The organism is Methylobacterium sp. Leaf466 (assembly GCF_001425565.1).
In the GTDB taxonomy this organism is placed as follows: Bacteria; Pseudomonadota; Alphaproteobacteria; order Rhizobiales; family Beijerinckiaceae; genus Methylobacterium.
This window is the reverse complement of the sequence record NZ_LMRC01000015.1, coordinates 1-46,432: the sequence shown is the minus strand read 5'-3', so window position 1 is coordinate 46,432 and position 46,432 is coordinate 1. Positions and strand designations below refer to the sequence as shown.

At 70.3% G+C, this 46,432-nt stretch carries 46 protein-coding genes and 2 pseudogenes; 23 read left to right on the top strand and 25 right to left on the bottom strand.

What is annotated here, in order from left to right; all coding sequences use genetic code 11:
- Positions 1 to 214: 214 nt before the first annotated feature.
- Positions 215 to 697 (bottom strand): superoxide dismutase family protein, encoded by a 483-nt coding sequence (locus ASG59_RS08650; RefSeq protein ID WP_244472489.1) that lies wholly within the window; start codon positions 695 to 697, stop codon positions 215 to 217.
- A 287-nt stretch (positions 698 to 984) separates the two neighbouring features.
- On the opposite strand from ASG59_RS08650, the gene ASG59_RS08645 reads away from it, so the two are divergent.
- Complete coding sequence (locus tag ASG59_RS08645; protein WP_056408264.1) at positions 985 to 1,542, top strand: hypothetical protein; 558 nt, start codon at positions 985 to 987, stop codon at positions 1,540 to 1,542.
- Between the two features lie 51 nt (positions 1,543 to 1,593).
- On the opposite strand, the gene otnI is transcribed toward ASG59_RS08645, so the two are convergent.
- Genes otnI through ASG59_RS08630 form a run of 3 tightly spaced genes read right to left on the bottom strand, consistent with a single transcriptional unit; the run spans position 1,594 to position 3,673 of the window.
- Positions 1,594 to 2,385, bottom strand: coding sequence for a 2-oxo-tetronate isomerase (gene otnI / locus ASG59_RS08640; RefSeq protein ID WP_056408261.1), 792 nt, complete (start codon positions 2,383 to 2,385; stop codon positions 1,594 to 1,596).
- A 38-nt stretch (positions 2,386 to 2,423) separates the two neighbouring features.
- A complete protein-coding gene (locus ASG59_RS08635) occupies positions 2,424 to 3,125 on the bottom strand; it encodes an anti-sigma factor (protein ID WP_056408259.1) in 702 nt (233 codons plus the stop codon).
- Complete coding sequence (locus tag ASG59_RS08630; RefSeq protein ID WP_056287169.1) at positions 3,122 to 3,673, bottom strand: sigma-70 family RNA polymerase sigma factor; 552 nt, start codon at positions 3,671 to 3,673, stop codon at positions 3,122 to 3,124. Before ASG59_RS08630 ends, ASG59_RS08635 begins: the two co-directional genes overlap by 4 nt.
- Positions 3,674 to 3,977: 304 nt before the next feature.
- On the opposite strand from ASG59_RS08630, the gene ASG59_RS08625 reads away from it, so the two are divergent.
- Positions 3,978 to 4,952, top strand: a complete 975-nt coding sequence (locus ASG59_RS08625; RefSeq protein WP_056408257.1) for a S1C family serine protease — start codon at positions 3,978 to 3,980, stop codon at positions 4,950 to 4,952.
- Positions 4,953 to 5,057: 105 nt separating this feature from the next.
- Positions 5,058 to 6,482: a methylenetetrahydrofolate--tRNA-(uracil(54)-C(5))-methyltransferase (FADH(2)-oxidizing) TrmFO gene (gene trmFO / locus ASG59_RS08620; protein ID WP_244475675.1), complete on the top strand. Its 1,425-nt coding sequence runs from the start codon at positions 5,058 to 5,060 to the stop codon at positions 6,480 to 6,482.
- Between the two features lie 16 nt (positions 6,483 to 6,498).
- On the opposite strand, the gene ASG59_RS21420 is transcribed toward trmFO, so the two are convergent.
- The 8 genes from ASG59_RS21420 to yajC all read right to left on the bottom strand — a co-directional run bounded on the left by ASG59_RS21420 (position 6,499) and on the right by yajC (position 13,496).
- Positions 6,499 to 6,630 carry a hypothetical protein gene (locus ASG59_RS21420; RefSeq protein ID WP_277996108.1) on the bottom strand — a complete coding sequence of 44 codons (132 nt, stop codon included), beginning with the start codon at positions 6,628 to 6,630 and terminating at the stop codon, positions 6,499 to 6,501.
- Between the two features lie 15 nt (positions 6,631 to 6,645).
- Positions 6,646 to 7,173 carry a GNAT family N-acetyltransferase gene (locus tag ASG59_RS08615; protein ID WP_056408267.1) on the bottom strand — a complete coding sequence of 176 codons (528 nt, stop codon included), beginning with the start codon at positions 7,171 to 7,173 and terminating at the stop codon, positions 6,646 to 6,648.
- Between the two features lie 99 nt (positions 7,174 to 7,272).
- The gene (locus ASG59_RS08610) at positions 7,273 to 8,994 is read right to left on the bottom strand and encodes an L-lactate permease (RefSeq protein ID WP_056408251.1); all 1,722 of its coding nucleotides are present in this window, start codon (positions 8,992 to 8,994) and stop codon (positions 7,273 to 7,275) included.
- Between the two features lie 127 nt (positions 8,995 to 9,121).
- On the bottom strand, positions 9,122 to 10,006 hold the full coding sequence (locus ASG59_RS08605) for a phytoene/squalene synthase family protein (RefSeq protein ID WP_055883347.1): 885 nt from the start codon (positions 10,004 to 10,006) through the stop codon (positions 9,122 to 9,124).
- On the bottom strand, positions 10,003 to 10,389 hold the full coding sequence (locus tag ASG59_RS08600; RefSeq protein ID WP_055883350.1) for an MTH938/NDUFAF3 family protein: 387 nt from the start codon (positions 10,387 to 10,389) through the stop codon (positions 10,003 to 10,005). The genes ASG59_RS08605 and ASG59_RS08600 overlap by 4 nt, the downstream gene beginning before the upstream one ends.
- 8 nt (positions 10,390 to 10,397) lie before the next feature.
- On the bottom strand, positions 10,398 to 11,342 hold the full coding sequence (gene secF / locus ASG59_RS08595) for a protein translocase subunit SecF (RefSeq protein WP_056286798.1): 945 nt from the start codon (positions 11,340 to 11,342) through the stop codon (positions 10,398 to 10,400).
- A gap of 132 nt (positions 11,343 to 11,474) precedes the next feature.
- Positions 11,475 to 13,082, bottom strand: coding sequence for a protein translocase subunit SecD (secD, locus tag ASG59_RS08590; protein WP_055883358.1), 1,608 nt, complete (start codon positions 13,080 to 13,082; stop codon positions 11,475 to 11,477).
- 78 nt (positions 13,083 to 13,160) lie between these two features.
- On the bottom strand, positions 13,161 to 13,496 hold the full coding sequence (gene yajC, locus ASG59_RS08585) for a preprotein translocase subunit YajC (protein ID WP_055883457.1): 336 nt from the start codon (positions 13,494 to 13,496) through the stop codon (positions 13,161 to 13,163).
- A 213-nt stretch (positions 13,497 to 13,709) separates the two neighbouring features.
- On the opposite strand from yajC, the gene ASG59_RS08580 reads away from it, so the two are divergent.
- Both ASG59_RS08580 and ASG59_RS08575 read left to right on the top strand, forming a co-directional pair.
- The gene (locus ASG59_RS08580; protein WP_056287175.1) at positions 13,710 to 14,606 is read left to right on the top strand and encodes an ATP-binding protein; all 897 of its coding nucleotides are present in this window, start codon (positions 13,710 to 13,712) and stop codon (positions 14,604 to 14,606) included.
- Between the two features lie 183 nt (positions 14,607 to 14,789).
- On the top strand, positions 14,790 to 15,065 hold the full coding sequence (locus ASG59_RS08575) for a hypothetical protein (protein ID WP_056408248.1): 276 nt from the start codon (positions 14,790 to 14,792) through the stop codon (positions 15,063 to 15,065).
- Positions 15,066 to 15,216: 151 nt separating this feature from the next.
- Here ASG59_RS08575 and ASG59_RS08570 read toward each other — a convergent pair whose 3' ends face one another.
- The 7 genes from ASG59_RS08570 to pdxH all read right to left on the bottom strand — a co-directional run bounded on the left by ASG59_RS08570 (position 15,217) and on the right by pdxH (position 20,748).
- On the bottom strand, positions 15,217 to 16,659 hold the full coding sequence (locus tag ASG59_RS08570) for a M23 family metallopeptidase (protein WP_082528693.1): 1,443 nt from the start codon (positions 16,657 to 16,659) through the stop codon (positions 15,217 to 15,219).
- 128 nt (positions 16,660 to 16,787) lie between these two features.
- Positions 16,788 to 17,042, bottom strand: coding sequence for a hypothetical protein (locus ASG59_RS08565; RefSeq protein ID WP_055883370.1), 255 nt, complete (start codon positions 17,040 to 17,042; stop codon positions 16,788 to 16,790).
- 186 nt (positions 17,043 to 17,228) lie between these two features.
- Positions 17,229 to 17,693, bottom strand: a complete 465-nt coding sequence (locus ASG59_RS08560; RefSeq protein ID WP_055883375.1) for a TIGR02301 family protein — start codon at positions 17,691 to 17,693, stop codon at positions 17,229 to 17,231.
- A complete protein-coding gene (locus tag ASG59_RS08555; RefSeq protein ID WP_082528694.1) occupies positions 17,690 to 18,142 on the bottom strand; it encodes an NUDIX hydrolase in 453 nt (150 codons plus the stop codon). The genes ASG59_RS08560 and ASG59_RS08555 overlap by 4 nt, the downstream gene beginning before the upstream one ends.
- Positions 18,143 to 18,147: 5 nt before the next feature.
- Complete coding sequence (locus ASG59_RS08550; RefSeq protein ID WP_056408239.1) at positions 18,148 to 19,230, bottom strand: hypothetical protein; 1,083 nt, start codon at positions 19,228 to 19,230, stop codon at positions 18,148 to 18,150.
- Positions 19,223 to 19,945: an SDR family oxidoreductase gene (locus tag ASG59_RS08545; protein WP_055883387.1), complete on the bottom strand. Its 723-nt coding sequence runs from the start codon at positions 19,943 to 19,945 to the stop codon at positions 19,223 to 19,225. Before ASG59_RS08545 ends, ASG59_RS08550 begins: the two co-directional genes overlap by 8 nt.
- 161 nt (positions 19,946 to 20,106) lie before the next feature.
- Entirely contained in the window at positions 20,107 to 20,748 is a 642-nt protein-coding gene (pdxH, locus tag ASG59_RS08540) for a pyridoxamine 5'-phosphate oxidase (RefSeq protein ID WP_082523973.1), read from the bottom strand.
- Positions 20,749 to 20,879: 131 nt separating this feature from the next.
- Here pdxH and ASG59_RS08535 point away from each other — a divergent pair, with 131 nt between their 5' ends.
- From ASG59_RS08535 to ASG59_RS08520, 4 genes are all read left to right on the top strand, one after another.
- Entirely contained in the window at positions 20,880 to 21,389 is a 510-nt protein-coding gene (locus ASG59_RS08535) for an RT0821/Lpp0805 family surface protein (RefSeq protein ID WP_082523970.1), read from the top strand.
- A 242-nt stretch (positions 21,390 to 21,631) separates the two neighbouring features.
- Positions 21,632 to 22,579 (top strand): DnaJ C-terminal domain-containing protein, encoded by a 948-nt coding sequence (locus tag ASG59_RS08530; protein WP_055883397.1) that lies wholly within the window; start codon positions 21,632 to 21,634, stop codon positions 22,577 to 22,579.
- Positions 22,580 to 22,752: 173 nt separating this feature from the next.
- A complete protein-coding gene (gene fabI, locus ASG59_RS08525; protein WP_055883400.1) occupies positions 22,753 to 23,595 on the top strand; it encodes an enoyl-ACP reductase FabI in 843 nt (280 codons plus the stop codon).
- Positions 23,596 to 23,700: 105 nt separating this feature from the next.
- Positions 23,701 to 24,774 (top strand): hypothetical protein, encoded by a 1,074-nt coding sequence (locus ASG59_RS08520; RefSeq protein WP_056408236.1) that lies wholly within the window; start codon positions 23,701 to 23,703, stop codon positions 24,772 to 24,774.
- 25 nt (positions 24,775 to 24,799) lie between these two features.
- Here ASG59_RS08520 and ASG59_RS08515 read toward each other — a convergent pair whose 3' ends face one another.
- Positions 24,800 to 25,744, bottom strand: coding sequence for a polyphosphate kinase 2 family protein (locus ASG59_RS08515; protein WP_055883467.1), 945 nt, complete (start codon positions 25,742 to 25,744; stop codon positions 24,800 to 24,802).
- A 196-nt stretch (positions 25,745 to 25,940) separates the two neighbouring features.
- On the opposite strand from ASG59_RS08515, the gene ASG59_RS08510 reads away from it, so the two are divergent.
- The 4 genes from ASG59_RS08510 (at position 25,941) to ASG59_RS08495 (ending at position 31,674) form a co-directional block, all read left to right on the top strand.
- Positions 25,941 to 26,537, top strand: coding sequence for a histidine phosphatase family protein (locus ASG59_RS08510; RefSeq protein ID WP_055883469.1), 597 nt, complete (start codon positions 25,941 to 25,943; stop codon positions 26,535 to 26,537).
- 143 nt (positions 26,538 to 26,680) lie between these two features.
- Complete coding sequence (locus tag ASG59_RS08505; protein ID WP_056408231.1) at positions 26,681 to 30,736, top strand: Pls/PosA family non-ribosomal peptide synthetase; 4,056 nt, start codon at positions 26,681 to 26,683, stop codon at positions 30,734 to 30,736.
- A gap of 213 nt (positions 30,737 to 30,949) precedes the next feature.
- Positions 30,950 to 31,243, top strand: coding sequence for a type II toxin-antitoxin system Phd/YefM family antitoxin (locus ASG59_RS08500; RefSeq protein ID WP_055883408.1), 294 nt, complete (start codon positions 30,950 to 30,952; stop codon positions 31,241 to 31,243).
- Positions 31,240 to 31,674: a type II toxin-antitoxin system VapC family toxin gene (locus tag ASG59_RS08495; protein WP_056408229.1), complete on the top strand. Its 435-nt coding sequence runs from the start codon at positions 31,240 to 31,242 to the stop codon at positions 31,672 to 31,674. Before ASG59_RS08500 ends, ASG59_RS08495 begins: the two co-directional genes overlap by 4 nt.
- A 10-nt stretch (positions 31,675 to 31,684) precedes the next feature.
- Here the strand turns inward: ASG59_RS08495 and ASG59_RS08490 are convergent, their stop codons facing one another.
- A complete protein-coding gene (locus ASG59_RS08490; protein WP_055883415.1) occupies positions 31,685 to 32,341 on the bottom strand; it encodes an alpha/beta hydrolase in 657 nt (218 codons plus the stop codon).
- Between the two features lie 273 nt (positions 32,342 to 32,614).
- Here ASG59_RS08490 and ASG59_RS08485 point away from each other — a divergent pair, with 273 nt between their 5' ends.
- The 7 genes from ASG59_RS08485 (at position 32,615) to ASG59_RS08455 (ending at position 39,680) form a co-directional block, all read left to right on the top strand.
- Positions 32,615 to 33,787, top strand: a complete 1,173-nt coding sequence (locus ASG59_RS08485; RefSeq protein WP_056286826.1) for a cysteine desulfurase family protein — start codon at positions 32,615 to 32,617, stop codon at positions 33,785 to 33,787.
- 69 nt (positions 33,788 to 33,856) lie between these two features.
- A complete protein-coding gene (sufB, locus tag ASG59_RS08480; protein WP_055883419.1) occupies positions 33,857 to 35,326 on the top strand; it encodes a Fe-S cluster assembly protein SufB in 1,470 nt (489 codons plus the stop codon).
- 10 nt (positions 35,327 to 35,336) lie between these two features.
- A complete protein-coding gene (locus ASG59_RS08475; RefSeq protein WP_055883421.1) occupies positions 35,337 to 35,594 on the top strand; it encodes a hypothetical protein in 258 nt (85 codons plus the stop codon).
- Positions 35,595 to 35,650: 56 nt separating this feature from the next.
- Positions 35,651 to 36,403 carry a Fe-S cluster assembly ATPase SufC gene (gene sufC, locus ASG59_RS08470; RefSeq protein ID WP_055883424.1) on the top strand — a complete coding sequence of 251 codons (753 nt, stop codon included), beginning with the start codon at positions 35,651 to 35,653 and terminating at the stop codon, positions 36,401 to 36,403.
- A 1-nt stretch (position 36,404) separates the two neighbouring features.
- On the top strand, positions 36,405 to 37,727 hold the full coding sequence (gene sufD, locus ASG59_RS08465; protein ID WP_056408226.1) for a Fe-S cluster assembly protein SufD: 1,323 nt from the start codon (positions 36,405 to 36,407) through the stop codon (positions 37,725 to 37,727).
- 218 nt (positions 37,728 to 37,945) lie between these two features.
- Positions 37,946 to 39,190 (top strand): cysteine desulfurase, encoded by a 1,245-nt coding sequence (locus ASG59_RS08460; RefSeq protein WP_055883432.1) that lies wholly within the window; start codon positions 37,946 to 37,948, stop codon positions 39,188 to 39,190.
- Between the two features lie 109 nt (positions 39,191 to 39,299).
- Positions 39,300 to 39,680 (top strand): SUF system Fe-S cluster assembly protein, encoded by a 381-nt coding sequence (locus ASG59_RS08455; RefSeq protein ID WP_055883435.1) that lies wholly within the window; start codon positions 39,300 to 39,302, stop codon positions 39,678 to 39,680.
- Between the two features lie 18 nt (positions 39,681 to 39,698).
- Here the strand turns inward: ASG59_RS08455 and ASG59_RS08450 are convergent, their stop codons facing one another.
- On the bottom strand, positions 39,699 to 40,295 hold the full coding sequence (locus ASG59_RS08450) for a Uma2 family endonuclease (protein ID WP_056408223.1): 597 nt from the start codon (positions 40,293 to 40,295) through the stop codon (positions 39,699 to 39,701).
- A 151-nt stretch (positions 40,296 to 40,446) separates the two neighbouring features.
- Between ASG59_RS08450 and ASG59_RS08445 the strand changes: the two genes are divergently transcribed.
- A complete protein-coding gene (locus tag ASG59_RS08445) occupies positions 40,447 to 40,824 on the top strand; it encodes an iron-sulfur cluster assembly accessory protein (RefSeq protein WP_056287186.1) in 378 nt (125 codons plus the stop codon).
- Positions 40,825 to 40,830: 6 nt separating this feature from the next.
- Here the strand turns inward: ASG59_RS08445 and ASG59_RS08440 are convergent, their stop codons facing one another.
- Both ASG59_RS08440 and ASG59_RS08435 read right to left on the bottom strand, forming a co-directional pair.
- On the bottom strand, positions 40,831 to 41,901 hold the full coding sequence (locus tag ASG59_RS08440) for a GGDEF domain-containing protein (RefSeq protein WP_055883441.1): 1,071 nt from the start codon (positions 41,899 to 41,901) through the stop codon (positions 40,831 to 40,833).
- 150 nt (positions 41,902 to 42,051) lie between these two features.
- Entirely contained in the window at positions 42,052 to 43,692 is a 1,641-nt protein-coding gene (locus tag ASG59_RS08435) for a DEAD/DEAH box helicase (protein WP_056286842.1), read from the bottom strand.
- 805 nt (positions 43,693 to 44,497) lie between these two features.
- On the opposite strand from ASG59_RS08435, the pseudogene ASG59_RS21250 reads away from it, so the two are divergent.
- Positions 44,498 to 44,816, top strand: a pseudogene (locus tag ASG59_RS21250) (porin family protein); the annotation flags it as partial.
- A 1-nt stretch (position 44,817) separates the two neighbouring features.
- Positions 44,818 to 45,359, top strand: a pseudogene (locus tag ASG59_RS21245) (porin family protein); the annotation flags it as partial.
- Positions 45,360 to 45,517: 158 nt separating this feature from the next.
- On the opposite strand, the gene ASG59_RS08425 reads toward ASG59_RS21245, so the two are convergent.
- The gene (locus tag ASG59_RS08425) at positions 45,518 to 46,219 is read right to left on the bottom strand and encodes a dihydrofolate reductase family protein (RefSeq protein WP_056408220.1); all 702 of its coding nucleotides are present in this window, start codon (positions 46,217 to 46,219) and stop codon (positions 45,518 to 45,520) included.
- Positions 46,220 to 46,432: the final 213 nt, after the last annotated feature.

The window sequence follows — 46,432 nt, the reverse complement described above, 5'->3', positions numbered from 1 at the left end:
GGGTGCGCACCCTGACCCTGCCCGACGTCTACCAGGACCACGACACCCCCGAGCGCATGTACGCCCAGGCCGGCCTCGACACCGACGGCATCGTCAAGGTCGTCACCGGCGCCCTGCCCGAGCGCAAGGGCAAGGCGCACGGCGGCAACGTCGTCTCGGTGGGGCGACGCCCGCGCTGAGGCGTCCCGCGAGGCGCGGGACGCCCGACCGCGTCCTACTTGATGACCGCGCAGGCGATCCGCGCGCCGGCACCGCCGATCGGCTGCGTGGTGTGATCGTCCTCGTTGGCATGGATCACCAGGGCCGACCCGTCCCCGTCCTTGAGCCCGCCTTCGCCGGTCAGTGGGGTATCGCTCGACACCTCGGCGTTCACGGACCCGTCGGCGGCGGCATGGACGTTGGGCAGGTCGCCCTCGTCGGGCCCGTCCGTGTTGAGCAGGCCGTGCTTGCTCTGGTCGTGGTTCACATGGGCCTTCGATTTCGCGAAGCCCTCGGGGTCCGAGCAATCGCCCACCGCATGGAAATGCAGGCCGTGCCAGCCCGGCGGCAGCCCGCCCGGCCGGATGGTGAGGCGCAGCACCAGGGCGTTGGCCCCGTCGCGGATCACGATCCGGCCGATGGCCTCGCCCTTGCCGTCGACGACGTCGCTCTCGACGGTGGGGATCGCGGGCGGAGGCGTCTGGGCCAGGGCGGGCATCGCGACCAGCCCGGCTGCGAAGGCAGCGCCGAGGGCGCCGCGAACGACCGTCGGCATGGCGTGTGTCATCATGGATGTCTTCTCCTGTCCGCATCGGCGCAGCGCCCGGGCCGGTGGCCGCCACGGGTCGCTCATGTGGCTCCACGGTCGGGCGAGGGCAACGCCCGGAGGCCCCGCGCGCGCGATTCTGGACGCGACGGCCCGAACTCCCTAAGGTCGGCGGCCAGGACGGCACAGGGGCACATCGGGTTCCGGCGACCGCTTCGAGACAGCCCGGGGGCCGCGCGATGACGATCCGACCGAGTTGGCGTTTCGGACTGGCGGCGGCGAGCCTCCTCCTCGGCCTGCCGGCCGCGCTCGCGCAGTCGGAGGTGCCGTCGAGCGGCGAGCGGCCGTGGACCGACCCGCCGTCGCGGGACGGCCCGGCCCAGGCGGGTCCGGTACGGCCCGCTCCCACGCCGGCCACGCCCTCTCGACCCGTCGCACCGCAGGCGGAGGCCGCACCCGCCGCCGCCGCGCCCGCTCCCCGGGCCACCCGTGCGGACACGCGGGCCGTTCGGCCCCGGCAGGCCTCTCGCCCGAACCGGGATGCGCGCCGGCAACGGCTCGCCCAGCCCCCCTCGCGCCGCGCGCCCGTCGCGGTCGCGCCGTCACGGCGGCGCATCCTCGCCGAGGTGCCGCCGGTCGGTCGGTTCCGCGACGACGGGAGGGGGGATCGCCTGGCCCGGATCAGGGCGGCGGAAGAGGCCGGCTACCTCGTGATCCGCTCGCGCACCATCGAGCTGCCGGACGGCCGCCGCCTGCCCAGCTACGCCCCCTACGAGGGGGAGGACGCCGACGATTGACCTTTTAGGACCGGCCCGCTGCGGCGAGCCGATCGCCTGACCGTGACGGCGTCAGCCAGTGGCGTCCCGCCAGGGCGCGAACCAACCCAGTCCCGCCAGGGTCCCCGCCCGCGGGTTGTACTCGCAGCCGACGAGCCCGTCGTAGCCCAGGCGATCGAGCTCGGAGAAGACGAAGCCGTCGTCGAGTTCGCCGGTACCGGGCTCGTTGCGGGCCGGTACGCCCGCCACCTGGACATGGCCGATCAGCGGCAGAAGCCGGGCGAGCCGCGTCGTCACGTCCCCGTGCAGGATTTGCGCGTGGAAGACGTCGAACTGGAGCCTGAGGTTGGCCAGCCCCTCTCCCTGCAGCTCCCGCACGAGGTCGGCGGCGGCCTCGACGTCGTCGAGGAAATAGCCCGGCATCGATCGCCGGTTGATCGGTTCGATCAGGAGGTCGATGTCGTGGGGCGCGAGCCGGCCGGCGGCATGGCGCAGGGCGCGGCGGTAGGCGCCCGATGCCGCCGCATCCCGCCGGTCGGCGAGGCCGGCCATCAGGTGCAGGCGCCGGGTGCCCGTGGCGAGCGCGTAGGCGAGCGCCGCCTCGACCCCCGTCGTCACCTGCGCGAACCGATCCGGCAGGGCGGCGAGGCCGCGCTCGCCCGCCGCCCAATCGCCGGGCGGCATGTTGAACAGGGCGAGTTCCAGGCGATGCTCGGCGAGACGCGCGGCGATCGCCCCGGGCGCCTCGGCATAGGGAAACAGGCATTCCACCGCTGAAAATCCCGCCTGCGCCGCCGCCGCGAAGCGGTCGAGGAAGGGATGCTCCGTGAACATCAAGGTGAGGTTGGCGGCAAAGCGCGGCATCGGGATCGCCTCCGGCGCGGACGGGGGTGAGTGGAGTCCTAATCGCGGATCAGCTTGCCCGAGTAGACCACCGGGCCGGTGGGCTGGCCGGTGGGCGAGCCGCCCGGTGGCTCCACCGATACGGCGAAGAGCCCTTCTGGGTTCGCCTCTCCCTTCGGCAGGGTCACCCTGCGGGCGGATCCCCCGATCACCCCGAGTGTCTTGGGCGCGCCGCCCTCCACGTACCAGAGTTCGAGGCTGCGCCCGTCCGGTGTCTCGGCCGCCACGGGCCGCACCTGCGCGGTGCCGGCGGCGAGATCGACGCTGACGATGAGGGCCGGCGACTCGCCGCTGCGGCTGACCACCGCGACGTAGCGCGGCTCCCCCCGACCCACGGGCCAGGCGCCGACCGCCACGAACAGCGCCAGGCCCGCCGCGAGGCCACCAGCGGCCAGCGCGGTGCCGCGCCAGAGGCGGACCTGGCGGGCGAGGGCGGCGACGCGGTTGTCGTTGGCGGCCGACGTTCGGCGCCGCCCGGGCAGGCTCGCGGCGATCCGCGACCAGATCCCGGCATCGGGCACCACGTCCGGACCGACGGAATCGAGCGGGGCCAGCCGCCGCTCCCAACCGCGCACGGCCGCCTCCGTCGCCGGATCGAGGGTGCGTTCGAGGTCGAGGGCGGCCCGCTCCGCGGCGGGCAGGGTGCCCAGGACGTATTCGGCCGCCCGCAGGTCGCGCTCGTCGTCGGGCCCCCCGGTCACGAGGCCGGCTCCAGGCAGCCGCGCAGGGCGGCGAGCCCCCGGTGCAGCCACGTCTTGATGGTGTTGACCGGCCGGTCGTAGCGCGCGGCGAGTTCCTCGCGCGAATAGCCCTCGCAATAGGCGAGCACGATGCAGTCGCGCTGCGTCTCGTCGAGGCGCTGCAGGCAGGCGCGCAGGGCGTCCCGGCCCAGGATCGCGCCTTCGCTGTCGTGAGGGTCGGCGAGCCGTTCCACCCAGTCCTCCCCGTCCTCGGTCACCGGCCCCTGGACCTCGCCCTTCCGGCGGACGACGTCGATCGCCCGGTTGCGGGCGATGGCGCACAACCACGCGAGCGGCCTGCCGGACTGGGGGTCGTACGATCCCGCACTCTGCCAGACCCGCAGGTAGACGTCCTGGAGGACGTCCTCGGCCGCGGCGCGATCCCTCTGGATACGCGAGATCACACCGTAAAGTTTCGGCGCGGTGAGATCGTAGAGGGATTTGAGGGACTGCGCGTCGCCCTGCGCGACCGCGCTCATCAGCCGGAGCAGCGTGGCATCGTCACGCACGGGGCGAACCATCCTCTCCCACACGACGATCGGCCTCGCCGGGCGCGATCGGACGACCCGGACTTGCCACGGCCGCCGGCCGTCTCGTGTCCGGCTTCCTCGTCACGGTCAAGGTAGGGCAAGCGTGGCCCTCCCGCCACCGTCCCGCCGCCGATCCGGTGTGGGCGGCATGGGCGCGGTCGATGGCCGGCAACGGAATTTTCCGGGGCCGCGTCGGCGGCGCGCCTGTCGCTGCGGCGACCGGCGACCTACCTTGGGAGATCGGACGACAAATCGGCGGGATCGGGCAGGGAGACGAAACGGCATGGCCACGCAGGGAGACTGGAAGATTCCCGCCGCCGTGCAGCCCAAGGCTGCGGATTACGGATACGACCTCGAGCGGGCGCTCACCGCCGTCGTCTCGCTTTCCACGCGGGTGCCGCCGGAGGCCTTCTCCGCCGAGACCCTGGGCACCGAGCGGGCCGGCAACGGCGTGGTGATCGGAGAGGACGGACTCGTGCTCACCATCGGCTACCTGGTGATGGAGGCCGAGACCGTGTGGCTGACCACCCACGACGGCCGCTCGATGCCCGGCCACGTGGTCGGCTACGACGCGGTCACGGGATTCGGCCTCGTCCAGGCCCTGGGAGAGCTCGGCCTGCCCGTCCTGGCTCTCGGGCGCTCGGACGCGATCAAGGTCGGCGACAAGGCCGTGGTGGCCGGGGCCGGCGGGCGCCAGCGCAGCGTCGCGGCCCAGGTGGTCGCCCGGCAGGAGTTCGCCGGCTACTGGGAATACCTCCTCGACGACGCGGTCTTCACCGCGCCCTCCCATCCGCACTGGGGCGGCACCGCGATGCTGGGGGCCGAAGGGCAGCTCCTGGGCATCGGCTCGCTGCAGCTGCAGCAGGGCGGCACCGGCGGACCCCGGGCGATCAACATGATCGTGCCCATCGACCTGCTGCCGCCGATCCTCGACGACCTCACCCGGCGCGGGCGCGTCGACCGGCCGGCCCGGCCCTGGCTCGGCCTCTATGCCAGCGAAGGCGAGGGCTCGGTGGTGGTGATGGGGCTGGCCGACGACGGCCCGGCCGAGAGCGCCGACCTGCGGGCGGGCGACGCCATCGTCGCCGTGGCCGGCGAGCCGGTGGCGGATCTCGCCGGGTTCTTCCGCCAGGTCTGGGCGCTCGGCGAGGCCGGGGTGCGGGTACCGCTCACCGTCCAGCGCGACGGCAAGACCCTCAAGCTCTCGGTCACCTCGGGCAACCGCGAACGCTTCCTCGTGAGCCCGCAGCTGCACTGACGCAGCCGGCGGCCTGCACTGACGCAGCCGGCGGCCTGCACTGGAGGCGTGACGGGGTCGGGGAAGGGAGCGGCGGTTGCCCCGGTCCGGCGAGGGAGCTATCCCGTGGCCATGACGCACCCCATCCACATCATCGGCGGCGGGCTCGCCGGCTCGGAAGCCGCCTGGCAGATCGCGCAGAGCGGCCATCCGGTCGTGATCCACGAGATGCGGCCCGTGCGCGGCACCGAGGCGCACCAGAGCCAGGATCTCGCAGAACTCGTCTGCTCGAACTCGTTCCGCTCGGACGACGCCAACGGCAACGCCGTCGGCCTGCTGCACCAGGAGATGCGCACCCTCGGCTCGCTGATCCTGCGCGCGGGCGACGCGCACCAGGTGCCGGCGGGCGGGGCGCTCGCCGTCGACCGCGAGGGGTTCGCCAGGGCCGTCACCGCCGCCCTCGAAGACCACCCGCTGGTGACCATCGCCCGCGAGGAGATCGACGGGTTGCCGCCGGCCGACTGGGGTCGGGTGATCGTCGCCACCGGGCCATTGACGTCGCCGGCCCTGGCGCAAGCGATCCGCGGGCTGACGGGCTCGGACGCGCTCGCCTTCTTCGACGCCATCGCGCCGATCGTCCACCGCGAGTCCATCGACATGGGCAAGGCCTGGTTCCAGTCGCGCTACGACAAGGTCGGGCCCGGCGGCACCGGCGCAGACTACATCAACTGCCCGATGGACCGCGCGCAATACGACGCCTTCATCCAGGCGCTGGTCGGCGGCGACAAGATCGCCTTCAAGGAATGGGAGGCCTCGACGCCGTATTTCGACGGCTGCCTGCCGATCGAGGTCATGGCCGAGCGCGGCCCCGAGACCCTGCGCCACGGCCCCATGAAGCCCGTCGGCCTCACCAACCCGCACGACCCCACCGTGAAGGCCTGCGCCATCGTGCAGCTGCGCCAGGACAATGCGCTGGGCACCCTCTACAACATGGTCGGCTTCCAGACGAAGCTGACCTATGCCGAGCAGGTGCGGGTGTTCCGGACCATCCCGGGCCTCGAGAACGCCGAGTTCGCCCGGCTGGGCGGCCTGCACCGCAACACCTACCTCGACAGCCCGCGCCTGCTCGACGCGACGCTACGCCTGAAGGCCGAGCCGCGCCTGCGGTTCGCCGGCCAGATCACCGGCTGCGAGGGCTATGTCGAGAGCGCCGCCACCGGCCTCGTGGCGGGCCTGTTCGCGGTGGCCGAGATCGAGGGACGGACGTTGCCGACCCTGCCCGCGACCACGGCACTGGGCGCCCTCATCGGCCACATCACCGGCGGCCACATCGGCGTCGAGGAAGCGGGCAGCCCGCGCTCGTTCCAACCGATGAACGTCAACTTCGGCCTGTTTCCGCCGCTCACCGAGGCGATCAAGGGCGAGGAGGGCCGCCGCCTGCGCGGGCCGGAAAAGGCGGTGGCCAAGAAGCGCGCACTCACCGACCGGGCGCGGGCGGACCTGGCGGGCTGGACCGGCTCATGGGCGCCGGCGAGGGTGGCGGCGGAATAGCCCCCGCCCGTCGGCATCAGTCCTGCGGAGGCAACCGGCTTTGCGGAGGATGGCGCCGGTCGAAGCTGTCGGCTGCCAGCTTGAGCGCCGCCAGCCCGCCGACGATGAGGGCCGCGGCTACAGCCGCGATCTGCAGGGACAGCGTCATCGCAGCCGCGATCCCTCAACTCGGTTCGATCACGTAGATGCGCCGGCCGGGCCGGTGGCCCTCGTCGCCGGTATCGCGAAAGCCGACCTTGCGCAGCAGGCCGAGCGAGGCCGTGTTCTCGGGCCTGCACTCGGCGACGACGATGCGATGGGGGAAGCGCTCGCGCAGCAGGCCGAGCACGCCGGAGACCGCCTCGCTGCCGAAACCCTGGCCGCGATGGGCGCCGCCCATCCAGTAGCCGATCTCGACGGCCTGGTCGCCGCGCAGGTGCGTGCCGACGATCCCGACGAGCACGCCGTCCTTGCGGCGCACGCCGAGGAAGCGGTCCTTGATCGGCTTCTTGCCGCCGACGAGGCGCCGGGCATGGTCGAGGGTGAAGGGGTCGGGCAGGAAGTCCACCGCGCCGGTGATGGCCGGATCGGCGGTGATCGCCTGGACGGCGCCCGCGTCGGCGGGCACGAGGCCCGCGATCCTCAACCGCTCCGTCTCGACGACGGGCAGATTGGCCAAGGTATAGCGCGAGGCGAGGGTCTTGAAGAACATGGCGTCCATGTGGGGCATGGCCGCGGTTAGGGGAAGGCGGATTCGTCCGCCTTCCCTTCGGTCGTGGCCCGCCCCGTCGGACCGGGGCGGGCCATGCCCTTACGGGTGGATCACCATCGCGGTGAACGGATAGACGTAGGCCTGGAGCATCACGAGGCCGCCCACGAGGCAGGCGAGCACGATGGAGTGCCAGAACACGAACCGCAGGATCTTGCTTTCCTGCCCGTAGTAGCCCGTGGCGGTGGAGGCGACGACGATCGACTGGGCGTCGATCATCTTGCCCATGACGCCGCCCGACGAGTTGGCCGAGGCCATCAGGATCCCCGACAGGCCGAGCTGTTCCGACGTGATCTTCTGGAGGCCGCCGAAGAGCACGTTGGAGGCCGTGTCGGAGCCCGTCAGCGCCACGCCGAGCCAGCCGAGCAGGGTGCCGAAGAACGGGTAGAGGATGCCGGTGCCGGCAAACGCCAGACCCAGGGTGGCGTCCACGCCCGCGTAGCGGGTGAGCACGCCCAGCGCCAGCATCGCCGCGATGGTGATGATGGAGTAGCGCAGGACCCAGATCGTCTCGAGATAGGCCGTCACCAGGCGCCAGGGCGAGAACCGCATCAGCAGGCCGGAGAGGATCGAGGCGAACAGCACGCCGGTGCCGGTGTAGGACATGTAGGTGAAGTTGAAGACGGCCGCCTCGGGGTGCGCCGTGGCCACCACCGGCGGCACCTTCATGATGACGTTGTGGAGACCCGGCACCTCGTACTTCCAGGTGAAGATCGGGTTGACGATGCCCTTGAACCAGCCGGTCCCCCAGATCGCGACGATCACCGAGAGGATGATCCACGGCACCCAGGCCATGAAGATCTCGCGCGAGGTGGCGGTGCGGGTGCCCGCGTTGAAGCTCGGCACCTCGGCGCCGGGGACGCCGGCACCCAGGGCCGCCGGGCGGCGCTCGGCCATGTAGCCGATGGAGGGGTCGTTGCCGCGCAGGGCCGGCGAGGTCCAGGGCGTGGCCGGGCTCCACACCTTGAGGAACAGCACGAGGGCGCCCATCGAGATCAGCGAAGCGCCGATGTCGACGATCCAGGGGTTGATGTAGTTCGAGATCGCGAACTGGGCCACCGCGAAGGAGACGCCGCAGACCGCGATGGCCGGCCACACCTGGATCATGCCGCGGAAGCCCGCGAACACCCAGATCAGCCAGAACGGGACGATCACCGAGAAGAACGGCAGCTGCCGCCCGATCATCGCGCCGAGCACATAGGGGTCGTAGCCGGTGACGGAGGCGAGGCCGGCCACGGGGGCGCCCAGCGCCCCGTAGGCGACGGGTGCGGTGTTGGCGATGAGCGAGAGGCCGGAAGCCGCCAGCGGCGAGAAGCCGAGACCGATCAGGATGGCGCCGGTGACCGCCACCGGGGTGCCGAACCCACCGGCACCCTCGAAGAAGGCACCGAAGGCGAAGGCCACGAGCAGGAGCTGGATGCGCCGGTCCGTGGTGATGCCCGCCACCGACTGCTGCAGGATCGCGAACCAGCCCTTCTCCACCGTGAGCCGGTAGAGGAAGATGACGTTGAGGATGATCCAGCCGATGGGGAACAGGCCGAGCGCCACGCCGTAGGCCGAGGCGCGCAGGGCGAGGTCGGTGGGCATGCCGAACAGGACGATGGCGACGAGGAGCGCGATCACCAGCGAGAGCACCGCCGCGATGTGCACCTTGACCTTGCCGCTGGCGATCATGCCGAGCAGCGCGATGACCGGCAGGGAGGCTGCGAAGGTCGAGAGCCAGGGGCTCCCGAACGGATCGTAGACTTGATTCCAGGTTTGCAAAGCCGTGACTCCTCCCGACGCGGGCCGTCCTCGCGGCGCCGGTCGGGGTGCTACCAGAGGAGGTTATGCGGCTCAACGACGGATGTTCGCCGGGGAGGAAATTGTATGCACCTGTCCCGCCGGCGCCTCAGCGCGCCCTGCGCGCCGCCCGCCACAGGCGCCACAGGCGGCGCCAGCGCGGGATCGCGACGACGGTGTTGAGAGGCACGTAGCCCGGTCGCTCCATCGCGGCGAGGTAGGGCTCGACCAGGGCGACCGGCAGGAACGCGGCGCGTGCGGCCGGCGCCAGGCCGGCCAGGCCGGCGGCGTGGGCGTCGAGGTGGCGCCGGGCCAGCGCCCGCAGGTCGGCGGTGGCGCGCAGGAGCCCCGGCCCGCCGCGGCCGGTGACGATGTCCTCGCGGGTGACGCCGTAGGGCCTGAGGATGTCGGCGGGCACGTAGACCTGGCCCTGGCGGGCGTGCCACGGCAGGGCCCGCAGCAGGCCGGTGACGCCGTAGGCGACGCCGGCATGGCCGGCGGCGGCGGCTCCCCCCGGCTCGGCCCCGTCGCACAGGACGAGGCTGGCCAGCCGGATGAGCGAGGAGGCGGTCTCGCCGCAATATCCCTCGAGGTCGTTCACCCGCGGCATCGGATCGTCGTAGAGGTCGAACACCCGTGCATCGATGAGATCGACGAAGGGCTGTCGCCCGAGGCGGCGCTTGACGATGGCGTCGTCGAGGGCGGCGGCCACCGGGTTGGCCTTGACGTCGCCGCGGGCCTCGCCCTGGAGGGCGTCGCGCCACCATTGCAGCCGGATCTCGCCGGCCATCGGGTTGGTCACCGCCTCGCGCACCCGGGCGATGGTGAGGCTGAAGGCATAGATCGCGAACAGATGCGGCCGGAACGCCGCCGGGGCGAACAGGGTGGCGAAATAGCGGTCGGGGTCGCCCTCGCGGACCAGGTCCTCGCAGTGCCGGAAGGCGAAGGCCAGGCCCTCGCCGGCGGCACCGGCGGTCTCGGCTTTCGTGGTCATGGCACCGCCACCAGGGCGGCGGCGACCTTGCGGTTCTCGGCCATCAGGATGTTGTAGGTGCGCGCCGCCGCCCCCGTCTGCATCACGTCGAGGCCGACCCCGGCGTCCTTGAGCCAGCGCCGGAGCGGTTCGGGCAGGGGCACGATGTCGAGGCCGGTGCCCACCAGGAGGAGCTCGACCTCGCCGGCCGCCAGCTGGACCGGGCGCAGGGCGTCGCGGTCGATGGTGCGGGCGTCCGCCACGTCCCAGGCCCTGACGCCGGAGGGCAGCATCAGGATGGAACCGCGATGCGACATCTCGGCGAAGCGGAAGCCGCCGTTACCGTAGGCGTCGATGAGGTGGCGACCGGGGACGAAGCCGTCGAGGAGGCTGCCGGACGCCATGGCCCCGGCTACTCCGCCGCCTGCGGCACGCGGGTGGTCGGCCGCGCCTGGGCCTTCACCCCCGACAGCATCAGGCCGAGGTAGATCAGCACCGGCGTCGAGACGAAGATCGCCGAATAGGTGCAGATCACCACGCCCGCGAGCATGACCACGGCAAAGCCGTTGATCGCCTCGCCGCCGAACAGGACCAGGGCCAGCAGCGACAGGAAGGCCGAGGTGCCGGTCATCACGGTGCGCGACATCGTCGAGTTGATCGACAGGTTGAGCAGTTCGACGGTGGGGATGGTCTTGTAGCGGCGCATGAGCTCGCGGGTCCGGTCGAACACCACGACGGTCTCGTTGAGCGAGTAGCCGACGATGGTGAGGATCGCGGCGATCGAGGTCATGTTGAACTCGATGCGGGAGATCACGAAGATGCCGATGGTGAGCACGATGTCGTGGAGCGTGCCGACGATGGCGCCCAGCGCCAGTTCCCGCTCGAACCGGAACCACAGGTAGAGCAGCACCGCCAGGACGGAGAGCACGACGCCCAGGGTGCCCGACTGAACGAGTTCGCCCGAGACGCGCGGCCCCACGGTCTCGGTGCGCCGGAACTCGAAATCGGCGTCGAAGGCCGCGTGCGCCTTCTGCATCACGGCGGTCTGCCCCTGCTCGCCGGGCTGAAGCGGGAAGCGCACCAGGATCTGGCCCTCGCCGCCGAGTTCCTGGACTTCGGTCTCGCCGAAGCCGAAACCGTTGGCGGTGTGGCGCACGGCCGCCACGTCCGCCGTCTTCGACTTCGCCTGCAGTTCGACGAGGGTACCGCCCTTGAAGTCGATGCCGAAGTTCAGCCCGATCGTCAGGAACAGGACCACGGTCGCCACCGACATGAAGGCCGAGAGCGGGAAGGTGAAACGCCGGAACCGCATGAAGTCGAAGTGCGATTCATCGGGCCAGAGGCGGAGCAGGCGCATGGTCGGTCTCGAGTCCGTCAGCGAGGATGTGGGCGGTGCCCCTCCTCCATCAATGGGGCGAAACGCCCGCGGGTCAGAACGGCGCGGCGTCCCGGCAGAGGCAGGCCCCTGCCCGAGGAAGCCGTCCGCCGTCTAGAACGGCAGGGCCTTGGGCCGGGCGTAGTTGTACCACAGTGCGATCATCATGCGCGTGAGGGTCACGGCGGTGATGACGGTGGTGAGGATGCCGAGGATGAACACCACGGCGAAGCCCTTCACCGGGCCCGAACCGAGGAAGAACAGGATCACGGCGGCGATGGCCATGGTCGAGTTCGAATCGATGATGGTGGCGAACGCCTTGTCGAAGCCCGCCTGCAGGGCCGAGACGATGGAGCGGCCCGCCCGCACCTCCTCGCGCACGCGCTCGTAGATCAGCACGTTCGAATCCACCGCCGTGCCGATGGTGAGCACGATCCCGGCGATGCCGGGCAGGGTCATGGTCGCCTCGAGCACCGACATCAGGCCGAGGATGAGGCCGACGTGGACGATGAGCGCGATGTTGGCGAAGAAGCCGAACACGCCGTAGGTGGCGAACATGAAGGCGATGACCAGGACGCCGGCGGCCAGCGTCGCCCACTTGCCGGCCTCGATCGAATCCTTGCCGAGGCCGGGGCCGACGACGCGACGCTCGACGGCGGTGAACTTGGCGGGCAGGGCGCCGGCGCGGAGCAGCACCGAGAGTTCGTTGGCGTCCTTGACCGTGAAGTTGCCGGTGATCTGGCCCGAACCGCCGGTGATCGGGGTGTTGATGCGCGGGGCGGAGACGACCTCGTTGTCCAGCACGATCGCCATGCGGCGGCCGACGTTCTCCGAGGTCGCCTGACCGAAGCGCTGGGCGCCCTTCAGGTTGAACTTGAAGCTGACCATCGGCTCCTGGGTCTGCTGGTCGAAGGCCGGCTGCGCGTCGGTGAGATCGCCGCCCTCGGCCATGATCCGGCGCTCGACCGGGACCCTGGCGCCCTTCTCGTCGCGGGACGGCAGCAGGTCGACGTCGCCCGACGGGCTGTCGGACAGCATGCGGAATTCGAGCTTGGCGGTCTTGCCGACCAGCGTCTCGAGGCGCTGCGGGTCCTGTTCGCCCGGGACCTGGACCAGGATGCGGTCGGCACCCTGCTGCTGGATCGAGGGCTCCAGCGTGCCGGTGCTGTCGATGCGGCGGCGGATGACCTCGATGCCCTGGCTGACGGCCCGGCGGGTGCGATCGCCGATGCCGGCGTCGGTCAGGACGAGGCGGATGAGGCCGTCGGGCTGCTCGGTCACGTCGACGGTGCGACCGCCGCTCTGGCCCACCAGCGGATTGGAGATCGGCAGGGACAGTTCCTGCAGCTTGGGCATGACCTTGGCGCGGGCCGCGGCATCCGAGATGCGGACCTGGACGCCGCGCGGGAGCAGCTGGATACCGCCCTCGGCGCGCACCGATTCCGTCTGCAGGATACGCCGGACGTCGTCGCGAAGGCCCTTGGCCTGCGACGAGATCAGGTCGTTCTGGTCGACTTCGAGCAGGAGCTGCGATCCGCCCTGAAGGTCGAGCCCGAGCACGATCGCCCGGGTCGGCACGATCCAGCTCGGGAACCAGCTCGGCAGCGAGGCCATGAAGCCCTTGCGCTGCTCGGGCGAGAAGAAGCTCGGCACGGCCAGGCTCAACCCGATCAGGATGATCGCGAGGGTCGTGACGATCTTTGTTCGCGAGAAGCGCAGCATCCGCCCGTTCCGTTGTCTTCTTGGCGATGCCGGGCGTTACGCCGGCATCCTCAGGCTCTGTCTCAAGACCGCCGAACGTCAGGCGGCCTTGACCGGGCCGCCCTTGACCCGGACTTCCGAGACCATCGTGCGGACGATCTTGACGCGCACGTTGGGCGCGATCTCGACCTCGAGTTCGGAGGCTTCGTCGGAGACCTTGGTGACGCGGCCGACGAGGCCGCCGGTGGTGACGATGGTGTCGTCGCGGCGCACGTTCTTCACCAGGGCCTGATGCTCCTTCACCCGCCGCTGCTGCGGCCGCAGGATCAAGAAGTACATGATGACGAAGATGAGGACGAACGGCACCACCTGCAAGGCGATGTCCGCTCCACCGGCGGCGGGGCCGGCCGCTTGCGCGAAGGCGGGGGTGATCAGCACGCGGTACTCCTCATGAATGGGAACAGCCGGCCACGCGGCGCGCCGATGGCGGGCGGCCGGGCCGGTCGAAAAGCGCGCGGACTATAGCCACGGGGGACCCGAAAGCAACGCCGCCCGTCCGGCCGAGCGATGGCGCCGGTGATTTCCGAGGTGCGACCCGCTAAGGAGGCGGCTTTCCGCCAGGGTGCCTGGCGCCACGGACGCCACACGATGACCGCCTCACTGTCGAACGATCCCGGCGATGCGCTCGCCGCCCGGCTCCTGCCCCTCCTCGAACGCATCGCCGCGGCCCTGGAGCGCGCCGCCCCCGCAGGGTCGCCGCCCCCCGACCTCACCGCCGCCGACGCCTTCCTGTGGGGGGCCGAGCGCCGGCTGATGCCGGTGCCGCGGGTGAACCGTGTCGCCATCGGCCTGCTCACCGGCATCGACCGGGCCCGCGACACGCTGATGGCCAATACGCGACGCTTCGCCGACGGCCTGCCCGCCAACAACGCCCTGCTCTGGGGTGCGCGCGGCATGGGCAAGTCGTCGCTGGTCAAGGCCGTCCAGGCCGAGATCAACGCAACCCGCTCTCAAGGAGAGCGCCCCCTCAAACTCGTCGAGATCCACCGCGAAGACATCGAGGCGCTGCCCGACCTGATGGCGGCCTTGCGGGCCGACCCGCACCGCTGGATCGTGTTCTGCGACGACCTGTCCTTCGACGGGGACGACACCTCCTACAAGTCGCTCAAGACCGCGCTCGACGGCGGCATCGAGGGCCGGCCGGAAAACGTCCTGTTCTACGCCACCTCCAACCGCCGCCACCTGCTGGCCCGCGACATGGTCGAGAACGAGCGCTCCACCGCCATCAACCCCGGCGAGGCGGTGGAGGAGAAGGTCTCCCTGTCCGACCGCTTCGGCCTCTGGCTCGGCTTCCACAAGTGCAGCCAGGACGACTACCTAGCCATGATCGACGCCTACGTGGCGCAACACGGCCTCCGGGCGGACCCGGCCACGGTCCGGGCCGAAGCGCTGGAATGGGCCGCCACCCGCGGTTCGCGCTCGGGGCGCGCGGCGTTCCAGTACATCCAGGACCTGGCGGGGCGGCTGGGGCAGACGCTGGGGTGATACGGTTTGCCGCTTGCATCAAGCGTGAACCGTATCACCGAGCCCGGGCGGCGCCTGAGCGAAGCCCATGTCCGCATCACGACGTGATCAACCGGAAATGGCATGAGGAGGGACTCAGGGCAGGTTCATCGGCGCCGTGGTCCCCTCTCCCCCACGAACCACCGCAAAAGGAGATCGCGATCCGTGAGACGTCTCTTCGCCTGTTCCATCCTGGCCCTGCTGACGACGACGGCGGCCCACCCCGCGTTTGACGCCGGCACCGCGAACGGGATCGCGACCCGTCCGATCGTCCTGGTCGGGGATGACGACGACGACGACCGCGGCCGAGGCTACGGCCAGCGCCGGTATCGCGGCGGCGAGGTCTATCGCGACCGGCGGTTCGGCGACCGCGACCGCGACGATCGTGGCCGCGAGCGGCGGCGCTCCCGCGACGACGACGACGACGACGACGACGATTAGGATCGGCTCGCCGGACCGGCCTCAGGCCCGAGGCAAACGGCGAGAAGCCTCCGAACGGCAAGAAGCCTCCAAATGTCGAAAAGCCTCCGAACGGACCCGTTCGGAGGCTTTTCGTCTGTCGTCGCCGGCCACCGAGGGCCGGGGGCGGTTGTCAGTTGCTGGCCAGATGCGGCATCGGGTCGACCGGGGTCGCGCCCTTGCGGATCTCGAAGTGCAGCTGCGGCGAGGTCACGTTGCCGGTGGCGCCGGACTTGGCGATGGTCTGGCCGCGCTTGACCTTCTCGCCGGGGCGGACGTCGAGTTCGCCGTTGTGAGCGTAGGCCGAGACGTAGCCGTTCGAGTGGCGCACCAGCACCAGCTTGCCGTAGCCCTTCACGTCCGAGCCGGCATAGGCGACGGTGCCGTCTTCGGCCGCCTTCACCGGCGTGCCCTCGGGCACCGCGATGTTGATGCCCTCGTTGCCCGAGGACCCGTAGCCGGTGATGACGCGGCCCTTGGCCGGCCAGCGGAACGACTGGTCGGACGCGGCCGGGGCGACCGAAGCCGTGGTGGCGGGTTCGGCGGGCGCCACGGCGGCCACCTTCACCGGCGTCGCCTTGGCGGCGGCCTCGGCGGCCTTGGCGTCGGCGGCAGCGGTCTTGGCTTCGGCCGCGGCCGTCTTGGCCTCGGCGGAGGCCGTCTTGGCCTCCGCCGCCTTGCGAGCGGCGTCCTTGGCGGCTTCGGCGCGGGCGGTCTTGGCCTCAGCCTCGGCGGACTTGCGCGCGGCCTCGGCCTTCGCCTTGGCGGGATCGGACTTGGCGGGATCCGACTTGCCCGAATCCGACTTCGCCTCGACCTTCGGCTCGGCCTTTATCTCGATCTTGCGGACCGTCTTGTCGGTCTTCGTCTCGGATTTGGCGTCCTTCGGCTCGACCTTGGCCACGGCCTGGCCGGGCCGCACGTGCTTCTTGGCCGCCGCGTCCTTGGCCGCGTCCTTGGCGACTTCCTTGGCGGTCTCCGCCTTGGTCTCGGCCGCCTTGCGGGCCGCCGTGGCCTCGGCGAGCTTGCGGTCGGCCACGATCTTGCGCGCCTCGGCGAGCTTCTTCTCGTCCGCGAGCCGGTTGGCCTCGACGAGGCGCTTGGCCTCGGCGAGCCGCTCGACTTCGGCCGCCTTGCGGGCGGCCTCGGCGGCGCGCTTCTCGGCGGCCTTGTCGACGACCTTCTCGGCCGCCTTGGGCGAGAGGGACATCGGCGGCGGGGCGGGACGCGTCGCGGTCCGGCCGGCGTCGGGGTTCAGGCCCGAGACCATGCCCCCCGACACGGGCGCCATCGGCTCGGCGGAGGCGACCCGCGTCGAGGGGGACAGCGGTGCCGTCGCCGTCGGGCGGGGCGACATCCGCATGCCGGGAGAGGCCAGGGCCTCGGACTCGACCCGGCCCGTGCGGATCGGGGCGCTGGGCCCTTCCTCGGGCAGGCTGCCGGTGGCGGCGGGCTCGCTGGAAGAGGAAGCGAAGGGATTCCCGAAGGGGTCCCCCAGTCGCGAAGCATCCGATGAGCAGGCGGCAGCTCCGCTGCCGATCACTCCGATGAGAGCGAAGCGCGACAGCGTCTTCATCCCTCGACCAGTCCCGCGAACCCGCATCGACGCACCCGTTAGCCTGACGCAACTTGATGACGTCATTCAAACGGGATTCAGGTTAAGCAACCGTTCCTGCCGACCCCATTTCCGCCCCGATCGGATTCTCAGTGCTGCGGGGTCGTGGTGAACCCGCCCGCGCGGATGCGCTCGGGAAACCCTTCGGCGTAGCGGGCGGTCGCCTCCTCACCGTAGGTGGTGACCAGTTCCTGGAAGGCCGCGAACAGGGCGGCCTGGGCCATGCAGTCCCCGTCGAGACCATCGAGGCAGCCTTCCGCGAACGCTTCCGAGACGTAGCCGAGCGCGGCGCGCTTGTCGTCGATGTCGGCCTCGAAGGGGGAAGGGGCGGTTTCGGTCTGCATGGGGTCGCCACATCGTTTCGCGCCGCCTGACGGGTCGGCGGCCGGTGCGGAAACCATAGGCCGGGTCGCGAAGGCCGGGAAGCCAGGAATTGCGAAGGGGTTAACGCCGAGGCTCGAATTGCGCGGATCGTGTTGACGGTACCGCCATGTGGCACGGGCGCCACAGCGCCCGGCCTCGCACTTCGCTCACCCGCCGAACCGTCCGGCCAGGGACTGGGACAGGCGCTCGCCCTCGGTCACGAAGCGGTCGGCGGCCAGGGTCGCTGCCGGCGTGCAGACCCGGTAGGTGAGGGCATAGCCGCGGTAGCCGCGGTTGTAGGCGCCCGCGAGGCGCTCGCGGCGGCCCTGCGTCACGCCCTCGGCCTCCATCAGCGCCGCCATCCGGGTCGGCCATTCGCCGGCGTCGGGCGCCTTGCACAGTCCCCTCAGGAAGGCCAGGGCGCCGATGATCTCGGAGAGCCGCATCAGGTCGCGGTCGTAGGGGGCCGCCGGCGGCTCGGCCTGCGGCGGCGGCTCCTTCTCGGCGGGCCTATTGTCGGCTGGCTTGGGCGCCTGGCGGGCCGGCGGGCGCGCCTGGGCGATGACGGGCGCGGGCAGGGCCAGGGCGAGGCTCAGGGCCGCCACGCATGCGAGCGCCAGCGGGTTCCTCACCGCGGTTCCGCCCAGCCTGCGGCCCGGCGCGCGAACGCCTCGCCCAGGGTCTCGGCGAGGCCGGGCGTGGTCTCGAGGCCGGCCACCTCGGCCAGGGTGGCCCAGCGGACACCGAGCGCCTCGGGGCCCGGCACCGGCTCGCCGCCGCGCCACAGGGCGGCATGGGGATGGATCACGTAATGGTGGCGCAAGCGCCCGTCGGCCCCGTGCAGGATGATCTCGGTGGGGGTGAGGGGACCCAGGACCTCGGCCTCGACGCCGACCTCCTCGCGCAGTTCGCGCAAGGCGGCCGATGCCAGGGTCTCGCCCGGCTCCACGAGGCCGCCGGGCAGGGTCCAGACCCCGCGCAGGGGTTCGTTGGCCCGGGCGGCCAGCAGCACCCGGCCCTCGCGCAGCACGGCGATGGAGGCTCCCACGAAGGGCCGGGTCGGGAACAGACGTGCGTCCACCTCGCTCACGGGGCGATCACCGCCACGCGCCCGTCGGCGAGCCCGACGAGGAGCGGGGCCTTGGGGCCGCGCCCGAGGGCGGACAAGCCGAACCCGGCCGGCGCCGGCAGGGCGATGCGCGCTCCCTCGCGGAACCCGTCCGTCAGGCCGAGGACGACGACGGCACCGCGGTCGGACGAGGCCAGCGCGAGCTCGGGACGGCCGTCGCCGTCGGTATCCACCAGGGCGGCGAGATCCGCTTGTGCCGCGCCCGCTCCCCGGTCGGTCAGGCCCGGCGCTTCCCCGAGGAGGCGGAAGGCGCCCGCCTCCCAGGCCCAGAGCTGGAGCAGGCCGCGACCGCCCGGCGCCAGCACGGTGGCGACCCGGACGGGGCCGTCGCCCGCGGAGGCGGCCACGGCCGCGATGTCGAGGTCCCCCCCGGCCTGCGGCGGCGTCCGTCCCAGCACCTCCCAGCCGGTGCCGGTCTTGCCCACCGCCGCCAGCACCGCGCCGTCGCCCTGCGCGATGACGCCGAACACGAGGGTGGCCGCGCCGGCCCGCGCCGCGTGCGGACGCGCGGGCGCGAAGGCGGCGCCGGATCCGGCCTCGACCGGATGGGTGGCGATCGGCACGGCCTTGGGCTCGGCGCTCATGGCCACCGGCTGGCGTTCGCGGATCGTCAGGGAGGGCCCGGAGGCGCTGGCGGCGAGGTGGGCGCTGACGGGCCCCAGCACCGCCCCCCGCGAGCCGGGCAGGGCGCCCCGCGGCGTCTCGGCCGCGATCAGGCCCTCGATCGCCTCGGCCCCGATCAGGGTCGTCTCGATGCGCCCGTCCCGCAGGCTGAGGGCGGCCCCGCCGCCGTCCCCCCACACCACCGTCACGGGAGCGTCCTCCGGCTCGGCGCCGAGCGTCGCCTTGGGGTCCGAACGTTTGGGACGCGCCAGGGTCAGGAGGCCCGAGGTCGCCACGGAGACCGAGACCGCGCTGCCGGGGCCGCGCATGGCGCGGGCCGCGAACGGCAGGTCGAGGAGGGTGACGGTGGGCTCGGCGAGGGCGCCGGCGGTGGACATCAGGACAGCCAGCAGCGCGAGGGCGCCGCGGTCAGACATGCTGTCCGCCGTTGATGTGCAGTTCGGCGCCGTTCACGTAGGACGAGGCCTCGGTGCACAGGAAGTAGATCGCCTTGGCGACCTCGTCCGGCGTGCCGAGCCGCCGCTGCGGGATGCCGGCCACGATCTTGTCGGTGCCCGGCGACAGGATGGCGGTGTCGATCTCGCCGGGGGAGATCGCGTTGACGCGCACGCCGAGCGGCCCGAAATCGCTGGCGAGCTCGCGGGTCAGGCCGGCCAGGGCCGCCTTCGAGGTGCCGTAGGCCGCCCCCGCGAAGGGGTGGACGCGCGAGCCGGCGATGGAGGTGACGTTGACGATGGAGCCCTTGGCGCGGGTGAGCTCGTCGCACAGGCCCCGCGCCAGCAGGAGCGGCGCGAACACGTTGACCTGGAACACCTTGCGCCAGTCGCCGAACTCGGTGGCGATGGCGCCGAGGCGGTCGCCGTTGGCGCCCTTGGGCGAGATGCCGGCGTTGTTGACGAGGGCGTGCAGGAGGCCGCCCTCGTCGGCCAGGCGCCCGGCGACCTCGGCGATGCCGCGCATGGTGTCCTCGGGGTCGGCCAGATCCACCTGGAGATGGTCCTCGGGTCCCATCTCCCACGGGCAGTTCTCGGGGAAGGCGTGGCGCGAGCAGGTGATCACCCGCCAGCCGGCGGCCGAGAAGCGCTTGACGGTGGCGTGGCCGATGCCCCGGCTCGCCCCCGTGAGCAGCATGACGCGCCGACGTTCGTTGACGGATGTGGCCAAGGCCGTTCCTCATGGGATCGCGGGCGGCCGCTCCCGTCCCGGTTCGCCGCCGCGCCGCACAGGTCTAAGCCGCGGGGCGCGGGAAATCCAGGGTCGATCCCGCGCCGCAGCACGGCGGCGGACGCCCCTCACGGATAGAGGCGCGCGCGCTCCCAGCCGTCGCCGGCGCGGGTGAAGCGCACCCGGTCGTGGAGGCGGAACGGGCCGTTCTCCCAGAACTCGATCGTCACCGGCGCGATGCGGAAACCCGTCCAGTTCGCCGGCCGGGGGATCGGTCCTTCGCCGAAGCGGGCGGACAGGGCCTCGACCTCGGCCTCCAGGGTGGCGCGGTCGGGCAGGGGCCGCGACTGCCGGCTGGCGTGGGCGCCGATGCGGCTGACCCGGGCGCGGCTGGCGAAATAGGCGTCGGCCTCCTCGGCCGAGACCGGGCCGACCGGGCCGCGGGCCCGGACCTGCCGGCGCAGGCTCTTCCAGTGCAGCACGATGGCGGCCTGCGGGTTCTCGCCCAGTTCGCCGCCCTTGGCGGACTCGACGTTCGTGTAGAACACGAAGCCGCGAGGATCGACGCCCTTCAGGAGCACCATGCGCACGTCGGGCAGGCCGTCCGTGCCGGCGGTGGCGAGCGCCATGGCGTTGGCATCCTCCGGCTCGGAGCGCTCGGCCTGGCTCATCCATTGCGAGAACAGCGCCCAGGGGTCGTCGCGGAGGGTGAAATCCTCCGCGTCCGACTCACCGAACGTTAACCCATCCGGGCTGTAGTCGTGGCTCATCGTGTTCATCTCGCAAGGGCAGGGCATCGACCGAGCGGGCGCGGGGCCCGGACGATCGATGCCACGACGACGAATGTGGGGACCAGGCTCGCGGCAGGCGCCGGCGTCCGGTGTCGTTGAGATCAGGTGTGATGCGTGTGCGTAACGATCGGTCCAAGTTCCATAGCCCGAACCCGTCCCCCGATCCACGCCGGAGGCCCTGGCGTCTCGTCGCGAGCGTGGGGATCGGCCTGTCGGTGCTGCCGCTGGTGGGCTGCGGCCTGCCGCTGATCACCTTCCAGACCGAGGAGCCGGCCACGGTCGCCGATCCGGTCAGCACGGGCAGCATCGACAAGCAGCCCAAGAGCTTCGGCGGCGATCTCGGCACCGAGGACTGGCGCCGGGCCCACGCGGCGCTCACCGTCGCCCTCGATCCCCAGGGCAACGGTCGCCCGGTGAAATGGGACAACCCGGAGACGCGGCTGCGCGGGGCGGTGAACCCGACCGGGCTTCCCTACGTCGCGGGCGACTTCGTCTGCCGCGACTTCCTCGCCTCGGTGATCGCGCCGCAGAAGAGCCGCTTCGTGCGCGGCACCGGGTGCAAGCTGTCGGGCGGCGAATGGGAGCTGCGGCGCCTGCGGGCCGCCAAGGCCGGCGCCTGAGGCGCAGGCCCCTCGATCCGGCACGGGCGGCGCCTGAGGCGCGGGGCCGGGTTTTACCGGCCCGGTTGACGCCCGCGCCGCGACGGGTGAATTCTGGCGCCGGGACCGTTGCATGGAAGCAACACGCTTCCCACTTCCCGGCTGAGGTCCGTTTTACGGACTTCCCCGGGAGTTGGACGGGCAGCCCCTCTCTCGACGCGGTCGGCCCGTCTTCCAACGGCACAGAGATTCAAGAAGCGACGATGCGCAATCCCTATGACGTGCTGGGTGTGCCCAAGGGCGCCAGCGAAGCCGACATCAAGAAGGCCTATCGCCGGCTCGCCAAGACCTATCACCCCGACCGCAACGCCGGCGACGCCAAGGCCAAGGACCGGTTCTCGGAGGCGAATTCCGCCTACGAGATCCTGGGCGACGCGGCCAAGCGCGCCCAGTTCGACCGCGGCGAGATCGACGCCGACGGCAAGCCCCGCGCCACCGGCTTCGAGGGGTTCGGCGGCTTCGGCGGTGGCCAGGGTGCGCGCGCCGGCGGGTTCGACTTCGAGAGCGCCGCCCGCTCGCGCGGCGGTGGCGGTGGCGGGATCGGCGAAGACATCTTCTCGCACCTCTTCGGCGAGGCGTTCCGCACCGGCGGCGGGGCAGGGCCCGGTGCGGCGCGCGGGGGCGCCCAGCGTGGCGAGGACGTGGCCGCCGAGCTCAGCGTCACCCTGGAGCAGGTCGCCAGCGAGGAGAAGCTGCGCCTGGGCCTGCCGGGTGGGCGCGAGGTCGACGTGATGGTGCCCAAGGGCGTCAGCGACGGCCAGGTGATCCGCCTGCGCGGGCTCGGCCAGCCCGGCGGCCCGCGCGCGGAGCCCGGGGACGCGCTCCTCACCATCCGCATCCTGCCGCACGCCGCCTTCCGGATGGAGGGAGCGGACCTGCGCACCACCGTCGAGGTGCCGCTCGAGGACGCGATCCTCGGCGGGGCGATCCGGGTGCCGACCCTGACCGGGGCGGTGGAGATGAAGATGCCCGCGATGACGAGTTCGGGCCGGACCTTCCGCCTCAAGGGCAAGGGTCTGCCCAGGAAGGACGGCAGCCGCGGCGACCTCCTGGCCACCACCGCCGTCGCCCTGCCCGCCGCCGAGGACGCGGCCCTGACCGACTACGCCCGCGCCCGTCGACAGGCCCGGGCCGACGCCGGACAGGCGTGAGCGCGCGGGGCGACCGGGTTCGCCCGATTGCCGGTTCACCGCGACGGGCGGACTTCCGTCGCCCGCGGGCGTCCGCTAAGGATGCCTCTCGCGCAAGGGCCGTCCGGTCCTCCGGGGGGCCCACCAGCGGGAGGTCCGCCCGGATGCGCCGCGGCCCCTCGATCAGGTGATTCATGGCGGATACGAACCCGGTTCACGATCACGTCGGCGGACTCCTGGCCGGCAAACGCGGCCTGGTGCTCGGTGTCGCCAACATCCGTTCGATCGCCTGGGGTATCGCCAAGAGCGCGCACGCGCACGGCGCCAAGCTCGCCTTCACCTACCAGGGCGACGCCCTCAAGAAGCGGGTCGAGCCCCTGGCGCGCGAGCTCGACGCCCATGTGGTCGGCCATTGCGACGTCACCGACCCGGCCTCCATCGACGCGGTGTTCGCCGCCGCCGCCGAGGTGTTCCCCGAGGGGATCGACTTCGTCGTCCACTGCATCGCCTTCTCCGACAAGGACGAGCTCACCGGGCGCTACGTCGAGACCTCGGAGGGCAACTTCACGAAGTCGCTCCTCATCTCCTGCTACTCGTTCACGGCCATCGCCCAGCGCGCCGAGAAGCTGATGCCCAACGGCGGCTCGCTGCTGACGCTGACCTACTACGGCGCCGAGAAATGGATGCCGCACTACAACGTGATGGGCGTGGCCAAGGCGGCGCTGGAGGCCTCGGTGCGCTACCTCGCCGCCGACCTCGGTCCCTCGAAGATCCGCGTCAACGCGATCTCGGCCGGGCCGATCAAGACGCTGGCCGCCTCGGGCATCGGCGACTTCCGCTACATCCTCAAGTGGAACGAGTACAACGCCCCCCTGCGCCGCACCGTGACCATCGACGAAGTCGGCGAGACCGCGAGCTACCTCATCTCCGACATGTCCCGCGGCATGACCGGCGAGATCCTGCACGTCGACGCCGGGTATCACGTGGTGGGGATGAAGAACCCGGACGCGCCGGACCTGTCGCTCGACAAGGATTGAGCGAGGACGGTCTTCGCCGATCGTTGGCGACGGAAGTGCGGTTTCGCTCGTTCGTCCGAGGGCCGGCGGCGTAAGCCGGAGGTCCGACGGCCGCGGAACTCCGACATGAGCGCCATCCCATCGCGTTTCGAGGCGGCGGCCGAGGCCGGGATCATCACCCCCGACCAGGCCGAGACGCTCGCGGCCTTCTATGCGTCGCAGGCCGTTCCGGCGTTCGCGCTTGCCGCTTCGGCCGGGGCTGCGCGGGCGGTCTTCGATCTCGCCCACGTGCTCTGGTATGCCGGGGCGCTGGTCGTCATGGCGGCGATGGGCTTGTTCTCGACCCTCGCCTTCGGCCTCATGGGCGGCCCGGCCCTGACCGCGACCGCACTCGTCTATGCCGCCGCCTTCGTGGCCGCCGGCCGCCATCTCTGGCATGTCCGCAAGCTGCCGATCCCCGGCGGCCTCCTGATCACCTGTGCCGTCGCGATGACGCCGCTCGCGGTCTACGGCATCCAGGAGAGCGGGGGATGGGGGACGGCCGACAGGCCGGGCAACTACCGGGATTTCTTCCTCTGGATCAAGGCGGGCTGGCTCCCGATGGAGATCGCGACCCTCGCCGCCACCGCCCTCGCCTTGCGCTTCCACCGCTTCGGCTTCCTCGCGATGGTCGCGGCGGTGACGCTCTGGTTCGTCTCGATGGACATCGCGGTCTGGATCGCGAACTCGCAAAGCGACTGGGAGACACGCCGCGCGATCTCCCTGTGGTTCGGCCTCGGCCTGATCGTCTTCGCCTGGGCGGTCGACCTGCGCCAGAGCCGCGCCGACTACGCGTTCTGGCTGCACCTCGCCGGAATCGCGACGTTCTGGGGAGCGCTCACGGCGCAGGATTCGTCGAGCGAGGTCGCAAGAGCGCTCTATGCTCTCCTCAACGCCGGCCTCGTCGCGGTCTCGATCTTTCTCTCGCGGCGGGTCTACGCCCTCTTCGGCGCGATCGGACTCGCCCTCTATCTCGGTCACCTCTCCCATCGGGTCTTCGCGGATTCGCTGTTGTTTCCCTTCGGCCTGTCCCTGATCGGGCTCGCGATGATCGGTGCCGGCCTCCTCTACCAGCGCCACAGCGCCCGGATCGGACATGCAATCGACCGGATGCTGCCGGCCCGCCTCGCGCGGCTGAAGCCGCGTCACGCGATCGGATAGCCGCACGTCCATCTGGGTGCGTCCTTCAATCCGGCACCGTCAGCCCCGCGATACCCTCCTGCGCGTCGGGATAATGCGGGTCCATCGCCTCGAGGGTGTCGGCGATGGTGCGGGCGATGACGAGGTTGCGGAACCACTTGCGGTTGGCCGGCACCACCCGCCACGGCGCGTAGGGCGTCGAGCACAGGCCGAGAGCGTCGCCGAAGGCGGTCTGGTAGGCGTCCCAGGAGCGGCGTTCCACGAGATCGGCGGCGTCGAACTTCCAGTGCTTCTCGGGGTCGGCGATACGGGCCTCCAGGCGCTCCTTCTGCTCGTCCTTGGAGATGTGCAGGAAGAACTTGAGCACCGTGGTGCCCGACAGGGTCAGCATCTGCTCGAAGGCGTTGATGAGCCCGTAGCGCGGGCGCCAGACCGCCTCCGGCTCGAGATCCTTCACCCGCACCACCAGCACGTCCTCGTAATGGCTGCGGTTGAACACGCCGATCATGCCGCGGCCGGGGGCCTTGTGGTGGTAGCGCCACAGGAAGTCGTGGTCGCGCTCCTCCGAGCTCGGCACCTTGAACGACCACACCCGGCACCCCTGCGGGTTCACGCCTTCGAACACCGAGCGGATCGTCCCGTCCTTGCCGCCGGTATCGATGGCCTGGAACACCACGAGCAGGCTCTGGCGGCGCTCGGCGTAGAGCCGCTCCTGCAGGGTGCGGATGCGCTCGCGCTCGGCGCCGAGCGCCGCCTTGGCCTCGGCCTTGTCGAGGCCGCCGTCGGCATCGGGGTCGACCGTGGCGAGGTCGAAACGCCGGCCGGGCCAGGCGAGGACGCTGCCGGGCACCGCGGGCACCACCGCCGGCGCCGGGATCGCGTCCGGCGCCAGGGCGGCCTCGCGCGCCATCGCCCGCGCCCATTCCGCGGAGGAGGGCGGCCTGCCGCCCGGCCTGCCGTGTTTGTGCGATGCATCACCCTGTCGCGGCATGGGGTCGGCTTTCACGTTGATGAGGCCGGTTTGGCGCTTGCCGCACCGGCCCGACATCATGAGACTCGCGCTCACCCCCATCACCGCGTCGGTGGCGAGAATCGAAGAGGGACGCGAGGGTGACAACGACCGACAGGCTTGGCCGTTCCGGAATCGCGCCCGGCCGTTCCAGCGTTCGGGACGGGCGACCGGCGCCGTGAGCGTGCGACCAACGATCTATTTCGTCCGCCACGGCCAGACCGACTGGAACGCGGAAGGGCGGCTACAGGGCCAGCGCGACATCGCCTTGAACGCGGAAGGGCTGCGCCAGGCCGCCGAGGCCGCCGCCAGCCTCCGCGGCGTCGCCGGCGACGCCCTCGACGGGGCGGACTACGTGGCGAGCCCGCTCGCGCGCACCCGCCGGACGATGGAGGCCCTGCGCGGCCACCTCGCCCTCGACCCCGCCGCCTACCGCACCGACGACCGCCTCAAGGAGATCAGCTTCGGCGCCTGGGAAGGCTCGACCTGGTCGGAGATCCGGCGCTGGGACCGCGCCAGGGCGCTGGCGCGCGACCGCGACCGCTGGGGCTACCGGCCGCCGGGGGAGGGGGCGGAGAGCTACGCCATGCTCGCCGAGCGTGTCGCCCCCGCCCTGGCGGCACTGGACCGCACCACGGTGATGGTGGCCCACGGCGGCATCGCGCGGGCCGTGCTGGTGAGCCTCGGCTATCTCGGCATCGGGCAGGCGCCGCGCATCGGTATCCGCCAGGGCGGCGTGCTGGTGCTCGATCGCACCGGCTGGCGCTGGGCCTGAATCCCGCCTCACCTTTGGTTCTGGAGCGACGTGCAAACGTGCTAGACGCGCGGCGCCGGGGGTCGTGGCGCCCTTGACGGGGCACGGCCCGGACGACCAGTGGACGCCGCCGGACATCCGGTGGTTGTCGAGCGGAGCAGCGGATGAGCGACCTCGCCGAGACGAGCCGGACGGTATCGGCGCCCATCACCGGCCGTGCCGTCCTGCACGGCGAGGCCCGCCCCGACCTGATCCGCGACGAGGTCCTGGCCGAGATCTTCCTCGCCAGCGCGCGGGCGCGGCCGGGCCATCCGGCCCTCGTCGACGGTGCGCGGCACGGGGCGGACGGCCGCCATCCGAACCTTTCCTATGCCGAGGTCGCCGCGCAGGCGGGCGCCATCGCCAGGGGGCTCTCCCATCGCGGCATCGGCCCCGGCGACGTGGTCGGCCTGTGGATGGCCCGCGGGCCGGAGCTGCTGGTGGCGCAGATCGGCATCACCCTGTCGGGTGCGGCCTGGCTGCCCTTCGACGCCGAAGCCCCCGCCGACCGCGTCGGGATCTGCCTGGCCGACGCCGCGGCCAAGGCCCTGCTGGTCTCGGACGCCCTCGCCGGACAGGCCCCGGACGCCGCCCCGGCCCTGACCGTGGCGGCGCTTCTGGCCGCCACCCCGGCGGACGCGCCCCCCGCCGATGCCAGGGCCGCCGGCCTGACCTCGGGACACCCGGCCTACCTCATCTACACCTCGGGCTCGACCGGCGTGCCCAAGGGCATCGTCATCAGCCACGCCAACATCTGCCACTTCCTGCGCTCGGGAAACGCGCTCTACGGCATCGGCCCGGACGACGTGGTGTTCCAGGGCGCCTCGGTGGCCTTCGACCTCTCGATGGAGGAGATCTGGGTCCCCTATCTCGTGGGCGCGACCCTGTTCGTGGCCTCGCCCGCGATGATGGGCGACGTCGAGGCGCTGCCGGGGCTGATCGCGCGCGGCGGCGTCACCGTCCTCGACACCGTGCCGACCCTGCTCGCGATGCTCTCGCACGATTTGCCCACGGTGCGCCTGATCCTGCTGGGCGGCGAGGCCCTGCCGGAACCCCTGATCGCGCGCTGGGCGACGGGGTCGCGAAAACTGTTCAACACCTACGGGCCGACCGAGGCGACGGTGGTGGCCACGGCCGCGGAGATGCGGCCGGGCGAGCCCGTCACCATCGGCGGCCCGATCCCGAACTATTCGGTCTACGTCGTGGGCGAGGCCCTGGACCTCCTGGGGCACGGCCAGCAGGGCGAACTGCTGATCGGCGGCCCCGGCGTCGCGGAGGGCTACCTCCAGCGGCCCGAGCTGACGGCGGAGAAGTTCGTCGCCAATCCGTTTTCCGAGGGCGGCATCGATCCGGTCCTCTACCGCTCGGGGGACGCCGTCTCCCTCGACGGCGCCGGCCGCATCGTCTTCCACGGCCGCATCGACGACCAGGTCAAGATCCGCGGCTTCCGGGTGGAGCTCGGCGAGATCGAATCGCGCATCCAGGCGCAGGCCGGCATCAACCAGGCGGCGGTGGTGCTGCGCGCCGACGACGGCATCGACCGGCTGGTGGCCTTCCTGGTGCCCGAGCGCAGCGGCGTCATCGATACCGGGCAGCTGCGCCGGACGCTCTTAGAGCAGATGCCGCCCTACATGGTGCCCGGGCACGTGGAGGTGGTGGAGGTGCTGCCGCGCCTGACCTCCGGCAAGGTCGACCGCAAGGCCCTGCGGGCAGCGACCCTGACCGTCGCCGACGTCTCGGGCGAGCAGGAGCCGCCCGCCAACGAGACCGAGGCCGCCCTGCTGGCGGCCGCGACCCAGGTCTTCGGCAACCAGGCGATCCCGTTCGAGGCGGATTTCTTCACGAACCTCGGCGGCCATTCGCTGCTGGCCGCCCGCTTCGTGGGCGCCGTGCGCGAGGCGCCGGCTCTGGCCGCGATCACCCTGCAGGACGTCTATGCCCGGCGTACCCTGCGGGCGATCGCCGACGCGCTGATCGTCCGCACCGGCGGGGCCGGCACGCAGATGGCGGCGCGCGACCTGTCCTTCGCGCCGCCGCCCCTCCTGCGGCGCGCCCTGTGCGGGCTGGCCCAGGCCGCGGCGCTGCCCTTCGTCATCGCGCTCGCCACCGCGCAATGGCTCGGCATCTTCGTCACCTACCTGCTGCTCACCGGCGGCGGCATGGGCTTCTTCGGCGAACTCGCCGTGATGCTGCTGGTGTACGTCGGCATCAACGCGGTCACCGCCTGCATCGCCGTGGCGGCCAAATGGCTGATCCTCGGGCGCACAAAGCCGGGGCGCTATCCGCTCTGGGGCGTCTACTACTACCGCTGGTGGCTGACGCAGCGCCTGGTGCCGCTGGTCCACATCAAGTGGCTGCAGGGCTCGCCGGCCATCGTCCTGTTCCTGCGCCTGCTCGGCGCCAGGATCGGCCGGGACGCGCTGATCTCCGACATCGAGGTCGGTGCGCCCGATCTCCTCAGCATCGGCGCCGGGGCGTCGCTCGGCGGGCGCCTCGTCGTCGCCAACGCCGAGGTGGTGGGCGACGAACTCGTCATCGGCACCGTCAGCATCGGCCGCGACGTCGCCATCGGCACCTCCTGCGTCATCGGCCCCGGCACGGTGATCGGCGACCACGCCGAGATCGCCGACCTCACCACGGTCCCCACCGGCACGGTGGTCGGGCCGGCCGAGATCTGGGATGGATCGCCCGGCGCCAAGGTCGGCATGGCCGACCCTTCCGCCCTGCCCGAGGCGGCGCCGGCCTCGGCCCGGCGCCGGGCCGGCTTCGCGCTGGTCTACGCCTTCCTCCTCGCGGCGATCCCGGCCGTGGGCCTGCTGCCGATCTTCCCGGCCTTCTACATCTTCGACCAGATGAGCGATTCCCTCGGCACGCTCACCGACATCGACTACCACTGGTACCTGCCCCTGCTGACCTGGCCCACCGCCATGCTGATGACGGCGGGCACGGTGCTCCTGATCGCGGGCATCCGCTGGGTGGTGCTGCCGCGGGTCTCGTCGGGCACCCACTCGATCCACAGCGGCTTCTACCTGCGCAAGTGGCTGGTGGCGCTGGCCGCCGAGGTGACGCTGGAGACCCTCTCCTCGCTCTTCGCCACCGTCTACATGCGGACCTGGTACCGGCTGATGGGCGCCCGGATGGGGCAGGGGGCGGAGATCTCCACCAATCTGGCCGGCCGCTACGACCTCGCCGACATCGGCGCGCGCAACTTCATCGCCGACGAGGTGGTGTTCGGCGAGGAGGAGATCCGCCGCGGCTGGATGCACCTGCACGAGGTCAGCACCGGGGCGCGCGTCTTCGTGGGCAACGACGCGGTGGTGCCGCCGGGGGCGATCATCCCCGACGACGTGCTGATCGGCATCAAGTCCAAGCCTCCGGCCAACGCCATGATGGCGCCGGGCGACACCTGGTTCGGCTCGCCACCGATCAAGCTGCCCTCGCGCCAGCGGGTCGACCTCGGCTCGCTCGCCCAAACCTACGAGCCGGGGTGGGGGCCCAAGCTGCGCCGCGGCGCCTTCGAGGCGCTCTCGACCTCGTTCTCGCCGATGCTGTTCATCACCCTGGCGATCTCGGCGATCGACTTCTACTTCTACCCGGCGATCCTGGCGCAGGACTGGACCGGGCTCGCCGTCAGCTTCGTGGCCGTCAGCGTCGCCATCGCCTTCATCCAGTCCTTCACCGTCATCGCGGTGAAATGGCTGCTCATGGGCGTCTACAAGCCCGGCATGCAGCCGATGTGGTCGTGGTGGGCGATGCGCACCGAGGCCGTGGCGGTGCTCTACTGGGGGCTGGCCGGCAAGGTGCTGCTCGAACACCTCCAGGGCACCCCGTTCCTGCCGTGGATGCTGCGGCTGCTCGGCGTGAAGGTGGGCAAGGGCGTGTGCATGCTCACCACCGACATCACCGAGTTCGACTGCGTCACCATCGGCGACTACTGCACGATCAACCGTACCTCGGCGCTCCAGACCCACCTCTACGAGGACCGGATCATGAAGGTCGGCCGGGTGGTGGTCGGCACGGGCGTCTCGGTCGGCGCCTTCTCGACGGTCCTCTACGACACCAAGGTCGGCGACTACGCACGCCTGCGCCCGCTCACCATCGTCATGAAGGGCGAGTCGATCCCCGCGCATTCGGAATGGGAGGGCGCGCCGGCGGTGCCGGTGGTGCACGGGGCGGCATGAGAGACGGACCAGCCGCGGACGGGTGGCCTCACCATCGGCGGAACCAGATCCGTGCCGTCACATGATGACGGTCGATACAGGCACAGGGGCGAAAGACGGTTTTGGAGCGACTGGCAAGCGGGTACAGCGCGCAGTCCTGCGACGGGGAGAGAGGTGATCGGACCCCAGGGCGTCGTGTTGGCCGATCATCCGGGCCGTGATAATCTGGTCGTTATGACCAGATCGCTCGGCTCCTTCGATTCAGTACGCCAGTCCGGGCGCTGGCCGCTACAGGATGCCAAGGCCCGGTTCAGCGAACTCGTGCGCCGCGTTCGCAGTGAAGGTCCACAACACGTCACGGTGCATGGACGTGACGAGGTCGTGGTCATCTCCGTCGAAGAGTTTCACAGCTTGAAGGGGGATCGCACCGGCGAGGCGCTCGTCGCCGCGATGCAGGCCTCACCACACTGCGAGGTCGATATCGAGCCGGACCGGACCGTCATGCCCGTACGCGACGTGGTCCTGTGACAGGCTGGTTGCTCGATACGAACGTCCTATCGGAGTTGAGACGCCCGAGGCCCGAAGCGAAGGTGATCGCCTTCGTCGCCGGAGAACCCCTCCACCGGCTCTACGTCAGCACGGCAACGCTCGCCGAGATCCGCTTCGGCATCGAGCGCGTCGCCGACATCGGGCGCCGGACCGAGCTGAACGACTGGCTCGCGTTGAAGGTCCGGCCCCTTTTCGAGGGACGGGTTCTCGGGATCACCGAGGACGTGATGTTCCGGTGGCGGCTTCTGGTCGAGGAAGGCCGGAAGACCGGCCATACCTTCTCTCAGCCCGACCTGATCATTGCGGCGACGGCCATCCATCACGGGCTCACGCTCGTCACCCGCGACACGGGTGACTACGCGCGGACGGGCGTCGTCCTGCTCAACCCCTGGCGCGACACACCGGCCTGACCGCCGTCGTTCACCCCACCTGATCCTTCGGACCCAGCCGCTTGTCGAGGTAGGTGTCCACCGTCTGGGTCAACTCGTCGACCTTGCCATCGAAGAAATGGTTGGCGCCCTCCACCATCTGGTGCTCGATGATGACGCCCTTCTGGGTCTTCACCTTCTCGATCACCGGCATCACCTCGCGGGCCGGGGCGACCCGGTCCTCGGAGCCGTGGACGAACAGGCCCGAGGAGGGGCAAGGCGCCAGGAAGGTGAAGTCGTAGCGGTTGGCCATGGCCGCGATCGAGATGAAGCCCTCGATCTCGGGCCGGCGCATCAGGAGTTGCATCCCGATCCACGAGCCGAAGGAGACGCCGGCGATCCAGCAGGCCCGTGCCTCGGGATTGACCGCCTGCACCCAGTCGAGGGCGGAGGCCGCATCCGACAACTCGCCGGTGCCGTGGTCGAAATTGCCCTGGCTGCGGCCGACACCGCGGAAATTGAAGCGCAGGGCCGCGAAGCCCCGGTTCGCGAACGTGTAGAACAGGTTGTACACGATCTGGTTGTTCATCGTGCCGCCGAACTGCGGGTGCGGATGCAGCACGATGGCGATGGGGGCGCCCTTCCTCTTGGGGGCCTGGTAGCGTCCTTCGAGACGTCCGGCCGGGCCGGTGAAGATGACTTCGGGCATGGCTCTTCTCACAACTCCTGTCGCCGCCGCCGGGGAACGACGCCGTAGCCCGGACGCGAGGCGCGGCGGCGCCCCGCCTTGACTCGCGGGGCGACGTTCCTAAAAGCACGCTTAGAATAATTCCAGACGATTGGAATCGTTCTAGACTGGACAGGCCCCGTCCGTGGGGCCGTTCGGTCGCCGATGTCCGCAGAAACGGACCGTCGGTGGTGTCCCGCGGGCCTTAGCATGGTCGCGGGGGTCGAAAGCAAGGATTTGTCGGTTCGGACCGCGATGCAGGCTTCCCGTCTTCCCCGGGCCTATCTCGACCACAACGCGACCTCGCCGGTTCACCCGGAGGTCGCGGCAGCGGTGGCGCGCGCCCTGGCAATGCCCGGGAACCCGTCCTCGATCCATGCGGAGGGCCGCGCCGCCCGCGCCGCCCTGGAGGAGGCCCGCGCCGCGGTGGCGGCCCTGGTCGGGGCGGCCGCCAAGCGGGTGGTGTTCACGAGCGGCGGGACCGAGGCGGCCAACGCGGTCCTGTCCGGCGCCCTCGTGCGCCGGGACGGGATCGCCCCGACCCGGCTCCTAATCGGCGCCACCGAGCACCCCTGCGTCCTGCACGGCCACCGCTTCGCGCCCGCCCGGGTCGGGGTGATTCCCGTGGACGCCGCCGGTCTCATCCGCCTCGACGCGCTGGAAGCGGCGCTCGCGGAGTGGTGCGGCGAGGACGTGCTCGTCTCCGTCCAGGCCGCCAACAACGAGACCGGGGTGATCCAGCCCCTCGACGCGGTGATTGCGCTCGCCCGCGCCCACGGGCGCGCCCTCGTCCACAGCGACGCGGTCCAGGCGGTGGGCAAGATCCCGGTCGATACGGCGGGTCTCGATGCGCTGACGCTGTCGGGCCACAAGTTCGCGGCCCCCAAGGGGGTCGGGGCGATCGTGCTCGGGGACGGCGTCGGCCTCGACGGCCCGTTCCTGCGCGGCGGCGGTCAGGAAGGGCGCCTGCGCGCGGGCACCGAGAACCTGCCGGGGATCGTCGGCCTCGGCGTGGCGGCCCGGCTCGCGGGCGAACGGCTGGCGGCGAACGCGGACGTCGTGCCGGCTTGGCGCGACCGGATCGAGGCGGGCCTGTACGCCCTGGCGCCGGACCTCGTGGTGTTCGGCCAGGGCGCGCCACGCCTGCCCAACACGCTTCAGTTCGCCGTGCCGGGTCTCACGGCGGAGTCCGCGATCATCGCCCTCGATCTCGCCGGGCTCGCGGTCTCGTCGGGCTCGGCCTGCGCATCGGGCAAGGTCGCACGCTCCCACGTGCTCGCGGCGATGGGCGTCGGCCCTGCGCTGGCCGCGGGGGCGCTGCGCGTCAGTCTCGGGTGGAACAGCGTGGAAAGCGACGTCACGCGCGCCCTTGTCACCTTAGAACGGCTCATCGCCGCCCTATATCACCGGCAGGGTCGCGCGGCATGATCGCCGCCGTCCACGCCATCCGTTTGCAAACCCCCGGCCCTTGAAGCCGGGGCGGTCAGGAGACGTCCCATGCCTGCAGTGCAGGAAACCATCGACCGGGTCCGCTCGATCGACCTCGACCAGTACAAGTACGGGTTCGAGACCACCATCGAGATGGAGAAGTCCGAGAAGGGCATCTCCGAGGACGTGATCCGTTTCATCTCGGCCAAGAAGGAAGAGCCCGAGTGGATGCTGGCCTGGCGCCTCGACGCCTACAAGCGCTGGCAGACCATGCAGGAGCCCGACTGGGCCCGCGTCTCCTACGACAAGGTCGACTACAAGGATATTTATTACTATGCGGCCCCGAAGCGGCCTGCCGCCATGTCCTTGGATGAAATCGATCCAGAAATTCTGAAAACGTACGAAAAACTCGGCATTCCGCTGCGCGAGGTCGAGGTGCTGGAGGGCATCGCCCCCGAGCGCCGGGTCGCCGTCGACGCGGTGTTCGACTCGGTCTCGGTGGCCACCACCTTCAAGGCCGAGCTGTCGAAGGCCGGCGTGATCTTCATGCCGATCTCGGAAGCCATTCGCGAGTACCCGGACCTCATCAAGAAGTATCTCGGCTCGGTCGTGCCGGTGACGGACAACTTCTTCGCGACGCTCAACTCGGCGGTCTTCTCCGACGGGTCGTTCGTGTACATTCCGCCGGGCGTGCGCTGCCCGATGGAGCTGTCGACCTATTTCCGCATCAACGAGCGCGACACCGGCCAGTTCGAGCGCACGCTGATCATCGCCGACAAGGGCTCCTACGTCTCGTACCTCGAGGGCTGCACCGCCCCGAAGCGCGACGACAACCAGCTCCACGCCGCCGTGGTCGAGCTCGTGGCGCTCGATGACGCCGAGATCAAGTACTCGACGGTGCAGAACTGGTACCCCGGCGACAACGAAGGCAAGGGCGGCATCTACAACTTCGTGACCAAGCGCGGCGATTGCCGCGGCGCCAACTCGAAGATCTCGTGGACGCAGGTCGAGACCGGCTCGGCGATCACCTGGAAGTACCCGTCCTGCATCCTGCGCGGCGACAATTCGCGGGGCGAGTTCTACTCGATCGCGGTGTCGAACGGCATGCAGCAGGTCGATTCCGGCACCAAGATGATCCATCTGGGCAAGAACACCACCAGCCGGATCATCTCGAAGGGGATTTCCGCGGGCCGTTCGCAGAATACCTATCGCGGGCTGGTGTCCGCGCACCGCAAGGCCACGGGCGCGCGCAACTTCACGAACTGCGATTCGCTGCTGATCGGCGACCAGTGCGGCGCGCACACCGTGCCGTACATCGAGTCGAAGAACTCCTCCGCGCAGTTCGAGCACGAGGCCACCACCTCGAAGATCTCGGAAGACCAGATGTTCTACTGCCAGCAGCGCGGCCTCTCCAACGAGGAGGCGACCGCGCTCATCGTCAACGGCTTCGTCCGCGACGTGCTGCAGCAGCTGCCGATGGAGTTCGCCGTCGAGGCCCAGAAGCTGATCTCGATCAGCCTCGAAGGCTCGGTGGGCTGACGAGGACGCCATGGCCTTCGCGTTCGACACCCTCAAGTTCACCCAGCGCCTCGAACAGGTGGGTGTCGGGCGCGAGCAGGCCATTGCTCATGCCGAGTTGGCGCGGGACATGATCCTTGCTGACTCCGCCACCAAGGCGGATTTGAACGAACTGAAGAAAGAGATCGACGCATCGTTGCGTGAACTCGAACTCCGAATGACCGTGAAGCTTGGTGCGATTATTGGCGCTGCTGTCGCCGTGATCGCGGCTCTTCAAAAATTCTTCTGACGCTTCGACCCCATTCGCGCGTCGGCGTCATGCATCGAAATCGGGACTAAACTTCAATGATCGAAATCAAGAACCTCACCGTCGCCATCGAGGACAAGCAGATCCTCAACGGGCTCAATCTGACCGTGAACGACGGCGAGGTCGCTGCCATCATGGGGCCGAACGGCTCGGGCAAGTCGACCCTGTCCTACGTCATCGCCGGCAAGGAGGATTACGAGGTCACCAGCGGCGAGATCCTGCTCGACGGCGTCAACATCCTCGAGATGAGCCCCGACGAGCGCGCGGCCTCGGGCGTGTTCCTCGCCTTCCAGTACCCGCTGGAAATTCCCGGCGTCGGCACCATGACCTTCCTCAAGGCGACCCTCAACGCCCAGCGCCGGGCGCGCGGCGAGGGCGAGCTCTCGACCCCCGACTTCATCCGCAAGGTGAACGCGGCTGCCGAGAAGCTGGAGATCAACAAGGAGATGCTCAAGCGCGCCCTCAACGTCGGGTTCTCCGGCGGCGAGAAGAAGCGCATGGAGATCCTGCAGATGGCGCTCCTCGAGCCGAAGTTCTGCGTGCTCGACGAGACCGATTCCGGCCTCGACATCGATGCCCTGCGCATCGTCTCGGAAGGCGTGAACGCGCTGCGCGCGCAGGGCCGCTCTTTCCTCGTCATCACCCACTACCAGCGCCTGCTCGACTACATCGTGCCGGACGTGGTCCACGTCATGTCGCAGGGGCGCATCGTGAAGTCCGGCGACAAGGACTTGGCCAAGGCCCTCGAAGCCTCCGGCTACGCCGAGTACCGCACGGGCGAGGCCGCCTGAGATGGCCGACATCACTCCGCTCCGCACCGCGGCCGAGACCGGCCTGTCGAAGCTCTTCGAAGCCACGAAGATGAAGTACCCCACGGGCGTGTCGATCGCCCGCGAGGAGGCGTTCCGCTACTTCGAGGCGGTGGGCCTGCCGACCCGGCGGGTCGAAGCCTTCAAGTATACGGACCTGCGCTCCGCGTTCCGCGATGCCGCCCATCCGGCGGAAATGCCATCGGCCGAGGTCGCCAAGGCGGCGTCCGCCGAGGCCAAGGGCTTTGCGGGGATCGAGGCGGTCCGGCTCACGTTCGTCAACGGACACCTGATCGAGGCGGAATCCGACCTCGGACGCATCCCGGCCGGCATCACCGTGACGCCGCTGACGCGGGCCCTCACGGAGGGGCATGCCCTCCTCGACCAGCTGACGCCCGTGCGCCAGGCCTCGGAGAACGCGATCTATCAGCTCAACACCGCCTTCCTGGCGGACGGCGCGCTGATCGCGGTGGAGGCCGGAGCCAAGGTCGAGGCGCCGCTGCACCTGCGCTTCGTCGGCACCGGGCCTGACGCCTATTCCACCGCCACCCGGGTATTGGTGACGTTGGGGGAGGGTGCCGAGGCGCTGATCCTGGAGAGCCACGAGGGACCGGACGGTGTCGCCTACCAGCCTAACGACGCCGTCGACGTGATGGTGGCCGATGGGGCGACTTTCCGGCACGCCCGCCTCAACGCGGAAGGGCGCGAGGCGGTGGCGCTGTCGACGCTGTCGGTCAAGCTCGGGGCCGCTTCGGCGGTTGAGACCGTCAACGTGGTGGTGGGAGCCGTGCTCTCGCGCCATCAGGTCTACCTGAACTTCGCGGGAGCCGATGGCCGCGCGGTGGTCAATGGTGCTGCCATGCTCAACGGCAAGCAGCTCGCCGACACCACGTTCCTCGCCGACCACGCCGCCACCGGAGGAATCAGCCGCGAGCTGTTCAAGACCGTGGTGGACGGGGCCGCCACCGGCGTGTTCCAGGGCAAGATCATCGTCCAGCAGGCGGCCCAGCAGACCGACGGCAAGATGATGTCGGCCTGTCTCATCCTGTCCGACGAGGGCCAGATGATGAACAAGCCCGAGCTCGAGATCTTCGCCGACGACGTCGCCTGCGGCCACGGCGCCACTTGCGGCGCCCTGGACGACGACCTCCTGTTCTACCTCATGCAGCGCGGGCTGCCGAAGGCGGAAGCCGAGAGCCTGCTCGTGCAGGCGTTTCTGGGCGCCGCCATCGAGTCGGTGAGCCACGAGGGCGCGCGCGATGCGCTGATCGGCACCGTCGAGGCGTGGCTGAAAGCGCGGGGCTAGAGAAAATCGCAGACCGACCTCGAAAGCGAGGCCGATCTGCGGATGCCCGACCCACCCCGCGACCTCATCCCGAGGTGCCGGAGCGCAGCGGAGGCTTCGAAAGAGGCCGCCCGTTCGCACAGGGGTTCTGAAGCCCTCGGTCGAGGCTGCTTTGCAGCACCTCAGGATGAGGGACAGGGTGGGTTCGTCACCCGACTCCTGTTTTGGAAAGTCGAGACATGAACGCACCCGTTCCATCCGCCCCCTACGACGTCCAGGCGATCCGGGCCGAGTTCCCGATCCTCGCCCAGAAGGTCTACGGCAAGCCCCTGGTCTATCTCGACAACGCGGCCTCGTCGCAAAAACCGCGCGCGGTGATCGACGCGATGGTGGCCTGCATGGAGACGGGCTACGCCAACGTCCATCGCGGGCTGCACTTCATGGCGAACGCCGCCACCGAGGGGTTCGAGGGCGCGCGCGAGACCACGCGCCAGTTCCTCAACGCCGGGTCCACCGACGAGATCGTCTTCACCCGCAACGCCACGGAGGCCTACAACCTCGTGGCCTCGTCCATGGGCCTGATGGGCCAGATCGGGGAGGGGGACGAGATCATCCTCTCGATCATGGAGCACCATTCCAACATCGTGCCCTGGCACTTCTTGCGCGAGCGGCGCGGCGCGGTGATCAAGTGGGCGCCCGTGGACGACGAGGGCAACTTCCTGATTGAGGAGTACGAGAAGCTGTTCTCGCCCCGCACCAGGATGGTGGCGATCACCCACATGTCGAACGTGCTCGGCACGGTGACGCCCGCGGCCGAGATCGTGCGCATCGCCCATGCCCACGGCGTGCCGGTGCTCCTCGACGGTGCCCAGAGTGCGGTCCACGGGCGCATCGACGTGAAGGCCCTCGATTGCGACTTCTTCGTCTTCACCGGCCACAAGGTCTACGGACCGACGGGTATCGGTGTGCTCTACGGCAAGAAGGAATGGCTGGAGCGGCTACCGCCCTACCAGGGCGGCGGCGAGATGATCCGCACGGTCGGGGAGGATTTCGTCACCTACAACGACCCGCCCCACCGGTTCGAGGCGGGCACGCCGGCGATCGTCGAGGCGGTGGGCCTCGGCGCTGCGCTGGAGTTCATGATGACCCTGGGCCGCGAAAAGATCGCGGCGCACGAAGCTTCGTTGCTCGCCTACGCGCAGGAGCGCCTCGGGGCGATGAACTCCGTACGGATGATCGGCACCGCCAAGGGCAAGGGCGGCGTCATCGCCTTCGAGATGAAGGGCGCGCATGCCCACGACATCGCCACCGTGATCGACCGCTACGGCGTGGCGATCCGGGCCGGCACCCATTGCGCCATGCCTTTGCTCACCCGGTTCGGCGCGACCTCCACCTGTCGCGCCTCGTTCGGGCTGTATAATACCCGTGACGAGGTGGACGTCCTCGCCGAGGCCCTGGCCAAGGCCGAGATGATGTTCGCCTGACGTTCGACATCCCGGCGGCAGGCCCGCCATACGCGCGACAGCGCGCCGCCGCGCATGCGGCGGACGGCGCGGATCGACAAACGATCCGCGACCTCACGAGGACAGGACCATGAGCGACGCCGCCATCACCGGCGGGGCCAACACCCCCGCCATCGCCACCGCCTCGGCGATCCCGCCCGAGGAGCTCGACCGCCTGACCGACGACATCGTCGCGGCCTTGAAGAGCGTCTACGATCCCGAGATCCCGGCCGACATCTACGAGCTCGGCCTGATCTACAAGGTCGACATCGCCGACGACCGCAAGGTCGCCATCGACATGACGCTGACCGCCCCGGGCTGCCCGGTGGCCGGCGAGATGCCGGGCTGGGTCGAGACGGCGGTGGCCGCCGTGCCGGGCGTCCAATCCTGTGCCGTCACCATGGTCTTCGATCCCCCGTGGGACCAGAGCCGCATGTCCGATGAGGCCAGGATCGCGCTGGACATGTGGTGACCGCTGCGAGGGTCGGCCTCAGGCGCCCGTCGCCACGTTGCGCCGCGGCGCGAAGGTCAGACCCTCATAAACCTCGGCGAGCGCGAGCCGCGCGCCGATGGCGGGAAGGTCGATGATCGCGTCGACGCCTTCGAAGGTTGCAATCGCCCAGACATCCCCCTGGCGGGCATAGAGCAGGGCCTGGGGCTTCAGCGTCTCGACGAGCAGAATGTAGGCAAGCGTCGGATGGCGCTTGTACTCTTCGAGCTTGCGCGCCCGGTCGACGGCCGTCGTCGACGGCGAGGCCACTTCGACGACGAGTTTCGGTTCCCGGGCCTCGTAGGTGTCGGGGACCAGAGCCGCGCATTCCACCATCACGTCGGGCCGTCGAAGGTCCGTGATGCTGGTGCGGATCGCGACATCGGCTGTCGTCGGCCGGCAGGGTGTGCCCTTCAGTTGCGTTCCCAGACTGATGATGATGTTCACCGTCGCCTGGTCGTGCTGCAGGCTCGCCCCCGTCATCATGCGGTGCCGGGGTACGGGGTGGCCGTCGATGAGTTCGTAGAGTTCGTCCTGGTCGCGCTGCCAGGCGAAGAATTCCTCTGGCGTCATGATTCGGCGCGCGGCGTCTGCCATAAGGTCCTCCCACCACGGGTGGACGATACCACAAGGCGGCGACGTCTGCCGCATCACGGCAGTGGACCGCGCCATCCGCGATCCTTATCTTGCGGGATGGACGATCACCCTCAACCGCCCGGACCTTGAACCCGGCTGCCGGAGAGACACCATGGCTTCCAAGTTCCAGGTCCTGTCGCTGACCGACGCGGCCGCCGACCGCATCAAGGCGATCATCGCCGATGCCGACCGGCCCATCGCCGGCCTGCGCGTCGGCGTGAAGAACGGCGGCTGCGCCGGCATGTCCTACACGATGGAATACGCCGACGGCCCCAACCCCGGCGAGGACAAGGTCGAGGATCGCGGCGTCACCGTGTTCGTCGACCCCAAGGCGCTGCTGTTCCTGCTCGGGACGCAGATGGACTTCCAGACCTCGAAGCTGTCGTCCCAGTTCGTGTTCAACAACCCGAACCAGACCTCGGCCTGCGGCTGCGGCGAGTCCGTGGCGATCACGCCGGTCAATCCGGAGATGATGCGCGCCTTCGCCTGACCGGCGTCAGGCCACGTCGGGCAAGTCGAGGGATTCGGGCGCGGCGGTGTCGTCCACCGTGCGGTTGCGGCCGTCGCGCTTGGCCAGGAACATGCAGATGTCGGCCCGCTCCAGGAGCGAGGCCGGCGTCTCTCCCCTGCGGGCGGTCGCCACCCCGAGCGAGATCGTGATCTTGCCCAGCGACTCGCCGGTGGACCGCTTGACGAGTTCGCGGCCCATCACGCTGGTGCGGACCTTTTCCGCGATCTCCACCGCCGCGGCGCGATCGGTCTCGGGCAGCAGGATGCCGAACTCCTCTCCGCCGAAGCGCGCCAGGGTCGCCCGGCCCTTGACGTGCTCGCGCATCACGATCGCCACCAGCCGCAGCACCTGATCGCCGGTGAGGTGACCGTAGAGATCGTTGAACCGCTTGAAGAAGTCGACGTCGATCACGACGAGGCTGGCCGGCGCGCCCTGGCGGGCGGCACCTTCCACGAGCTTGCCCAGCGAATCCTCGAAGTGCTTGCGGTTGGCCAGCCCGGTGAGCGAGTCGGTGAGGCTCTCGATCCGGGTCGCCTCCAGCGCCTCGCGCAGGGTCTCGATCTCGCCGCGGCTGTCGCGCATGCGCGCCTCGAGGGTGCGGTTGTTGGCCGACACCTCGCGGGTGGTTGTCACCAGGGCGGCCACGATCTCGCGCACGCGGGTGCGGTTGAGGCCGGAGCCGTCGAGGTCGATCGACAGGGCCTTGAGCGATTCCCCGTACTGCGCGGTCGAGCCGAGGGAGAGGTCGAGCACCTCCATGATGCCCTCGATCTCGGCGAGCACGTTGGTGCTCGTCCGCTCGGCTTCGGTGGAGAGGCGGCGGCCGTCGAGATAGGTCTCGTAGAGGGAGTCGATGTCGGTGTCGGTGAGGTTGCCCTGCTGCGCGGTGAGACGCTTGATGGCATCGTTCATGAGGGGCTGCGCCCCCGCGACGTAGGTGTACCAGACCGTGTAGGCGCGTGGCGTGGCGGAGGAACCGTAATCGCGCATCAGTTCGTTCGCCCGCTCGGCCAGGGCGAAGGTTCGTTCCCGGTCTCCATGGGGGGCGCTGCTCATCCGCTAGACCATCCGCTGACGACGATCCGGCGCGTTGGTGAGCCGTGTCTCGAGTCGACCGCAGGATGTGGGACGATGGTGGAGATCGCGTTAAGGCGACCGGCCAAGCTTCTCCCCGCCGCATCGGGCGGGGAGCGATATGGGTCGCGCTCAGTCCTTGCGCGGCTTGACCGGCGCGGGCCTCAGCAGGAAGGCCGGCACGTGCGCGCCGAGACCCACCGGCGAATCGCCGTCCTCATCCTCGTTGCGGCGGCGGGCGGCGGCAGGGGGGCGGCGCTCGTCGCGAACACGCTCCTGGCGGGGAGCGGCGGCCGCGGGCCGTGGCTCGCGGGGTTGCTGGGCTTCGCGGGGCTGGGCCTCGCGACGGCGGGGCTGGGCCTCGCGGGGCTTGCGGTCGCGCTCGACCTCCGCGACGGCTTGCACGTCGGCGGCCGGCGCCTCGACGACCTCGATGCTGGGCTTCGATGCGCGGCGACCGCGGGACGAGCGGGGCATGTCGGCATCGGAGGACTCGGACCGCGAAGGCTCGGACCGCGAAGGTTCGGAGCGCGAAGGTTCGGAGCGCTTGGCCGCGCCGCCTCGTCCGCGCCGGGGGGCATCGGCGGCCTTGCCGCGATGGCGGCTGCGGGGCTCCGCCTCCTCGCCGGTGGCTTCCGGCAGGGTGGCGAGATCGCCCTCGGCCCAGGGGATCGGCTGGCCGATCAGCGCCTCGATGGCGTGGAGCGAGCGTTCGTCGGCCCGGCTCGCCAGGGTGAAGGCGTGACCGGCGCGGCCGGCGCGACCGGTGCGGCCGATCCGATGGACGTAGTCCTCCGGGTGGTGCGGAACGTCGAAGTTGAAGACGTGGCTCACGGCCGGGATGTCGAGGCCGCGCGCCGCCACGTCGGAGGCCACCAGCAGCGGCACCTCGCCGGAGCGGAAGCCGTCGAGCGCGATGGTGCGGGCGCGCTGGTCCATGTCGCCGTGGAGGGCGGCCACGTTGAAGCCGTGGCTGGCCAGCGACTTCTGCAGCAGCGCCACGTCGCGCTTGCGGTTGCAGAAGATGATGCCGTTGTTGAGCTCGGCCTCGCCGCGGATGAGCTTGCGCAGGACCTCGCGCTTCTCGTGACCTTCCGCGCCCACCGCCACGAGCTTCTGGACGATGGTGGCGGCGGTGGAGGCCGGCCGGGCCACCTCGATCCGCTGCGGGTTGTGCAGGAAGACGTCGGCCAGCCGCTCGATTTCCGGCGGCATCGTCGCGGAGAAGAACAGGGTCTGGCGCGTGAACGGCACCATCTTCACGATGCGCTCGATGTCGGGGATGAAGCCCATGTCGAGCATGCGGTCGGCCTCGTCGATGACGAGGAGCTCGACGCCGGTGAGGAGGAGCTTGCCGCGCTCGAAATGGTCGAGCAGGCGGCCGGGCGTGGCGATCAGCACGTCGGTGCCGCGCATCAGCTTGGCGTCCTGGTCGCCGAACGACACGCCGCCGATGATGAGCGCCACGTTGAGCTTGTGGTTGGTGCCGTAGCGCTCGAAGTTCTCCACCACCTGGGCGGCGAGTTCGCGGGTCGGCTCCAGGATCAACGTGCGCGGCATGCGGGCGCGGGCGCGTCCGTTCTCGAGCATGGTCAGCATCGGCAGGGTGAAGGCGGCGGTCTTGCCGGTTCCGGTCTGGGCGATGCCGAGCACGTCGCGCCGGGCGAGCACGTGCGGAATGGCCTGGGCCTGGATCGGCGTCGGCTCTGTGTAGCCGGCGGCGGTGACGGCCTGGAGGACCTTGTCGCTCAGTCCGAGGTCGGCAAAGGACATATCGTTCTAAAAAACCGTTGCGCGCGGGAAGTGGATCGAGGGACCGGCGCGGAGGGTAGCGTCACAGATGGCGACGATGAGCCCCGGCCCGGTCGTCGGCCTCGCCCAACGCCGCACGGGCGCATCGCGTGGACATCTAGAGCCTTGGGACAGCGTGTCAATCGGCGCTGCCCGCCGGGACGGGGTTATCCGCAACCTCCCCATGCCGATTTCTCCCACAGCGGGATCTGCGGCAGGGCCTTGCGCCAAGCCCTTCGGTGACCGCGACCGGCACGTCCGGCCGGTCTTCCGGTCATGCGGACCCGCACGGCCGACACGCCGACCTCGGACGGGAAATGTCACGCCCCCCAGGGGAAACGTGCCCTGACCGGCACGATCCTGCCAATTCGTTAACTTAAGCAAGCATTCAGGCGGTGTGACAGGCTGTAGCACGCCGGCGATCGTGAAGATCGGCGTGATGTGCGCGAACGCACGGACGGTCAGGCCCATCGCCCAACTGGGGCTAACCTTTACCGTTCATTGACGGGTGAGGCCGTATCAGAGGCCTTGTTGCAGGAAAGCGACAGACCTCGCGGCTGCCAGGACCTACAAGCGCGGCGGCTTTCGCCAATCCCAGGACCAGTGGACACCATGAAAAGACTGCTTCTCGCCTCGACCGTTCTGGCCGGCCTCACCGCCGTCGCTTCGGCCGCCGACCTTCCGCGCCGCGCCGCGCCGCCGGTCTTCGTTCCGGTCCCGGTCTTCACCTGGACGGGCTTCTACTTCGGTATCAACGCCGGCTACGGCTTCGANCGCCTTCACCGCGCTGACCACCGTCGCTCGGCCGCCGACCTTCCGCGCCGCGCCGCGCCGCCGGTCTTCGTTCCGGTCCCGGTCTTCACCTGGACGGGCTTCTACTTCGGTATCAACGCCGGCTACGGCTTCGACACCGGCAAGCAGGACCGTAACGTCTACGACAACGTCTTCCCGAACCTCGTCACCGGTGGTGTGGGCCCGTCGCAGGTCGCCTATTCCAACAGCTCCAACGAGGGCTTCACCGGCGGCGGCCAGGTCGGCTACAACTACCAGTTCACCCCGGGCTCGGGCCTGGTGGTCGGCGTCGAGGCCGACGCCCAGTACGTCGANCTCCAACGAGGGCTTCACCGGCGGCGGCCAGGTCGGCTACAACTACCAGTTCACCCCGGGCTCGGGCCTGGTGGTCGGCGTCGAGGCCGACGCCCAGTACGTCGACTTCGGTCGTAACCGCACCAACTCCATCCTGACCCCCGGCTTCACCGCCACCCCCGGCGTCACCTTCGTCGATCCCCGCGGCACCGCCAGCCTCGACTACTTCGGCACCGTGCGCGGCCGCATCGGTTACGCCTTCGACAAGGTCCTGTTCTACGGCCCGCGGCAACGACGACTTCCGCACCGGCTACGCCGCCGGCGGYGGTRTCGAGTACGCCCTCCCCACCGACTCCTTCCTGAACTTCTTCAAGTCCTCGGCCGTCACGCTCAAGGTCGAAGGCCTGTACGTGAACCTCGAGAACAACAACCGCAACGCCGGCATCTACGCCTTCGACACCAACGGCGTCGTCTACCGCCAGCCCGGCTTCACGAACCGCAGCAACGGCACCGAGTTCGCCGTCATCCGCGCCGGCCTGAACTACAAGTTCGGCTCCTACTAGGATCGTCCTCCGCCACGGCGGATGATGCCGGACACCGGGCCCCGACTTCGGAACCCGGGTTCGGCATCGGTCGGACCCGACACATGAAAGAGGCCGCCCTGGCGACAGGGCGGCCTCTTTCATGTCGTCTCATGACCCGATCGGCAACCGATGCGGGCTCAGCCGGTCACCGGTTCGGCGTCCTCGACCCGGTAGCGAAGCCAGACGGTGCCTCCCTCCAGGGTCTCGGTGTGGAAATGGCGCAGAGCCTTGCCCGCCGCGGGCCGTTCGTTCGGCTCTCCGTGGTACTCGAAGATGGTCGGCACCCCAGCGAGGCCGTCCACGGCCGGCGAAACGAGCAGGCTGACCTCGTCGATCAACCCCGCCTTGAGGAAGGCGCCGTTGATGATGCCGCCGCCCTCGAGCAGGAGGGTCTCCACGCCGAAGGTCGCGCCCAGGGTCGCCATCGCGCCGGCGAGGTCGCGTCCGTCGCGCCCCGCGAAGAGATAGGAGACGCCGTCCTCGCGAAGCTCGGCGAGGTAGGCGTCCGGCACATCCTCGCCCAGGACCGCCACGACATGGTCTCCGCCCACGTCGTCCCGGCCGTAATGGACCTTGCCGTGCGGATCGATGGCGACGGCCAGATCCCGCCCCTTCCGCGCGCCGACATGCGTTCCCCGCAGGTCCCCGGGAACGCAGGCCGGCGTTTGCGGCACGCCCTTGGCGATCTCCGCCATGGTCGTGCGTCCGACGATCCAGCCCTGCGCATCGAGGCGGACGGCAGTCTCCTCATAGTGACGGTGGACCAGCCCGCCCTGGATTCCCGCCGCCGCTGGGGTCCAGCGGCTGGGGTGGAGCCGGCCGTCGATGGAGCTGCCCATGTGGCAGACGATCCTGGGACGCATGACGACGCCTTCCGGTGGTTCGCCTCAAGCCACGTCGGGCATGCGGTGGATGAGCTTGTCGAGGGTGATGGGGTATTCGCGGACCCGGACGCCGGTGGCGTTGTGGACGGCGTTGGCGACCGCCGCGGCGACGCCGCAGATGCCGAGTTCGCCCACCCCCTTGGCCTTCATCGGCGAGGACATCGGGTC

Excerpts from the sequence above, each read along its gene's own strand:
- ASG59_RS08570 (WP_082528693.1), bottom strand. The coding sequence starts at position 16,659 with ATGAAGACGCTGTCGCGCTTCGCTCTCATCGGAGTGATCGGCAGCGGA.
- ASG59_RS08565 (WP_055883370.1), bottom strand. The coding sequence starts at position 17,042 with ATGCAGACCGAAACCGCCCCTTCCCCCTTCGAGGCCGACATCGACGAC.
- ASG59_RS08425 (WP_056408220.1), bottom strand. The coding sequence starts at position 46,219 with ATGGGCAGCTCCATCGACGGCCGGCTCCACCCCAGCCGCTGGACCCCA.
- sufB (WP_055883419.1), top strand. The coding sequence starts at position 33,857 with ATGCCTGCAGTGCAGGAAACCATCGACCGGGTCCGCTCGATCGACCTC.
- ASG59_RS08580 (WP_056287175.1), top strand. The coding sequence starts at position 13,710 with ATGACCGCCTCACTGTCGAACGATCCCGGCGATGCGCTCGCCGCCCGG.
- ASG59_RS08440 (WP_055883441.1), bottom strand. The coding sequence starts at position 41,901 with ATGAGCAGCGCCCCCCATGGAGACCGGGAACGAACCTTCGCCCTGGCC.
- otnI (WP_056408261.1), bottom strand. The coding sequence starts at position 2,385 with ATGCCGCGCTTTGCCGCCAACCTCACCTTGATGTTCACGGAGCATCCC.
- sufC (WP_055883424.1), top strand. The coding sequence starts at position 35,651 with ATGATCGAAATCAAGAACCTCACCGTCGCCATCGAGGACAAGCAGATC.
- ASG59_RS21420 (WP_277996108.1), bottom strand. The coding sequence starts at position 6,630 with ATGACGCTGTCCCTGCAGATCGCGGCTGTAGCCGCGGCCCTCATCGTC.
- ASG59_RS08475 (WP_055883421.1), top strand. The coding sequence starts at position 35,337 with ATGGCCTTCGCGTTCGACACCCTCAAGTTCACCCAGCGCCTCGAACAG.
- secD (WP_055883358.1), bottom strand. The coding sequence starts at position 13,082 with ATGCTGCGCTTCTCGCGAACAAAGATCGTCACGACCCTCGCGATCATC.
- ASG59_RS08490 (WP_055883415.1), bottom strand. The coding sequence starts at position 32,341 with ATGCCCGAAGTCATCTTCACCGGCCCGGCCGGACGTCTCGAAGGACGC.
- ASG59_RS08615 (WP_056408267.1), bottom strand. The coding sequence starts at position 7,173 with ATGTTCTTCAAGACCCTCGCCTCGCGCTATACCTTGGCCAATCTGCCC.
- ASG59_RS08505 (WP_056408231.1), top strand. The coding sequence starts at position 26,681 with ATGAGCGACCTCGCCGAGACGAGCCGGACGGTATCGGCGCCCATCACC.
- ASG59_RS08625 (WP_056408257.1), top strand. The coding sequence starts at position 3,978 with ATGGCCACGCAGGGAGACTGGAAGATTCCCGCCGCCGTGCAGCCCAAG.
- ASG59_RS08550 (WP_056408239.1), bottom strand. The coding sequence starts at position 19,230 with ATGTCTGACCGCGGCGCCCTCGCGCTGCTGGCTGTCCTGATGTCCACC.
- fabI (WP_055883400.1), top strand. The coding sequence starts at position 22,753 with ATGGCGGATACGAACCCGGTTCACGATCACGTCGGCGGACTCCTGGCC.
- pdxH (WP_082523973.1), bottom strand. The coding sequence starts at position 20,748 with ATGAGCCACGACTACAGCCCGGATGGGTTAACGTTCGGTGAGTCGGAC.
- ASG59_RS08530 (WP_055883397.1), top strand. The coding sequence starts at position 21,632 with ATGCGCAATCCCTATGACGTGCTGGGTGTGCCCAAGGGCGCCAGCGAA.
- ASG59_RS08455 (WP_055883435.1), top strand. The coding sequence starts at position 39,300 with ATGAGCGACGCCGCCATCACCGGCGGGGCCAACACCCCCGCCATCGCC.
- ASG59_RS08500 (WP_055883408.1), top strand. The coding sequence starts at position 30,950 with ATGACCAGATCGCTCGGCTCCTTCGATTCAGTACGCCAGTCCGGGCGC.
- secF (WP_056286798.1), bottom strand. The coding sequence starts at position 11,342 with ATGCGCCTGCTCCGCCTCTGGCCCGATGAATCGCACTTCGACTTCATG.
- ASG59_RS08485 (WP_056286826.1), top strand. The coding sequence starts at position 32,615 with ATGCAGGCTTCCCGTCTTCCCCGGGCCTATCTCGACCACAACGCGACC.
- ASG59_RS08535 (WP_082523970.1), top strand. The coding sequence starts at position 20,880 with ATGCGTGTGCGTAACGATCGGTCCAAGTTCCATAGCCCGAACCCGTCC.
- ASG59_RS08460 (WP_055883432.1), top strand. The coding sequence starts at position 37,946 with ATGAACGCACCCGTTCCATCCGCCCCCTACGACGTCCAGGCGATCCGG.
- ASG59_RS08645 (WP_056408264.1), top strand. The coding sequence starts at position 985 with ATGACGATCCGACCGAGTTGGCGTTTCGGACTGGCGGCGGCGAGCCTC.
- ASG59_RS08650 (WP_244472489.1), bottom strand. The coding sequence starts at position 697 with ATGCCCGCCCTGGCCCAGACGCCTCCGCCCGCGATCCCCACCGTCGAG.
- ASG59_RS08515 (WP_055883467.1), bottom strand. The coding sequence starts at position 25,744 with ATGCCGCGACAGGGTGATGCATCGCACAAACACGGCAGGCCGGGCGGC.
- ASG59_RS08445 (WP_056287186.1), top strand. The coding sequence starts at position 40,447 with ATGGCTTCCAAGTTCCAGGTCCTGTCGCTGACCGACGCGGCCGCCGAC.
- ASG59_RS08605 (WP_055883347.1), bottom strand. The coding sequence starts at position 10,006 with ATGACCACGAAAGCCGAGACCGCCGGTGCCGCCGGCGAGGGCCTGGCC.
- ASG59_RS08520 (WP_056408236.1), top strand. The coding sequence starts at position 23,701 with ATGAGCGCCATCCCATCGCGTTTCGAGGCGGCGGCCGAGGCCGGGATC.
- sufD (WP_056408226.1), top strand. The coding sequence starts at position 36,405 with ATGGCCGACATCACTCCGCTCCGCACCGCGGCCGAGACCGGCCTGTCG.
- ASG59_RS08600 (WP_055883350.1), bottom strand. The coding sequence starts at position 10,389 with ATGGCGTCCGGCAGCCTCCTCGACGGCTTCGTCCCCGGTCGCCACCTC.
- ASG59_RS08450 (WP_056408223.1), bottom strand. The coding sequence starts at position 40,295 with ATGGCAGACGCCGCGCGCCGAATCATGACGCCAGAGGAATTCTTCGCC.
- ASG59_RS08435 (WP_056286842.1), bottom strand. The coding sequence starts at position 43,692 with ATGTCCTTTGCCGACCTCGGACTGAGCGACAAGGTCCTCCAGGCCGTC.
- ASG59_RS08545 (WP_055883387.1), bottom strand. The coding sequence starts at position 19,945 with ATGCTGCTCACGGGGGCGAGCCGGGGCATCGGCCACGCCACCGTCAAG.